We start from the raw sequence: 55578 nt of genomic DNA, 5'->3' as shown, positions 1-55578 counted from the left end.
GGCGCTGATGCCGCCGAGCAGGATCGCCACCGGAATGATCGCAAGCGGATTTTGTCGCGCGAGGAAGGCGACCAGGATGCCGGTGAAACCATAACCGGCGGCGAGATTGGCATTGGTGCGGCCCTGCACGGCCGCGACCTCGACCATGCCGGCGAGCCCCGCCGCGCCGCCTGCGAGGAAGCAGATCGTGAGGATGAGCTTGTTGACGCCGAGCCCGACGATCTTTGCGGCGCGGATGTTCCCTCCGGCAACACGCGCGGCGAAGCCAAACACGGTGTGGTAGATCAGGATGTAGGCGGCGATCGCCGCCGCCAGGCCGAAGACGAGCCCCCAATGCACGTCGGTGCCGGGGATGCTGCCGATCATGTTGGCAGCGCCGATCTCGCGCGTCGACGGTTTGTTGAGGCTCGCAGGATCGCGCATCACGCCTTCGACGAGATGGTTGAGGATGGCGAGTGCGATATAGACCAGCAGGAGGCTCGAGATCGTCTCGTTGACGCCGCGATATTGCCGCAGCGCGCCGGTCAGCATGATCCACAATCCGCCGCCGGTCACGCCGGCGCAGACCATCGCGATCTGGACCACGAACGGCGGTGCGCCTTGCAGTGCCAGCGCCGCACTGGTCGCAGAGAGCGCGCCGATCAGCAGCGCACCTTCGCCGCCGATGATGACCATGCCGAGCTGCGCAGGCAGGGCCGTGCAAAGCGCGGTGAGGATGAGCGGGGCTGCGCGTGTCAGCGTATTCTGCCAGGAGAACCAGGTGCCGAACGCGCCCTGGTACATGTAGAAATAGAGGTCGAGCGGGTTCTTGCCGAACAGCGCGACGAAGATGCCGAAGACCGCGAGCGCGCCGACCAGCGCCGCGCCTGGGATCAGTATGTACTCGATATTCGCGCCGTAGCGCTGGAGGAATCCCGCGTCAGTGGCCGGGGCGATGGCCCCGACCGCTTCGACGGGATCCGCCGCTTCCGTTGTCACGAAGTCGCTCCGATCACGCCTTCGACGAGGTAGTCCATCTTCTCGAGTTCGGGATCCTTCTGGCCGCGCTCGGTGCCGGCGGCGATCACCGTCTTACCCTTGTTGTCGAGCAGCGGGCCCTTGAAGATGGCAAAGCCGTCCGACGACAGGAATTTGGCCTTGGCTTCGTCGGCCGCCTTGCGTGCCTCGGCCGACACCGCTTCGCCATAGGGCGAAACCTTCACGATCTCTTCCTTCAGGCCGCCGCGGTAGAAGTTCGGGATCTCTTCGCCGGCGGCGATCATCTTGACGAATTTCGGATAGAGCGCCTCCCAATTCCACTCGGCGCCGGTGAGATACGCCTTCGGCGCCAGCGCTGACTGGTTGGTGTGATAGCCGCAGACGAAGGCACCGCGCCGCGCCGCGTTCTCGACCATCGTCTTGGGGCCATCGACATGGCAGGTTAGGACGTCCACGCCCTGGTCGATCAGGCTGTTGGTGGCCTCGGCTTCCTTGACTGGCATCGACCAGTCGCCGGTGAAGATCACCTGCGTGGTGGCCTTCGGATTGACGGACTTGGCGCCGAGCGTGAAAGCGTTGATGTTGCGCAGCACCTGGGGGATCGGCTTGGCTGCGACAAAGCCAAGCTTGCTGCTCTTCGACGTCAAGCCGGCGACGATGCCGGAGATGTATTGGGCTTCGTCGATATAACCAAAATAGCTACCGGCGTTCTTCGGGTCCTTGTCGGTCCACAGGCCGCCGCAGTGCTCGAAGCGCAGCTTCGGGTACTTCGTCGCCATCTTGATCATGTGCGGATTGTAGTAACCGAACGAGGTCGGGAAGAGCAGGGTGGCGCCATCGAGATTGATCATGGACTCGATGGTCTTCTCGACCGCATCGGTCTCCGGCACCTTCTCTTCCTCGACCACCTTCAAGCCGGGAATCTTCTTCAACGCCGCGGCGCCCTGTGCGTGCGCCTGGTTGTAGCCATAGTCGTCGCGCGAGCCGACATAGATGAAGCCGATCGTCGTCTCGGCCGCGAAAGCCGGGCGGGCGCCGAGGGCCGCTCCCAAGGAGATCGCCGCGCTACCCTGCAACAAATGCCGTCGTGAAATCCTGCCAAAATCCATTGGATGCTCCCTTTGGCGGATGGTCCGCCCCTCTCTCCCGGCCACCGTCGGTCTGGCGGCGCCAGAACGGGATGTCGCAAGCTTCGTGCCAGAGGTTATTGAGCAGGCATGTGGACATAACTCATTGTAAAATAATGATTATGTGTCTGGCTTGAATCTTGGGCAGACAACGTTCAGATTAAATTATAGGCAGTACAAAGACATTGTATGCAATGTAGTTAAGCAGCGTTAACCGGCGCCCCCACCGGCTGTTCGACGCGCCGCCTGGTCTGCCGGGTCGGCATTCATGCTAACCAGTTCGCGAGTCGGACCTAAGCGTGAGACGTGTGCGCTGGCACCGAACTTGTATCGATGGTCATGTGGACCGCCCTTGCGGCTGCGACCTGCAGGATGGAAAGTTTGAGCGAGATGGCTCCTGGTATCGCCGTTCCAAATGGCTCGCTCGGCGAGGAGATCGTACGTCGCATCAACGAGCTCGGCGCCATCTCGGAGGACGCGGACAAGCTCACCCGAATCTATCTCAGCAGGGAATTGCGCGTTGCCGCCGATCTCATCCTCGGCTGGATGCGCGAAGCGGGAATGCATGCGCATCTCGACGCGATCGGCAACGTTTGCGGCCGCTACGAGGGCGAGCGGCCGGGGCTGCCATGCCTGATGCTGGGTTCGCACTACGACACCGTGCGCGACGCCGGCAAATGGGACGGTCCGCTAGGTGTGATCACGGCGATTGCCTGCGTCGCCGAGCTGAACCGGCGCGGCAAGCGTCTGCCGTTCGCGATCGAGGTCATCGGCTTTGCCGATGAGGAGGGCGTGCGCTTTGCGTCCACGCTGCTCGGCAGTCGCGCGGTCGCCGGCACGTTCGACGAGAGCGTGTTGAACACGCGCGACCGCGACGGCGTCTCGATGCGCGAGGCGCTCGTGAAGTTCGGCCTCGACCCAGACCATATCGGAGCGGCTGCGAGGACGCGGCGCGAACTGCTGGCCTATCTCGAGCTGCACATCGAGCAGGGACCGGTGCTGGAAGCGCAAAATCTCCCGGTCGGCGTCGTCACCGCGATTGCGGGCGCAACGCGGCTCGCCGCACGGCTGACCGGCATGGCCGGCCACGCCGGCACCGTGCCGATGGCGCTGCGTCGCGACGCACTCTCGGGTGCGGCCGAATGCATCGGTGCGATCGAGCAGTTCTGCCGCACCGATGAGGGCGGACTGGTCGGCACCGTCGGCTACATCCACGCAAAACCCGGCGCGACCAACGTTATTCCGGGCGAGGTCTCGTTCACCATCGACATGCGCGCGCCGACCGACATGCATCGCAACCGTGCGGTCGCCGACGTCGTCCGCCAGATCGAGGCGATCGCCAGGCGCCGACAGCTTGCGCTCCAGCTCGACGTCACTCACGAAAACCGGACCGCGCCGTGCGCGCCGTGGCTGAAGGACCAGGTCGCGCAGGCGATCGCTGCGGAGGGATTTGCCGCGTTCGAATTGCCGAGCGGCGCCGGCCATGACGGCATGGCGATGATCGACATCGCCGATGTCGCCATGATCTTCGTCCGCTGCCGTAGCGGCATCAGTCACCATCCGGACGAGCACGTCGAGCCCGCCGACGCCGACATCGGCGCCCGCGTGTTGCTCCGGGTGATCGAGAATTTCAGGCCGCGGGAGAATCGCGCCGGCGCGAACTGACTGTCGGGGGCACGTCATCGGGCTGAGACACGAATCGGTCACGCTTGGAATGGTGACCGGCCATCGCCGGGATCATGAGATACCAGGCGCAGATGAACAGCGACATTTCCTTGCCGTCACATCGTGAGAACCGATTTTACCAGGGCATGGCGGCAACCTTTGTCGCCAACGCGCTTCAGGCGGTCAATTTTCTCGGGGATCGATTCCTGAGAAGGTCGCAACATTCGTTCTCGGCCATTCAGGATCTTTACCGGCACTCGATGGATAGTGCCTTTTCGGTGAGCGAGGCTTTCCTCGTCACGGGCGCGCCGCACGCCTCAGCCTACTACCCGCGCGATTTCGCCTGGTTCTATCCCGACGTCCTCGATCCTGAAACCATCATGGATTCGCAGGACTCCGTGCGCCGTGCGCGACTGCTTGAGAAGAGCGTCCGCCTGTTGCTGGAGGCGGTTCGCGCCAATGTCATCACGACGACCATCGTCCCGGCGGGGCGTGCGCGGTATCTCGGCGTGAATTATTTCTCGCGCCCTTCCGATACGCTGCTCGGTATTCTGGCCGGGCTTCAGCAGATGGTCTCTGCCGGGGAGAGAGCGTCCTATCTGGCGATGTCGCAATGTGCACATGCGGGTCGTCTGTTGCTGGCCGACTACGGCACCGACCTGAAGCGCGCGATCCTCCAGCTCGCAAGCGAATTGGAGCCGTTCGACGACGGTGGCGTCAGGTGCCTGCTCTGCGATGCCAACGCGCCTCGTTCTGCGGCAACCGACACCCGGGCCGAGCGCAGACGGTTCGTTACCAACGCCTGCGTCTACACGACTTTTGTGTGGGGCGTGCAACTCGCCATCGTCGACGAGTACGAGTTGAAGCGGCTGCTCGGGTGCGATCTCGCGCAGTACAAGAAAGACCTGCTCCGTCTGTTCGGCAAGGACGGCTATGTAAGGCACTCGCTGGACGGTGCGGCCGGCTCGCCGGTATCTTCCGTCGCGCTGGATTTCGTCGGCGTGCATCGCGGCTTCTGGGATATGACCGATCCAGGCGAACGCGCACTGTTCGCAACTACGACGGACCTGATCATTTCCGAACCGCGGTTTCGCATCCCCAGCACGTTTCACTTCCTGGTGTCAGCGGATAATCCGCGAACCAAGATGATCCACAAGTTCGCGGCTCCCGCTTACCAGGGGCGCTCCTCCTGGCCGACTTTTAACGTCGAATTTGCGGATCGGATGCTGGACTATGATGAATTCTCGGGGAGCGAGACTTACCGCCCCTGCGCCCAGGGAATTCTGAAGGACATTCGCACCGCGACCGAGGTCCATGGCGGTTATCAGGAGTTGATCTCGGAGCAAGGTCTGAAGTATCGGACCTGGGCCTATAAGGGGGCTGTGGCTCACTCCTGGTTTCCGCGCTTCCTGTCGGTCTGGAGGAGGGCGTACGGAACGCCGCTCCTCCAGTGGAATGACTGATCGGCGGACGGCTACCCGGCCGTCACGTCCACGGTCTCGCCGCCGTCCAGCACCTGCGCTGCCTTGGCTCGGTCGAGGTCGCCTTCCCAGGCTGCGACCACGACGGTGGCGACGCAATTGCCGACCAGGTTGCCGAGCGCGCGGGCCATGCCGATGAACCAGTCGACCGAGAGCACCAGCACGAGGCCGATCGCGGGGATGCTCGGTACCGCGTTCAGCGTCGCTGCAAGGATCACGATTGCCGAGCCCGGCACGCCGTGGGCGCCCTTCGATGTGATCAGGGAGACGCCGAGCACCAGCAGGAGATCGCCAAAGGACAGCGGCGTGTTGGTCGCCTGCGCGATGAAGACCACCGCAAGCGTCAGATAGATCGAGAACGCATCGAGGTTGAAGGAATAGCCGGTCGGGATCACGAGACCGACCACGGAATCCTTTACGCCCATCCGCTCCAGCTTCTTCATGATCTGCGGCAGCACCGCATCGGAGGAGGCGGTCGCGAGCACGATGGTCAGCTCCTCGCGCAGGTAGGCGAGGAATTTGAGGATGTTGATCCCGGCGAGCGCCATCACTCCGCCGAGCACGCCGAGCACGAAGATGCCGACCGAGACGTAGAACAGCATCACCAGCGAGACGAGCTGCTTCAGCGAGCCGACGCCATATTTGCCGACGGTGTAGGCGACCGCGCCGAGCACACCGAGCGGGGCGACCCGCACGATCAGCCCCATGACGCGGAACAGTACGGTGGACGCCGCATCGATGATGGTGGTGACGAGCTTGCCCTTCTCGCCGCCGACCAGCGCAAGGCCTACGCCGAACAGCACGGCGAAGAACAGCACCTGAAGCACGTCGTTGCGCGACAGCGCGTCGAACGAGGTCGACGGGATGACGTTGAGCAGGAAGGCGCCGACGCCCGCGCCTTGCAGCTTGTGGGCGTTGTCGGCGTAGGTGTTGAGCGCCTTGGCGTCCAGTGTTGACGGATCGATATTCATGCCGTGGCCGGGGCCAAAGACGTAGGCGAGGATGAGGCCGACCACGAGCGCCACGGTCGTCATGGCCTCGAAATAGAGCAGCGCCTTGACGCCGACCCGGCCGACCTTCTTGAGATCGCCAGCGCCGGCAATGCCGTGCACGACCACGCAGAACACAATCGGGGCCACGATCATCGAGATCAGCTTCAGGAAGGCGTCGCTCAGTATCTTGAGGCTGATGGCGAAGTCCGGAACGGTTACGCCCAGGATGATGCCGAGCACCAGCGCCGCCAGAACCTGGACGAACAGCGAGGTGTAAAGCGGCTTCGGCTCGGCGGTCGGCGCCGCAGTGATGGTCGACATGGTGAACTCCCCCGGTTTGACGCGTCTTGGACGTCAAAAAGGAGCAACAACCATGCCAGTTTGTCATTGTCTGGCTGGGAATTCGGTCGTTCTTAACGACTTTCCGCAGCGCCTCGCTTCAAACCAGGGGAATAATGGCCCCTTCGAGAGATGCCTCGCCGGCCCGTTCGGCGGAGCCGTCCGAGTGCCGCCGCAAGATCAGCGGCAGCAGTCCCCCGACACGCAGGGTCTCGCATTCCAGATTGGTCTCGACAGCGGCAATGGTTATGAAGCGGTCGATCTCGGCGCCGTCACGCAGGATGCGAACATTGATCACAGCGCGGGGCTTGAGCGCTTGGACGGGGGCGTCAATCTCCAGCATGTCGTCTGGCCTGAGGCCCAGCGTTTGCGGCCGGCGATCGCGCGGCAGGCGGAGCGGCAGAATGCCCATGCCGATCAGGTTGGAGCGGTGGATGCGCTCGAAGCTCAGCGCCAGCACAGCGCGAGCGCCGAGCAGCGCGACGCCCTTCGCCGCCCAGTCTCGCGAAGAGCCCATGCCGTAGCGCTCGCCGGCTACGACAACGACCGGCCGCTGCTGCTCCTTATAGTGCTCGGCGGCAAGCCGGAGCGACAGCCGTTCACCGGAGCCTGCAAGGATCGTGTGCCCCGGTGGCAGATCGGGGCCGAGCAAATTGCGCACGCTCTTGTTGGTGAAGAGTCCGCGCAGCATCACCTCCCAGTTTCCGCGGCGCGCGGCGAACACGTTGAGATCGTGCGAGTTCTCGCCGCGCGCGACGAGATAACGTGCCGCTTCGCTATTCGCTGCGATCGCGCCTGCCGGTGAGATGTGATCGGTCGTGATGTCGTCGCCGAGCACCAGGATGGGTGTCGCAGCGTAATGTCCAAGGTGCGAGCCGCGGCCGAAATCGGCGAAAGGCGGGCGGCGGATATAGGTGGAGGCGTCGTCCCAGGGGAATAATGCTGCGGCGGGCGCCTCGAACGCCGCCCAATCCGCGCTGGCTTCCGCGGCGTCATAAGCACTGCTATAGTCGCCCGCGTCGCGTGCGAGCGCCAAGGCCGCATCGATCTCGCGACCGGCGGGCCAGATGTCGGCGAGGCGCACCTCGGTGCCGGCCGAACTGCGCGCGATCGGATCGCGCAAAATGTTGCGTGCGACATCGCCGGCGAGGGCGAAGGCCACGACGAGCGGCGGCGAGGCAAGAAACCCAAGCTCGATCTGTGAATGTACACGGCCGGGGAAATTGCGGTTGCCCGATAGCACGGCGACCGGTGCCAATTGCTTCTCTTCCATCGCGCGTGCCATGGGTGGTGCCAGCGGCCCGGAGTTGCCGATGCAGGTCGTGCAGCCATAGCCGACGATGCCGAAGCCGAGCGCCTCGAGATCGTCGAGCAGGCCTGAGCGTCGCAAATAGCGCTCCGCGGTCGGCGATCCCGGCGCCAGCGAGGTCTTCACCCAGGCGGGCGGCATGAGCCCGAGCCGCCGCGCCTTGCGCGCGAGCAGACCAGCAGCGACCAGGAGCCTTGGGTCCGAGGTGTTGGTGCAACTCGTGATCGCGGCGATCGCGATCGCGCCATTGAGCGGCGGATCGGCCCGCTCCACGTCGGTGGTTGCAGCGGAGCGTGCCAGCGACAGCGCCTCTGCGGTCTTGCCGGCAGCGATACGGTCCTGCGGGCGGCGAGGGCCGGCGAGGCTGACCTCGACTTCGTCGAGATCAATGCTGATCGTCTCGGTGTAGCGCGGCGCCGCTTCGGGATCGAACCAGAGTTCTTGGCGCCGCGCATAGGCCTCGACCAGCGCGACCTGCTCGTGCGAGCGGCCGGTCTGCCCGAGATAGTCGAGCGTCCGGGCGTCGATCGGGAAGTAGCCGGAATTGGCGCCGAACTCCGGTGTCATGTTAGCGACGACAGCCCGATCGCCGGCCGAAAGTGCGGAGACACCTGGCCCAAAGAATTCGACAAAGCGGTCCGCAAGATCGATCCGGCGAAGACGCTCGGTGACGGTGAGTGCGAGATCAGTTGCGAGCACGCCTTCGCGCAGCCGCCCGGTCAGGCGGACGCCGACCACATCAGGCACGCGCATTGCGACGGGCATGCCGAACATCACGCTCTCGGCTTCCAGCCCGCCGACGCCCCAGGCCAGCACGCCGATCCCGTTGATCATCGGCGTGTGGCTGTCGGTGCCGATCAGCGTGTCGGGTGCGGCCCACGTATCGCCGTCGTGGTGCAGCGTCGTCACGACTCTGGCGAGCCGCTCCAGGTTCAGCGTGTGCATGATTCCGGTGCCGGGCGGATGCACGCGCACGCCGTCGAGCGCCCGGCTGGCCCATTTCATGAAGCGGTAGCGCTCGCCGTTGCGCGTGAGCTCTTGTGCCATGTTGCGGGCCATTGCGTCCGGTCGTGCAAATACATCGACGCCGAGCGAATGGTCGGTCGAGACGTCGACCGGCAGGACCGGATTGAGCCGGGTCGGATCGCCGCCAGCTTCCGCGAGCGAGGCGCGCAGACCCGCAATGTCGACCAGCGCCGGACCGCAAGTCGTGTCGTGCATGAGAACGCGCGAGGGCTGGAAGGCGATCTCGCTTTCGCTGCGTCCATCGGCGAGCCAGCCGAGAATTGCGGCAACTGACGCATCACGATCCGTGCCGCCGATGCGCAGCACGTTTTCGAGCAGGATGCGGTGGATCATGGGCAGGCGAGGGAGGTCCTCACCTGCTACGGTTGCGATGTCGGCGATGCGATAGGTCTGCGATCCGCTGCGAAGCGTTCCGAAATCAGTCATCTCTCGGTCCTGCCTATGCGATCAGGCGTGTTGCTCGGCAGCCTGCGTCTGCGCTTCGTCCGCGTTCTCCATTCGAGCGAACCAGGTCATCAGGAACGACACGAACAATAATCCGCTGAGGAACAGGAGCCCTCCATACGTGCTGCCGGTGGCGTCCTTGATGGCGCCGATCGTATAGGGGCCGGCGAAGCCGCCGAGATTGCCGATGGAGTTGATTGCCGCGATCGACACGGCTGCAGTCGAGCGCGTCAGGAACAGGCCGGGCAGCGACCAGAACGGCGACTTGAAGGCGTAGATGCCGGCAAGCGACAGCGAGATCAGCGTCATGGCGATGGCGGGTTGCGCGACGAGCCCGGTGAGCGCCAGCGCGACAGCGCCCCACAACAACGGAACGGCCGAATGCTTTTGCCGCTCGCCGGTGCGGTCGGAGTTGCGCGACCACAGCACCATCACGATCGTCGCAAAGGCGTAGGGCAGCATGGCGACGAGGCCGATCTCGAAATTGGTCAGCGAGGACGAGAGGCCTTTGATGATCTGCGAGTCCGATACCGAGATTGCCGACCTGGTAGATGAAATAGATCACCGACAGGAACAGGACTTTTGGGTTGGTGATCGCGGCGACGATGCCGAGATGCTGAACATTACGGCGGCCGGCCTGGTCCTTGCGCAGCTCCTCGGTGAGCCAGTCGCGCTCCTGCGACGTGAGCCATTTGGCCTGCTCGGGGCGATCGGTCATGATGAAGTAGTTGACGATGCCGGCGACGATGGCGGGGCCGCCTTCGAGCAGCAGCATCCAGCGCCAGCCGCTGAGGCCGAAGGCTCCGACGTGGTCCATGATCCAGGTGCTCAGGGGGGCGCCGATCAGATAGGACACGGGAATAGCCGCGGTGAACAGCGCGATCGTGGTCGCCTGCTCCTTGGCGCGGAACCAGTAGGTCAGATAGATGATGATGCCGGGAAAGAAGCCGGCCTCGGCAACGCCGAGCAGGAAGCGCAGGGCGTAGAGCTGCATTGCGCTCTGCACGAAGGCGCTCGCGGTCGCGACGATGCCCCAGCTGATCAGGATGCGCGAGATCCAGATCCGTGCGCCGTATTTGTTGAGCGCGATGTTGCTCGGCACCTCGAACAGGAAATAGCCGATGAAGAAGATGCCGGCGGCAAAGCCGAAGGCTTCGCTCGATAGCGCGAGCTCCTTGTTCATCTGAAGCGCCGCATAGCCGATATTGGCGCGGTCGAGATAAGAGATGACGTAGAGGCCGAAGCAATAGGGCACGATGCGCCAGGACACCTTGCGCATGGTGGATTGCTCGATGGTCGCAGTGGCGGCGGACATTGATGGCGTTCCTTGCTGCGTTTCGTCGGGGCTTGTCGGCAACGCCACAACCTTCCCCGCAGGCGGGCGCCTTGCGAGCATATATGCATTTTATAAAATAAAATGCAATAAGGCTGAGATCAGACCTTCGGGACCTTGATCAGGCCGGCGCCTTCGATGTGGACGCGGAGGAAGTCCGACGCCTCCTGACGCAGGCCTTTTTCCAGCAATGTCAGGATGTTGATGTGCTCGCGGCACTGGATGGGGAGGCGGCTGCGGTCCACCGTGATGCGATACTCCACCAGCCGGCGCAGCCGGTTCACGCGTTTCACTGCATCGAGAAAGAATGGATTGCGGGCGCAACCGACCAGCATTTCGTGGAACTCGGCGTTGGCGGCAAAGATCTCCGAGCGTGAGGCACGCTTGTAACCGCCGTCGAGTAGCCACTGCTGCTGCTCGCGAGCGGCTGCAAACGCCGCACGATCGATTTCGAAGCTCGGCAGGAGCAGGGCCTGTGGCTCGAGCGCGACGCGCAACTGATAGCCCTGCTGATAGCTCTCGCGCGAGGTGAGGAGCGGGCCAAACGCCCAGCCATTGCCGGGCAGGCGCTCGATCCAGCCTTCATCGGCTATCTTGGTGAGGATCTTCAGGAGGCGCGTACGCGAGAGGCCATAGCGGCGCATTAGCTCATTCTCGCTGACCTTGTCCGGGAGCTTGCCCACCAGGCGGTCCTCGGCGATGGCGAAGTACCACTCGTCCTCGCGCTCCGGTTCGGTATCCTCCGCGTCCGGCAGATCGGGAAGGTCAGCGGCGCTCTTGACCAGGAAGAAGCCGCGATTGGGCTCGGAGCGGACGACTTTCATGTCTTCGAGGATTTGCAGCGCTGCGTTGATCGGCGCGCGCGACACCCGCAGTGCATCCGCCAGTGTCTGGCTTGGCAGATGCTGTTCGGCCTGCAATCCGTTGGCGCGGATGTAGTCGAGGATCCGCGCGGTCATCTGGGTCGCGAGATTGGGGCGGGGCATGGCCGACTCAGGTTGGTCCTCTGTCAAAGAGATGTCGCTTACCAGCGCGGACTGCACAAGCGGGGCGCGCCCGAGCGGTTCTTGCGTTCCGCCCATAATTGTGTTTTAAAAAATAAAAAACAATATAGGGAAAAACGTGACGCCCAAAAATGCTGTCCCCGTTCCGCTCCGCGCTGACGGCGCCCCGCTGTCGCGGCGCTTGTTCGCGGGCCTCGCCGCCGCCGGTGCGGTGACCGCTGCATGGCCCGGTGCATCCGCGTTATCTCAGACACAGACGTCCCATCCGGAGGACCACATGCTCGAAGGCTCTCGCTCATTCGTTTATGTCGGCGCCCGCACTACGAGGGAACGCAACGCCCGCGGCGACGGGCTCAACGTCTATGCAATGGACAATGCGACCGGTGCCTGGCGCCATATCCAGCTCCTCGGCGAACTCGTCAATCCGTCGTTTCTCGCCTTCGACCGTACGCGACGCTTCCTCTACACGGTGCATGGCGATCTCAGCGAGATCACGGCGATGGCGGTCGATCCTGCGAGCGGCAAGCTCGCCGTGATCAACCGGCAGAGCACGGAAGGAAAGAACCCCGTCCATCTCGCGATAGATCCCACCAACCGCTTCATGGTGATCGCCAATCACATCACGTCCACGCTGGCGCTGCTGCCACGGCAGGACGACGGTTCGCTCGGTGCTGTCATCGATCTCGTCAAGCTGGAGGGCAAGATCGGCCCGCATCGCGTCGAGCAGCCCTTCGCCAAGCCGCATCAGGTCGAGTTCGATCCGTCAGGCGCGTTCATCGTGGTGCCGGACAAGGGTCTCGACCTCGTCTTCACCTACAGGATCGATGCAGAGAGCGGAAAGCTCGTGCTCGCCGGCAAGCCGGTGCAGGCGCGTGAAGGCGCTGGCCCACGCCATGTCGTGTTCCACCCCCGCGGTCAGCTCGCCTACGTCGTCAACGAGCTTGATTCGACCGTCACGGCCTATCGCTTCGATCCCGCAACCGGCACGCTTGCTCCATTCCAGATCGTCCCCGCGGTGCCTGACGCGTATACGGGCAACAGTCGCGCAGCCGAGATCGCGGTGTCGTCCGATGGACGCTTCGTCTACGCCTCCAATCGCGGCGATGACAGCATCGCGACGTTTGCAATCGATCAAGCGACCGGTCGCCTCTCGACCGTCGGCTGGACGCCGAGCGGCGGCAAGACACCGCGATTCTTCGCGCTGGCGTCGTCGGACACTTTGCTGTTCGCGGCGAATGAGGAAACCGACACGGTCAAGCTTTTCAAGCGCGATACCGCTAGCGGCCGCCTCGTTGCGACCGACCAGATGGTTCACATCGGCAGTCCGGTTTGCATTCTCTTCAAGACACTTTGATGCGCTAGGCGCGCGCTCGGGTTGGTGAGAAGGCTCGAGCACATGGCGGCAGTGTAGCAGAACGGCGCCCATTGCTGCGGCGCGGCCTGCCTCAAATCCCGGCTTGCCCATCAAACCGCTCAATGTCAGACTTGTGACATGAATACAGCAAAGCGACGCGAATCGAGCCTCCGCGACGAATACGCCGAGATGACGCGGCAACGCATCGTGGCAGCCTTCGTCGAGACGTTGGAGGACGAGGCGGCCGACGACATTTCCATGGCCGCCGTGGCCAAGCGCGCCAGGGTCGCCGAGCGGACCATCTATCGCCACTTCAAGACCCGCGCGGAGCTGTTCGCGGCTGCCGGCGAGTGGATCGAGAACAACGTCTTCAGCTACATTCCTTTTACCTCGCCAGACGAGCTGCCGGATATTTTCCGCAAGCTATGCAAGCGGTTCGACCGCCATCCGCATCTGGCGCGGGCGATTGCGATGACGCGGGCGGGCCGAAAGGTGCGCGCGGGATTCCGGCGTCACCTGATCGAGCAGCATCGCAAGGCGATGGCGCCGCTGGTGCGTCATCTCCCTGCGAAGGAGGCTCGCCAGGCGGAGGCGCTCGCTTCGTACCTGAACAACGTGCTGGCGTGGAATGCGATGCGCGAGGATTTCGGCATGTCCAGCACCGATGTCGCCGACGCGATCGAGTGGGCCCTCACAACACTTTTGAAGGATGTTCGTCAGCGTGATGCCGCTGCGGCGGGCAGCGGCAAGGCCGGCAAATCGCTGCGAAAGCGAACCACGGCCGCGAACGAGCCCGCATAGAACGAGGTATGCCATGAATGCGATACCCGACGACCTCCTGATCAACGCGCCCGACGAGGTTCGCATCCGCCAGGATCTGGTGCTGACGGCGCTCGGCCGTCGCCCGGCCGATCGTTCCATGCGGGTCGGCCGATTGCTCGACGTGCACAGCCGCACCTGGAGCGAGGATCAGGAGATCGTCTTCAGGGGACGGCGCATCGCGTGGGTGGGACCGGCGGGAAGCTATCCTGGCGAGGTCCGAGAACGCCTACATCGGCCGGGTCTTGCCGCCGTGCCCGGTTTCGGCGAGGTGCACAAGCATATTGAAAGTTCGCATCTGACGCCGGAATGGGAGGCGGCGCTGGTGCTGCCGCATGGCAATACCTGGACCTGCGAGGCGAGCCACGAATTCTCCAATGTCAATGGCGCGCGAAATCTCGAATTCTGGTTCGAGGCGCGCCGTCGCGGCTCGCCGCTCAAGATCTTTCCGCAGCCCGGTTCGGCGGTGCCGCCGACGGCTTACGAATGGGGCGGCGGCTGGTATGGCCGCGACGAGCAGGCGCGCTTCATGGGCGAGAGCCTGATGGTCACTGGTCTCGACGAGGTCATGGATTGGCCCGCGGTCTGGAATCCGGACAACCCATCCTACAAGCGACTCTGGGGCATGATCGAGGCGACCTTTGCGGCGCGCGGCGTCGTCGAAGGCCATGCCTCGGGCTTGCGGGATCTGCCTTCCATCAACGCTTTTGCCGCGGCCGGGCTTGCCTCCGACCACGAGGTGCAGACGCCGGAAGAGACCTGGGACAAGCTCACCCGCGGCCTGTTCGTCGAGCTGCGCGTCTACGCGATGGACGAGATCGTCAAATGGCTGCTCGCCAGAGGCTTGCAGGACTGGTCGCAGATCGCTTTCACCACGGACGACCGCAGCGCCAGCCACACGCTCGAGCTCGGCGCCAGCGATCACAATGCGCGGGTTGCGATCGAAGCCGGCCTCGCTCCGGAAATCGCGATCCAGTGTCTCGCCATCAATCCGGCGCGGCACATGCGCCTCACGCCATTCGTCGGCAGCCTCGCCCCGGGGCGCTTTGGCGACGTCGTGCTGCTCTCGGATGTATCCAAGCTCACCATCGCTGAGGTGTGGGCCGATGGCGTGCAGGTCTCCGATGGCAAGCGCTATCTTGGCGAGGTGCCTCGGATCGAATGGCCGGAATGGGCAACCAAGACGGTCAATATCAAACGCACGATCAAGCCAGAGGATTTCGAGCTCTCGGCGGAGCCAGGTCGCACGACAATGAAGGCGGCCGTGATCCGACCCTTCCACTGGCATCCCGAGTTCTACACCCTCGACCTGCCGGTGCGCGACGGCGCCGTGCAGCGCGACGAGAGCGAGGCTATCACCAAGTTCGCGATCGTCGACCGCTTCTCTGGCGACGGGCGAATTGCAAAGATGTTCTGGCGCGGCTGCGGACCACGGACGCCCGAGACGGCGCTGGCCTGCTCGGTCGCGCACGACAAGCATAACATCTGGGTCGTCGGCTCGTCCGATGCCGCGATGGCCGAGGCCGTGAACGCGCTGATCGAGCTTCAGGGCGGATGGGCGCTGGTGCGCGAGGGTGAGCTCGTGGCTACCGTCCGTTTCGAGGTCGGCGGGCTGATGAGCTGCCGCTCGGCGCAGGCGCTCGATGCCGAGATGCAGGCGCTCTACGCCGAGGGCCGCAAGGTCGACTGGATGTATGAGCCGACCTTCCGGCCGCGCTGGTATCCGGGGTTTCCCGAAAGGCTGATGTTCGCAACGCTGACCTGCGCGCCCTGGAGCTGGGTGCTCGTGGCGCCGTGCGAGCAGGCGCCGCTCGGGTTCATCAATGTGCAGACGGGCGAAGCGCACCCGGTGGTTTGGTAGGGGAGTGACTGGGATGAACGAGGTGACGTCACCGCAAGCCGCTTCCGCAGAGCCGGCGCCGCGCGCCGCAGCAAGCCCACTCGATCGCATCTTTGGCCTCACCGAGCGCGGCACCAGCGTCGGTCGTGAGGTGATGGCCGGCGCCACGACTTTCGCGGCGATGGCCTATATCATCGCGGTGAATCCGGCGATCATGTCCAACGCGGGAATGGATCGCGCCGACCTCGTCAGCGCCACGGCACTCGCCGCGATCTTCGGCTCGGTGATGATGGGCCTTTGGGCCAACCTGCCGCTCGCCGTTGCGCCGGCAATGGGCTCGAACGTCATCTTCACCTACGTCATCGTCAAGCAAATGGGGATGCCCTGGCAGGGTGCGCTCGCCATGGTCGCCTTCACCGGCGTGCTGTTCTTGATCCTCAGCCTGTCGAAGCTGCGCGAGAAGGTCGCGAAGGATGTACCGGAGGTGCTGAAGATCGGCATCCAGGCTGCAGTCGGCACGCTCATCGTCTTTATCGCGCTGCGCGGCGCAGGCTTCATCGTGCAGAACCCATCGACCTATGTCGCGATGGGATCGCTGCGCAGCCCGCCGGTGTTACTGACGCTGTTCGGCTTGTTGCTCACGCCGGTGCTGGTGGCGCGCCGGGTGCCGGCGGCGCTGATCCTGTCGATTGCCGTGCTAACCCTGATCGGTTTCTTCGTTCCCGGTGCCAATGGCAAGATGGTGACGTCAGTGCCGTCAGCCATCATATCGTGGCCGCGCTGGCCGACCAGCACCTTCCTGGCGCTTGATGTCGGCTATCTCTTCAGCCATTTCGTCGTGGCGCTGCCACTGCTGTTCTACTTCCTGTGCGCCGAATTCTTCTCGACGCTGGGCACGCTGATAGGGGTCACGGGTGCCGCCAATCTCCGCAAGGCGGATGGTTCTATCCCAAATGCCACCGCGGCGTTTGCAACTGATGCTACGGCATCCATTGTCGGCCCGCTGCTCGGCACCTCCGTCGTCACGGCCTATATCGAGTCCATCACCGGCGTGCAGGCCGGTGGCCGAACGGGTTTGACCTCGCTCACCGTTGCGGGATTCTTCTTCCTCGCGCTGTTCTTTTGGCCGATCTTCGTCATCATCCCGTCACAGGCCACTGCGCCCGCACTCGTGCTCGTCGGCGTCTTGATGATGCAGGGCCTCGCCCGCATCGACATGACGGATCTCGTCAATGCTGTGCCGATTGTGCTCACCCTGCTGGTCACCGTGCTCACCAACAACCTCATCAATGGCATGGCGCTGGGGACGCTGAGCTACATTGCGCTGGAAGTCACCATGGGGCGCCGCGTGCAGATTCCGGCGATGGTCTGGGGGCTGGGCGTCGTGTTCATCGCTTACGCAATCGTGATCGCGCAAATATTCTGAAGGCAGGGCTACGCCGCCAGATCCAGCAGCCGGCACGATCCACGCACCAGCACCTTGCGGCCAGATGAGGTCATCACGGGCACACCATCGTTGATCGCGACGAGGCCGAGTTTGACGAGGTCTTCGAGCGCATGGGCCTTCGAGAAACGATACTGCGAGGCCGGACAGCGCAATGCCTTCAAGATTTCCCACTGGTCTGGCGAAAGATCGAAATCGTCGTTCATGTTGCCTCGAAATATCTGGCCGTGCGTGCACCGATTAGCGGTGCAGGATGAAAACCATGCGACGACATTGAGTCGGGAATTCGATTGGCTGTTCAGAACATCTCTTCACAAATGCCTGAGATCATTGCGCCACAATAGTTAAGATCGCGCACGCGTGGCTATCATTCCCGATGTTCGATCACCTCTTGATGATCTGGAGTTGATAGTGCGCTGCGAATTTTCGCACTGCACGGGAAGCAGGCCTGTCCCTTTCCGCGCTGCGATGTGCACAGGAAAGATGAGACAGACCCCGCAAGACTCTGTTACGTTGAGTCTCGGGGAATGACTTCACGCGGCAGGAGTGGAGTGCATGAACAGGCTGGTGGCAATTCGCAGTCAGGAATCCTTTTGCCGGGAACGAGCGGCGCTGGATTCCAACCGACGGGTGTTCTGGCTCGCGCAGGCAGAAGAGTGGGAGAAGCGCGCGCTCGACGAGATCGCCCATCACTTCCGCGAATGCAATCGCGCTCACGGAGATTTGCACGCGGTCACCGGCTAGCGGACCTTCGCGGGGCTTACTGGTAACTCGCCACGATATCCGACACGGCGCGCTCGAGCTGTTGCGCGGTGGCGCATTGTCGCACCACGCTGCAAAATGTCGCGTAGCGCGGCATCTCGGAATCGCCAAAACCCCAGATCATGCGTCCCTCGGGGTTGAGCCACACCAGCCGTTTCGACCGCTCGGAGATGCGCCGCAAGATATCGGCGCGTGGATCGAGATTGTTGCTGCGGGCGTCGCCCAGCACGATTACGGTTGTCTGCGGCGTCAGCGCGCTCATGGACTCATGCTCGAAGTCGTCGAGAGAGGAGCCGTAGTCCGATGAGCCGAAACCGACCTTGGACATGATCTCTGCCATCGCCGCTTCGGGCGAGTTGGATTCCAGGATGTCGCTGACCTCTATCAGATGCGAGGAGAACGCGAAGGAGCGGACGTCGTCGACCACCTCGTGCAGCGAGTGGATCAGCAGCAGGAAGAAGTCAGAGACGCGCGCCACCGAGCCAGAGACGTCGCAGAGGGCTACGATTTTCGGCCGGTCGCGGTGCTTGCGCTTCCAGGCCGTGAGGAATGGCACGCCGCCCCAGGCTGCGTTGCGGCGCAGCGTGCGCCGGACGTCGAGATGGCCGCGGCGCTGGCGCTTGCGCGGCTTGGAGTAGCGCTCGCGCAGGCGCCGCGCGATCCTGCGGATCAGCGCGCGCATCTCCTCGACCTGGCGCGCCTCGATGCGGGCCATCGGTGCATTGCGCAGGATCTCGTTGCGCAGGTTTTCGGCCTCCTCACGGGCATAGAGCGCGAGCCCCTGAGAGACCGTGTCGCGGACCGCTTCGCGCAAGCCCTCGAGCGCCGTACGCAGCCGCTCGGCAAGCGACGGGTTGGCCGCGGTCAGTTCGTCGAGATCGTCGCGCAGCCGCTGAAGGCCCATGGCGTCGAGGATGCGGCCGGAAAATATCCCGCGCTGGGTGGAGTAGCGGATGTCGGACAGCGACGCCGCGCTGGCGCCACTGGCAATTGCCGCCGCGATCGCGTTGCGGTTCTGTGACAAGAGCATTTGCGCGAGTGGACCCAGGCCTTCGGTGGGTTGACCAGTGCCGGCGTCGTTTCCGCCGTCTGGAGAGGGCGGCTGACTGCCCTCCGGAGGCGCATGGTTATCGTCGGTCTCGGGCTGTTCCTGCCGCGGCTCGGGCTGGCTGAAGAACAGATCAAAGCAGTCGCCGAGCGCGAGCTTCTCGTCCTGCGACTTCGCTAGCGTCAGCAGCAGTGCGTCGCGCAAGATCCCGCGGTCGGAAAAGCCGACCTGCGCGACCGCGCGCATCGCGTCGATGCTTTCGGCGGGCGAGACATGGACGCCGGCACCGCGCGCCGCTCGAAAAAAGCGATGGAGGTTCTCCCGCATCGGTGTCAACCGAAGATGTTGGACCGCGCCGCCTTGGCAATGAACGTCGTGACGTGGGGCGCCGCCGCCTCGATGTCGGCCTCGTATTTCAGGAGCACGTTGAGCGTGTCCTTGACGATCTCGGTGTCGAGTTCGCCGGCCTGCAAGAGCACCAGTACGCGCGCCCAGTCGATGGTCTCGCTGACCGAAGGCAGTTTCTTCAGGTCCAGCGTGCGGATCTCGTGGATGAAGCCGACCATCTGCCGGCGCAGGGTCTGCGAGATGCCGGGCACGCGGCTCTCGACGATGCGTTCCTCCAGCCGCTGCTCGGGGAAGCCGATATGCAGATGCAGGCAACGCCGCTTCAGGGCGTCGCCAAGATCGCGCTCGCTGTTGGAGGTGAGGATCACCGTCGGCGGTGTGATCGCCGAGACGGTGCCGAGTTCGGGAATGGTGACCTGGAAATCGGACAGGATCTCCAGCAGCAGCGATTCAAACTCGGCGTCGGACTTGTCAATTTCGTCGATCAGCAGCACGCAGCCGCCGGGCTGCTCGAGAGCCTGTAGCAGCGGGCGCGGTTCGACGAACTCCTTGGAGAAGAACACGTCGCCGAAATCATGTAACTGGTCGAGCGCGGCATGCAGGGTCTGCGCTCCGCCTAGCACTTCGCCAAGCTTGTCCTTCAGGATCTGGGTGTAGAGAAGCTGCTTGGCGTACTTCCACTCGTAGAGCGCCTTGGCCTCGTCGAGGCCTTCGTAGCATTGCAGGCGGATCATCTTCATGCCGCGCCAGGCGGCAATCGCCTTTGCAAGCTCGGTCTTCCCGACGCCGGCGGGCCCCTCGACCAGGATCGGCTTTTCGATCTGTTGCGACAGATAAACCGCGGTCGCGATCTGCCGGCTCGCGATATAGCCTTGCGCGGCGAGGCCGCTCTCCACCGTCTCGATCGAGGTCGAGGCCTTCTGATCAGCCACGAATGGGCGCTCCCGATGTCCTGTTCGGGGCTGTTCTGCCCCCCTTCCGAACAAAGGACAAGTCTCGATTATCCGGGAACACATTGCGCTGACGGCATTTTTCCGCTCAGCGCAATACGGGAGCGCAGGGCTCGGGCGTCTCGATCAGTGACGCAGCAACTCGGGTTTCCGGATGGTTTGCCGCAGCTCCCCGCCGCAATCGGCGCATTCGTAGATGAAGTCGATCTTGGCAAGGCTCCAATGCGGCTCGACCTCGCGCACATACATTGGCAGGAACCCCATGCAGCTGGGGCAAATCACAGGCGCGATCTCGATGTCCTGATGATGCTGTACATAGGCTGGCATCTCGGCTCTCCTTCGCAGGCGACCCACTAAACCCCGCGTAGAATCTAGCGCCGGCGGCGTAATCGCCGTCATCAACTCTTTCGAACAGAGGCGGAACGGCCGGCATTTGTCCACCGCTGTGACATTCTTGTAACGTCTCTGTACTGTAACGGGCGGACTAAATGCCTATTTCACGGCCCAATCGGCTTCTTCGGCGAACACTCCAACAATAAGGGAGCAAACACCCATGACGCACGCCATTCGTTTTCACCGCACCGGAGGTCCGGAAGTCCTGGTTTGGGAGCAAGTCGAGGTCGGCAAGCCCGGTCCGGGCGAGGCGCGCATCCGACACACCGCGGTCGGTCTCAATTTCGTCGACATCTACAACCGCTCGGGTCTTTATCCCGCGCAATTGCCGAGCGGACTCGGCAGCGAGGCGGCCGGCGTCGTCGAGGAAGTCGGCCCCGGCGTGTCCGATTTGAAGCCGGGTGATCGCGTTGCCTATGGCGCTTCGCCGCTAGGCGCTTACTCCGAGGCGCGGCTGATCCCGGCCGACCGGTTGTTGAAATTGCCTGATGGCGTTGACGACAAGACCGCGGCGGCGATGATGCTGAAGGGGCTCACTACGCAGTATCTGATCCGGCAGACCTATCGCGTGAAGGCTGGCGACACCATCCTGCTGCATGCTGCAGCGGGCGGCGTCGGCCTGATCCTCAGCCAGTGGGCGAAGCATCTCGGTGCGACCGTGATTGGCACGGTGAGCAACGACGAGAAGGCCAAGCTCGCCAAAGCTCATGGCTGCGATCACGTCATCATCTACACCCGTGAGGATTTCGTGAAGCGCGTCGACGAGGTCACCGGCGGCAAGAAGGTGCCGGTCGTCTATGATTCCGTCGGCAAGGACACTTTCCTGAAGTCACTGGACTGCCTGGCGCCGCTCGGTGTCGTCGCGCTGTTCGGCCAGTCCTCCGGCGCGGTCGAGCCGCTCAATCTCGGCCTGCTCGCGCAGAAGGGCTCCCTCTACGTCACACGTCCGACGCTCTTCACTTACGCGGCGAAGCGCGAGAACCTGGTGGCGATGGCAGGTGAACTGTTCGACGTCGTGAAGTCCGGCGCGGTCAAGATCGAAGTCCACCAGACTTATCCGCTGAAGGATGCAGCGAAGGCGCATGCCGATCTCGCCGCACGCAAAACCACGGGCTCGACCGTGCTGCTGGTGTGATCCTGATCGGATGATGATGCAGGCCGCTTGCGGCCTGCATCACGATCGTTCGTGCTTGCGTAGATCGCGGGCATGGTCGAAGCGCGCCGCCTGAAGGTTGACCTCGCCAGGCGCAATCTCGGGCAATCCGGCCTGGATGAGGATGTCCTCGGTCACGTCCTCGACCGCGGTCCCGATGATTTCGTGGATAAAGCAGATGTTTCCGTATTCACCGGAAGCGACGCGCGAGACGACCTCACGCCGGGTGACTTCGGGGTCGACGACCGCTTCACGGCCGCGGCGACCATAATCGATCATCACGACGAAATACTGCATCAAATTTCCCTGCCCGCCTCGAGGCGAGTTGCAGTATTTCTGAAAATAAGAATATAGTCAAGCCTCGATTTCCAAAAATCGGAAATCGAGGCTCTGCGGTTGCGATCAGTCCGCGCGTTACTTGCCTTTGCCTTTGCGAGCCCGGGCCGACTTGGCGCGCAGACGCTCGAGCTGCCCCTTGGGCATGGTGAGGCAGATTTCGCCGACCCACTCCAGCTTCACGCCGACGATCGGCTTGGCGTTGAAGCTCGCGAGGTTGACGACCGAGGGAGTCTTGCCCCGCTCGATGGTCTTCAGATAACGCTCCCCGGTCTTCAGGCGGACCACGGCCTCCTCGCCATAGAAGCTCGACAGCGGGAAGCGCTGCTCCTTGTAGACCACGATGATATCGCCGTTCTCGTACTTGGGCAGCATCGAATCGCCCATGACCTCGAAGGCGACGGTCTCCTCCATGATCGGGAAGGGCAGCACGATGTCGCCAAGTCCTTCCGGCGGGACCTGCTCATATTCCGGCTCGATCACGGCGCCGGCGCCGACCCTGCCCATGATCGGCGAAAGATTGAGCTCAAGGTATTCCATGATCGGCAGGATTTCCGACGCCTTGACCAGGCGCTCGCCGCCGAGGATTTCAGAGACTGCGCCCGGGCGGACGCCCATGGCCTGGGCCAGCCCACCCTTGCTCTTGCCTGACCGCTTCAGGCCCCGTTCGATCATCGTCGCGTCCAGCATGGTTATTCCCTCGCTTGTCCCAGCTTCGTCTCTACCTTAAACCGAAATTCGGAATTAGATATTACGAATATCAGAATTCCTCGTTGACATATCCTTCGGAATATCGGAATGTGTGTCTCGCCTCAAGAGTGTCGTTCGGACCGGACGAGGCAGTTCACAGGGCAAGACAGTATGGAACCGGGCAACTGGGCGTCGGAGCACTCCGACGCGCTGCGCGACTATTTTCTCAAGGGAATGTCTTTCGCGACGATCGCAAAGGAGATTAACGCAAGATTTGGAATGGATTACAGCCGAAACGCGGTGATCGGGCGCGCTAAGCGGATGGGGCTTGCCGCGCCCAAGCGGATGGCGGCTCTGCCGGTCGCGCCGTCGCATCTGCCGAATGGACTGTTTCGGCAGCACGGGCCGAGCCCGGCGGGAAAAGGCGAGGCATTCAAACCGCCTTTCAAACCGGCCGAACCGGTCAAGCTGCGCTGCATCGGAATCCGCCCGCGGCTCATCTCGCTGCTTGCGCTCGAACCTTGCGACTGCCGTTACCCGTATGGCGGCGACAAGGATGGGGAGCCGATGGCCTTCTGCGGTCATCCCCGGCGCCAGGGCTCCAGCTATTGCACGCCCCATTTTCATCTGACCTCCGGACCCGACACGGCGCGAACGACCGGCCCGGTCACTCTGCGGCTCGTCGCGGCTGCGTGAACCTCATCGCCCCGTGCTGGGAATCCGATTTTCATCGTTTTGTGTCAAGGAGTATCCAAGTGGCACGTGCCAAACGCAGCAAAACCTATCGCCTGGCAGGAATCCACGACCGCAGGTCACGTGACGTGGCGGCCCACGCTGAAGTGGCGGAAATCGAGGTGGACAATCCCCTGGGCCTTGATCCCGGCGAAAAAATCATCGTGTTGCGCTCGATTCGCAACGATCCGTTGGGTCGGCTTCATTCCCATCACCAGATCGACGAAGCGCAGTACCGCGGTGGCCGCGCGTTCCAGAACGACTGGGAGAAGGCGGAGCGGGGTCCGCAGGCGGTCGATCCCAGCCGGGAATATGTCGACGGCGCCCTCGGTCGGGAGCCCCTTACCGAGCGCCAGCGCCAGGCGGTGCTGCGGCTGAACCGGATCGGGCGCGAGCTCGGCACCGACGGCACGGCGCTCGTACACGATGTCCTGGTGCTCGGACTGACGATGGAGCAGGTCGGCGAACGCCGCGCGGTGCGCAGCCAGCGCTGGAACGACTATTTTTCCAAGAGGTTGCAGGAATGCCTGGATCGGCTGGCGCAGATCTACGGCTTTGCGACCGACCGCGGCGCGACGAACCGGCCTGGCCGCTAGCTCAGGAAAAGCCGGCGCGAACGAAGCTCCAGGGCAGGGGACAGTCCGGCGCCGATTTTTATCGACATGCCCAAGAGCGATGAGATCCGATGAATCGTCATCGCGCTCGGCTGTTGTTCGAGCGCGATCAGGCGTCTCACGGATGCGGCATGATCTGGTACGGCGTCGTGTAAGGTTCAACTCGGAGCGAGGCGTTGGCCAGCAATCCGATCTTGGCGGTCGGTGCCTGCTGCATCTCGCCGTTCTGGCCGCGGTGGACGTTGTATTGCCACACAGTGAGGTCGCCCTTCTGCGCCAGCGCATGGGCTACCGCGCTGGCGTCAGTGCCGCCGAGCGCCTGGAGCTCTTCGGCGTTCAGGCCGATGACGATTTCATCCTTGACGGTGACGATCTTGAACAAGTTCATCTTGGCCTCCTGCGCCCATGCGCCGTGTGATGCGACAGTGAAAAGCGCAATGGCCGCGCCCTTGATGAGATCGCTCCGAGAAAGCATGCCGTCTTCCTTTGCTGGACGCGCGCCCGAATCGTTGGTCCAGAAGTCAGCCATGGCGCCCGTGATCTGCGTGGCCGTATCGCACTGGGGCTTTGGTCGCTCATTTGCGAATGGGGGTTCATGTCCTTGAAAAATATCGTTGCACGGGTGAACCGCGAGACGGCGCTCCGCGTCCAAGTACGAGAGTCAGGGGACATAGGATGAAATTCGCCGGTATCGTTTGCATTCTTGCTTCTGCGGTTGCGACCGGCGCCGCTAGCGCAGCCGATGCCTCCTACGTCGGAAGCTGGAAATTCACGAGCGCGGTGGTGGCACCTTGGGCGGATCTCCAGCACAAGCCCGACAGCACCGAGCAGGCGCGGCTGATGGGCAAGATGGTCCTCGTCAAGGCCAGGGAAATCTCCGGCCCGCGCCCCTTTGCCTGCGCCAGGCCGCAGTACAAGCTTGTCGACTACGGCGCCGACATGATCTTCCAGGGCGCTTTCGACGAGATGCAGCACTCCAGCAAAAAGGCCGATCCGAAGGCGCTCGCCGTCTCGCTCGGCTTTGTCGGCGACAAGATCAAGACGCTCGAAACGGGGTGCGAGATCGATTTCCACTTCGTCGATGATGCGACCATTGAGGCGGGCCTCAACGATTACGTCTACACGCTGAAGAAGCAGTAGCCCGATCGGTTCTGCGTCGAGGATAGACCGGCTCGCGATAAGTCAGTCGCGGATCGATGGGCGGTTCTCCTGATGCTTATGGTGCGCCATTGCCGCCCCCCGGGTCCAGAGCTCCGAGCCCTGCCGGTCCAGATCCCGGGCGCCATCCTTCCGCTTGAAACAATAGGTAGGCATTGTGGCCTCCGCTCGCTGTTCATACTGGGAAACAAAATACGCCGCTTGTCGCATTGACGCAGATCGAGCCAACGTGCAGCTATGACGTGCTGAATCCTGACGCAGGCGGGGTGAGCCGGGTCCGTCATCCGGAATTTGCCGAGGTGCGATGACGACGAAGCAACCCTCTGCTGCCGGTTTGGCTTGCCGGAAGGGTTGTTCCTTGTCATAATTGCAACCTCGTCGGGTTCGCCCGGTCCGTTGCGGGCATGCGTTTTGGCGGTCCGCCCGCGTCCGGGCGATGGCCGTTCATGTCCGAGGTCAGTTCTCGAATGACGTCTGCCGTTTCACGAAGCCCGTTCCTTTCATAGGTGCGAGATGAAAAACCTCAATTTCGCGACCGAGCTGCACCTGAAGCTGGGGGCGCCTGCGAGTCAAACTGTCGAAAGCCTGCGACTGCTGCGTGCATTTCTCAAGCTCGCGCCGCGGCAACGTTTCGAGGTCATCAAGCTGGTCGAAGACCTTTCCGCCGAAGAGATTCCTGAACATCCGATTTCCTGAGGCCGGGTACCGGCCGTCAACGTCCCAACCAGAACCGACCGCCCCGGGGTCCCTGACGCCAGCCGAGCCGCTGGAATGCGATCCGCTAAGTGTGGTAAATCAGTCAGGGACAAGGGGAGGACGGCGACATGATCGAACCGAAGCTCGAAGTTCCGGCCGAATTGCGCGATCTGGCCGAGAAGACCATCGATCAGGCGGAGAAAGCCTTCGGCCTGTTTTTCGATGCTGCAACCAAATCGATGTCATCGGTGCCTGGAACCGGCACGGAAGTTTCCAAGCAGGCGCTTGCTTTCACCGAACAAAACATGAAGGCGGCGTTCGAGCATGCGCGCAAGCTGGTTCACGCAACCGATCTCCAGGAAGCGATGCGCATCCAGTCCGAATTCCTCAGAAGTCAATTCACCAACGCCGGCGAGCATATGCGGCAGATCACGGGCAACCTGATGCAGCCCGGCAAGGGCAAGTCCTGAAGCGCGGGCGGCGCGCGTGCTCACAAATTGATCTTGCGTGAGAACGACGCGCGGATTTCAATTGCATGGCAGCTCCATGATGGGCCACCGGATGAGCATATCGTCCGCCGTCCGTCATCCTTTCTGCTGATCCCTGTCGGCTCAACCGGCAGGGATTTGCATTTGAGGGGCATCTCGTCGTTTGAGCATGGTCTTCGCGCAAACGCGTTCCGCGCTGGTCGCGAGGGGGCTTCGCCTCACGCTTTACGCTAATGAGGTCCCTCCAGGTTCCGCGCGCTACTGGCGCAACGAGCCGATATAGGCGGCGATGTCCCCAGCCTCGTTCCGGCTCAAGGGGAAGTTTGGCATCTTGGGATGCGGATCGAGCAGAAAGAAGGCTAGTTTCTCCCGCGTGAAGTCGGGCCTGCGCGCGATGGCGGCAAAGGCGGGGACGTCAACGCTCGCCTGTTTCTGTTCGCCCGTCACGACGTGGCAGCTCGCGCACCAGCGTTTTGCCAGATCGGCGCCGTGATCGGGATCGGCGGCAAAAGCCGGCGATCCGGACAGGCCGGCTGCGACGATCAGAGTTGAAAGTGGTCTGACAGGCAGGCGCACGAGACGTCCTTGAGCCATTTGTCCGGCATCCGTGCTCAACCGCAGCACGATCCCGGAAATTGCGAGAGATCGATGCGGGCGATCATCGACCGGACCAGCCTGCGGGTGGAGCGGTAGAGGCGGCGAAGGAACACCGGCGCAGCCGCGGCGGGCAGCCTTAGACTTTGTGTGTAGTGCGACATCTGGGCTTCCCCGATCCTCAAGGTCTGCCTTGTCGCGTATTCGGCGCCGTGCCGCCTTGATCTGCCGCAAGGCTGCCTGACGAGGGTGTGGCCGTCGACTGACGAGTGGGCCTAGTAGTCGCCGGGATTCATGATCATCGGGCTCTTCGTATCGGTCGGCGCGAGCTCGCTGCTGGAGCTGCTGCGCAGGAACTGATCCAACGTGGCCTGGATCTTCTCCTTGACCGAATCCGGGCCGCGGTCACTCAGCTCGGTGTGCTGGGCGCCGGTATTGATGATGTCGATGCCGCGTGACTTTGCCTGCTCAGGGGTCGGGAGAACGCCGGGGTCAGTGAGGAACCTCGGATCCTTCGAGCGGAATGACAGTATTTTGAGGTGATCGTTGAGCACGAAGGGCACCCGCAGATTGTCGAGCGTGATCACCTTCGACACCAGCTCGGGGTGCTGATGGGCGACATACATGGAGACGTCGCCGCCGTTGGAATGACCGACGAGCGTGATGTGATCGTATTCCGCGTTCTCCTGCTGCTTCTTCAACTCGTTCAGGACGAACAGGATGTTGGCCTCGCAGCGCATGTAAACGCCCTTTCGGCCGACATAGGGCTGACCGACCCTGGTCATCAGGGGCGGATCGGTCGGCAGATCCTGTTGGATGCTGGCCACGAGATATCCGCGCGCGGCGAGCACGTTGGCCAGGAACGAGTACTCGGTGGCCTTGACCGTGTTGCCATTGCTGATGACGGCGATCGGGAGCTTCCAGAGGCCGAGATTGGCCTTGGTCTCGTAATCGCGGCGCACGGCGATATCGACCGAGACCGGCCGCTGGCGTGCGGCGTCAAACAGATTGATGGTGTCATGGCGGATCGCGAACTTGCTCACGGCGAAATATTCGCCGGCGGCAAGAACGCAAAGAAACGCCAGAATCGCAAAAGCCCTTTTCATCGTTTCATCCCGATCACTTTTCGCAGAGGTAGTGATGCGGAACTCGGGGATCGAGCGATTGTGTGGGCAAGACGGGATTAAATTTAGGCAAGCTTGCTGCGATCGCACCTAAGCCGGAACTAGAGACAGTTCGCCTTGCCGCGCTCCGGGCAGAGCCTGAAGGCATTGGACAACGTGAACAGGAACCGCGCGTTCCGCCGTTCATTGTCGGGCGCGCGATAGCTGAGTGGAACAGCGACGGCAAGATCGGCCCGCAAATCGTCCCACAGGAACAGGCGTATGCCGGCGCCGGCAGATGTCAGCGACAGCCCGTCGCTCAGTCGATAGCCGTCGTTCCACACTGCGCCCGCATCGGCAAACCCGTAGATCTGGTAGCCCGTCCAGTAGCGGAAATTGACGGTCTGGTCGAAGCGAAGCTCGAACGACCCGGCAAGCCCATTGTCGCCGCTGATTTCGGCGGCGCCATAGCCACGGCCGAACGCAGTACCGCCGAGATAGAATTGCTGCGACGTGAACAGCGGCCGGGATGCGGTCTGACTTGCGCCTGAGAGCTTGATCGACAAGGCGTCGGTGAGACTCTGATAGCGCGTGAACCAGGCATTCAACACCGAGAAATTCGCCGAGGCGCCATCGCGCGACAGAAGATCGTCGGTCCAGTGCGAGGCGCCGAAGATATCGAGCCCCTGCCGGTAGGTCAGCGTCAGATAGTTGGTGCCGCCGAAACGGTCCTGCAGCCGGTAATCCGAGGTCAGGCTCGCGGTCCTGATATGGTCATTGTACCACGGCCCGAACATATCGTGTTCCGATACGTTGCTGAAGGTGAAGGCCGAGGTGAGCGTCAGCGAAGATGCTTGCGACTGAAGCGGGACGATACTTGCCCGCAGTTCGAAGGCTTCCGTCGTCGTGATGTCGCTGTCGAGGCGACGGGCATCGCCCGGCCGCACCGCGCTGTACAGGATCGAGGCGCCGAGACGGACGCCGTCGACGCCGATCGGCGCGTCATAGGACAATCGTCCGAAGCCAAGCTGGCGCGGATCGTTTGCGATCGTCGACAGGTTGACCGCCAGCGTGTCGCCGGGCGCGAGGTAAGAGTTGAAGGCGCCCGTCGCATAGGTCTGCCACGGTCCGACCGACGATGATCCCAGATTGTCCAGGCCGAACGAGGTAAAGATGTGCCAGGTCTTCAGCGAGACAGTGAGGCGGAAACGGCCGCTCGCCGTGCCGATCTCCTCGAGCGCGGTATCGGTAATCCGCACCCCGGGCCATCCATTGATCAGATAAAGCTGGCGTTCGAGCGTGGCTAGGCGCGAAGGATGTTCGGCAAGGATCGGACCCAGCATCGGACGGACGCCGAATTGCTCGGCGCCATCGCCTTTCAAGTCGGCCTCGACGATGGCGCCTTCGATCACCCGGATCTGCACGCGTCCATCCCGGATGTCCTGCGGCGGGATGATAGCCCGGCTCAGATGGAAACCGGCGGAGCGATAGAGATCGCTTATGGAGCCTGCGATCGCTGCCAGATCTGTCTGCGAGACCTGCTTTCCAAGATATGGTTGCCAGGTGCTGGTGATGCGGTCGTGCGGAACGCTGTCCGCACCAACGATGCTGATGCCCCGGAGCACGAATTGCGGCCGGCTATCGGCGCTGGCGTCGGATCGGCCGAGACTCGGTAGTCTTACGGGGGTGCGATCGCGAGAGTTCTGATCGGTTTGTGTGTCGAAGTATTTTTCGGTCTGTCGCGGATCGAAGCCCGGCTGGTTCGCCTGCTGCGCGAGAGCCTGCGGAATTGCCGCAAGAGTGGGCACAAGCAGGCTCATTGCGGTAACAAAATGTCCACATCGACGGCTCCTTCGGGACCGTCCTCCGTAGTTCAACTGAGTCCCTCCACGGGTTCGGTAAGAGATCGTTAGCCGCATGATTTTTCATAGTTTTTTATGGTCAACGATTGGTTAACGCGGCAGTGAACCTTCCGGACTCCAGCTAATCCTATCTTGAGAGATCTCCGATAAATCTCAGCCCCGCTGTTCGCGGACTGAGGACTCATCATGCTCGGCAGAGATGGAATGCGGCGCGCCCTGTTGGCTGCGTTAGTACTGGGATTTGCTTCCAACGCCTTTGCCGCGGACGGCGGTGTCTGGTCGGTGAGGAAGGCATCGGGCGATGTCTGGATCGCGACCGACGGCGCGCAGCAGGTCTCGCTCAAGCAGGAAGAGACGCTGAAGCCCGGCGATACCGTTAGGACTGGACGCAACGGTCGTGTGCTTCTCGTGCGCGGCGAAGAGACCATTCTGATCTCACCGAACTCCGTCGTAGGCTTGCCGACGGAGCAGAAGGACGGGCTTTCGACCACCATCGTGCAGCAGGCGGGCTCGATCCTGCTCGAAGTCGAAAAGCGCAACGTCAAGCATTTCGAAGTCGAGACGCCCTATCTCGCCGCCGTGGTCAAGGGCACCCGGTTCAGCGTCACGGTGAACGCGGACAGCACCAAGGTCGGCGTCGTGCGCGGGCAAGTCGAGGTCTCCGATTTTCGCACCGGTCAGATCGCCCAGGTGATGCCCGGCCAGGCCGCAACCGCCTTCGAGCATGGCAAGCCCGGCCTCAACCTGAGCGGCTCCGGCACCTTCAATCCGATCGAGCAGGGCAAGCCGCGCGCGTCGACCACCGAGCGAGTGCCGGTGCCGAAATCGGGCCTGCCAGCTCCGCGCAACGCCGCGAACGGCCACAGCTTCCACGCTCTCGCGCCGATCGAGAAGGGCAAGGCGGCCTCGGCGGCTTCCAAACCGCAGCAAACAGCTGGCGGCTCTCATGTCAAACCGGGCGTGATCCGCATATCCAGTTCGCTTGGCGAGGTGAAACTGAATTTCAACAAGGTGACGCACGGACTCGCGCGCGGATCAGTTGCGACCGCCACCGTCAGAAGCGCGTCAAGCTCGAGCAACGATACCGTCTGGAGCGACAGCAAGACGAGCACCACGACGGCCTCCAACAGCAATAGCCAGACGGCGGCAACGACGAGCAGCAGCAGCGCGAGCAGCAGCACGAGCTCCTCGAGCACGACCACGACGACGGTTGCGACAACGGCCGGTTCGTCGAGCGATAATTCAAGCGGCAGCAGCTCCGGCGGCAACAAGAACGGCAATTCCGGAAACGATAACCACGGCTCGACCGGCAATGGCAAAGGCAACAACGGTAACGGCAATGGGAATGGCGGCGGCGACGGCAGCAACGGCCACACTCATGGCCACAAGCACTGAAGCTATTTCGTAAGCGGCCACGGGGGCGCATCCGGATCGAGCCGGATGCAGGGGGATCAGGTGAAACGCTATCGACCGCATATTCTGGTTGTGGCCGCGCTTGCCGTCGTTCTGTCCACGGGATGGCACGGCGCGCTGCGCAGTGCGCTCACCGACTTACGCTTTGCCTGGCAATCGCGCGAGGCCAGCGGCAATATCGCGGTGGTTGCGATCGATGCGGCATCGATCGACCGGATCGGCGTCTGGCCGTGGCCGCGACAGCTGCATGCCGAACTCCTGCGCAAGCTCGAAAGCGCCGGGGTTCGCGATGTTGCCTTCGACGTCGATTTCAGCACACCCTCCGATCCTGCATCCGACCAGGCTTTTGTCGAGGCACTGAAGGACGTCGGCGGTTCGACGATCCTGCCGTCCTTCAAGCAACCGGCCCCGAACAGCGGCGGGATCCACATCAACCGTCCTCTGCAGCCATTCGGCGAACAGTCGTGGCCGGCCGTCGTCAATGTCACTGTGGAGCCCGACGGGCTGGTTCGACGCTATCCCTCCGGCGAGAAGCTCGGGGAAGAGTTTGTGCCTTCGATGGCGGCGGTATTGGCGGGGGAATATGCCAACCGGAGCTCACCGTTCCTGATCGACTTCTCGATCCGGGCGGCATCGATTCCGCACGTTTCCTTTGCCGACGTGTTGCGCGGCGACGCCACGACCCTTGCCAAGCTGAAGGACAAGAAGATCCTCGTCGGGGCAACCGCCCTCGAGCTCGGCGACCGCTTCAGCGTCCCCAACGGCAACGTCGCATCCGGTCCGGTGCTGCAGGCACTGGCGGCGGAATCGATCCTTCAGCATCGTACGCTTCGTTGGACCTCCGATATCGGCATGATCCTGGGCCTCGGTGCACTGGCCTTGCTCATGATGTTCTCCTGGCGCCGCCTTGGTCCGGGCGTTCGGGTTGTAATCCTCGTTGCAGCGGCGGCGGCAGTCGAATTCGTCGCTGCCCTCGTGCAGCTGAAATGGCCGCTCGTCATCGACACGTCGTTGTTCCACATCGCGACGGTGGCCTACCTCACCGCGATCGCGCTCGACGAGATCGATTTTCGCAGCCTGCTCGGTCGTATTGCAGAGAGCCGTTTCCACCGCATCGCGATGTCGCTCGGCGACGGCCTGGTCTGCACCGACGAGAATCACATGATCACGGTGTGGAATCCCGGTGCGAGCGCGATCTTCGGCTACATGCCGGCGGAAATGATCGGCCGGCCTTTCGAAGCGCTCTGCGCAGCGACGACCGACGGCGCAGCCAAGCGCTTCTCGATGCGTGATGCTGCCCGTCAGGCACTCTTGGTCCCCGGCGGGGCTGTCGTCGTCGAGTTCGAAGGACGGCGCAGGAACGGCGAGGTGTTTCCGGTCGAGGCCAGCTTCTCGGGCTGGCAAGGCACGGACGGCTTCCAGTATGGGGCGATCCTGCGGGACATCTCGGTCCGCAAGCGCGAGGCCGAACGCGTGAAATATCTAGCCGAGTACGATTCGCTCACGGGGCTTGCCAACCGCAACACCTTGCATGCAGGGCTCGTCGGCCTGGTCGCGGCGGCGGAGCGGCAGTCGCACGAGGTCGCGCTTCTGGTGCTGGGGCTCGACGGCTTCCAGCAGATCAACGATATGTTCGGTCATGCGGCCGGAGATCTCGTGCTCAAGGCGGTCGCCGCTCGGCTGCGGGCGGAGGCCGGAGCCAAGGCGATGGTCGCGCGACTCAGCGGCGACGAGTTCGCAATTGCGATCGACTGTGTCGAGGCCGATGAGCCGATCGCGGCGTTCACCGAGCGCGTGACGCGCGCGTTCGAGCTGCCGCTCGTGGCTGGCACGCGCCAGCATCGCGTCAAAATCAGCGTCGGAGTCGCCCTCTATCCGGACGGCGGGCAGAACGCCGACGACCTCCTGAGCAACGGTCATCTCGCACTCTTCCGGGCGAAGACGAATCGCCGTGGCGGCTATGTGATCTTCGAGAGCGCTATCAGACAGGAGCTCGAGAACAGGCTGACGCTCGAGAGTGAGCTCGCGCAGGCCGCGGACCGCAACGAATTCGAGCTGTTCTACCAGCCGCAGGTCCGTCTGGCCGACGGCGCGCTCCTCGGCGCGGAGGCGCTGATCCGCTGGCGTCATCCGTCGCGTGGCTACGTCTCGCCGGCGGAGTTCATGCCTGTCGTCAACACGTCAGCGCTCTCGGAACGGATCGCCGACTGGGTGATGGAGACGGCCTGCAAACAGGCGCGAACCTGGGAGCTCGCCGGCAACAATGTCCGCGTCGCGATCAATCTGTCGCCGTCGCAGCTTCATTCGGGGGATCTGGCGCATTCGGTCGCCGAATTGCTCGCAGCCACTGGGCTCACGCCGTCGCTGCTCGAGCTCGAGGTGACCGAGGATATCCTGCTGCTCGATGAAGCGAGAGTGCTCGATATGTTCAAGCGGATCCAGGCACTCGGCGTCCGCGTTCTGTTCGACGACTTCGGCACGGGTTATGCGAGCTTGAGCTATCTGAAGAAGTTTCCACTCGACGGGCTCAAGATCGACCGCTCCTTCGTGCTCGATCTGCTCGCCGATTCCGACGACGCGGCGATCGTCAGCTCGACCGTCGGATTGAGCAAGCAGCTCGGACTTTCCGTGATCGCCGAGGGCATCGAGAACCGCGCCACGGCAGACTTCCTGGTCAGCATGGGATGCGAGGAAGGGCAGGGCTATTTCTTCGGCCGCCCGATGCCGGCCGAAACGTTCGGGCGCCAGTTTCTGACGGTGCAGCCGATCCAGGAGGCCGTCGGCGCCGCCTGAGTGCGACGGGCGGCAGTACAGACAATCCCGGCAGAATCGGTATCATGCAGTCTCGTTCGACATGCCCGTCGTTTCGAGGCTCATCGAGATCGTGACGGATTATCAGCCGGAGTTGGCCAACGCCGCACTTCTGCAGGGACAGAAGGGCTACCGCGATCTGCGATTGGACGTCTGTCGCGGATTGGCACTGTGGTTCATCTTCATCGATCACATCCCGGACAATGCGCTGGCATGGCTGACGCTGCGCAATTACGGCTTCAGCGACACCACCGAGGTGTTCGTCTTTGTCTCCGGCTACACCTGCATGCTGGCCTATGGCGGCGCTCTGCCGGAGCAGGGGTGGCTCACGGTGATCGCCAGGGCGCTGCGGCGAAGTTTCGAAATCTACTGCGCATTCCTGCTGCTGTTTGGGGCTTATGTCACCCTGGTATGGCTGGTTGGCGGTGGCGAGCGGTACGTCGACGAAACCAATACGGGCTTCTTCTTCAAGGATCCCGGTGCGGCGCTCGTGCATGCGGCGATGCTGCAATATACGCCCGTCAATACCGACATCCTGCCGACCTTCGTACTCCTGCACCTCGCATTTCCGCTTTTGCTGTGGCTCCTGATCCGTATCCCCAAGGCAACGCTGGCCGCTTCGTTCCTCGTGTATCTGATGGTCCAGATCCGGAGCTGGCACGTGCCGGCATGGCCAACCGGCGAACTCTATTTCAATCCGTTCGCGTTCCAGCTCCTGTTCGTGTTCGGCGCCTGGTATGCCGGTGGCGGCGGTAACATGATCAGGCCGCTCGTGCAGTCGCGCGTCACCCTCGCGGTGGCGCTACTCTATTTGCTGTTCAGCCTCGTCATCGCCTTGAGCTGGCAGTTCGATGTGCTCAAGCTGCTGATCCCGGAGGATGTCTCGGGATGGATCTATCCCATCTACAAGAGCCACCTTGCACCGGTGCGCCTGTTGCACTTCCTTGCGCTGGCCGTCGTGGTTTCACGATTTACGCTGCGGAAGGGACGCCGACCCGTGCCGCCGCTTGCGATCGCGATGATCCGCTGCGGTGAGAACTCGCTTTCGATGTATTGCCTGGGTGTCCTGTTATCCTTTATCGGCCAGGTCATCCTCAGCGATATTGCCGGCGGCTTGGTCGCGCAACTTTGGGTCAGCGTTGCCGGAATCGCGGTGATGATCGTCGCAGGCACGCTGGCGACGTGGGAGGCACAGCTCGATCGGCGCGGACCAAAACTCTTTTGATGCTAGCGGCGGCGTGCGATCGCGATGCCGAACAGGAAGGCGACGAAGAGGCTCGCCAGCGGCGCCTCGCGCGTGATCGCGGCGACCGTCGAGAGCGGCTTGCCGGGCTTTCGCGCCTCCTCGATGGCCGCTGTCAGGCGGTCGACCGCGGCGTGCAGGCCGCCTGCGACCTCGCCGATCGTGCGTGAGACGTCTGTTGCGGCATCGATGGCGCGCTCGGCCATGCCTGGTTGCGAAACCGGTTCCGGTATGTCCACGCTCAAGACTTGCGACCTCCACACCCGCGAAATGGCAGGGACCGGCACCTTTGGCTATCCTCGCGAGCGCTCGTTTTGAACAGCGGGTCCGAAGACCTTTGGCTATCCGCGACTGGCGCCGTCTTGACGGCGGGTGCCGGCCTGCATTGAAAATGCGGCCGGCGAGATTTGGTTCCCGCGGTGCCGGGCGGGGACAGCATCAGCTCCGGGAAACGACGGACACGAATCTCTGTTAGGCTGGCCCTGAGGGCAGATCTGATCAGGGAGATGGTCGTGACCGATTGCGCAACGTCGGATCGAACCAGGCGCATTGCGCTGCTCGGCGCTCCCATCGACATGGGAGCATCGCAGCGCGGGACGCTGATGGGCCCTGCGGCATTGCGGACCGCCGGCCTTGCAACCTTGCTGGAAAATCTCGACCTTGAGGTCGTCGATCATGGCGACCTTTCGGTCGCCGGCATTCCCGATCCCAGCGACGAGCTGCCTCAGAACGCCAATTACTACCGGGAGATCCAGCGCTGGACGCGCTTGCTCAGTCATCGTGCCTACGACGTCGCGAAGAGCGGAGCGGTCCCGATCTTTCTCGGCGGCGATCACACGCTGTCGATGGGCTCGGTCAATGCCATGGCGCGTCACTGGCAAGAGCACGGACGCAAATTGTTCGTGCTCTGGCTCGACGCGCATGCCGACTACAACACGCCGGCGACGACGATCACGGCGAACATGCATGGCATGTCCGCGGCGTTCTTGTGCGGCGAGCCAGGGCTCGACGGGCTGCTCGGCACGGAGCCGCGGGCTTCGATCGAACCCGGCCAGCTCGAGCTGTTCGGCACGCGCTCGATCGACAAGCTCGAAAAGGAGCTGATGCGCACGCGGCGGATCCGCGTCGCCGACATGCGCCAGATCGACGAGTTCGGCGTCGCCGTCCTGATCCGGCGCTTCATCGAGCGGGTGAGGGAAAGCGATGGCGTGCTGCACGTCAGCTTCGATGTCGATTTCCTCGATCCGTGCGTGGCCCCCGGCGTTGGCACGACGGTGCCGGGCGGGGCGACCTATCGCGAGGCGCATCTTATCATGGAGCTGCTGCACGATTCCGGTCTGGTTCGCTCGGTCGACATCGTCGAGCTCAATCCGTTCCTGGACGAACGCGGCCGCACCGCGCGGACGGCGGTCGAGCTGATCGGCAGCCTGTTCGGGCAACAGATCGCGGACCGTCCGACGCCGAGCAACGCGATCTCGCCGGGCGAGTAGAGGCCGGGGCGGCGGTCGTTCATGCGTTGCTGCGCCGCGAAGGAACTCCTCCGCGAGACCGCGGATTTAGATCAACCGTCGCGATGATCGCCTGATTTTGAAACGCGCGCGAATTGCCAAGGCGCTCACGAGGCGATTTCATGCGGCTGAGCATGAGGGCCCGCAATGACCAAGACACGAACCACTGACGGCAACGAGGCGGCTACGCGCCGTCGCTTGCTCAAGTCCGGCGGCGCGGCCCTCGGTGGAATCGTTCTCGGCGCCGGGACCGCCAAAGCCGACAATCTGCCGCCCGAGATTCCCGAATGGATGAAAGCGCCGGGCGAGCCGATGGGCAGTCAGCCCTACGGGTCGCCGTCGCCGTTCGAGAAGAATGTCGTCAAGAACATCTCGAAAAACCTCAAACAATATATCTCCGCTTCGGGCCGCACGCCATTGCAGGAGCTCGATGGCATCATCACGCCGAACGGGCTGTTCTATGAGCGCCATCACGGCGGCGTGCCGACGATCGATCCGGCGCAGCATCGCCTGATGCTTCATGGCCTGGTCGAGCGTCCCCTGATCTTCACCATGGACGACCTGCGGCGCTTTCCGTCGCAGTCGCGCATCCACTTCCTCGAATGCTCGGGCAATCCCGGCTACACGAAGCCTTATGGCAAGACCGCCTCCGACCTCGTGGGGCTCGTGAGTTGCGCCGAGTGGACCGGCGTGAGCCTGAAGCTGGTGCTCGAGGAAGCCGGTCTCAAGCCGGAGGCCAAATGGGTCGTGGCCGAAGGCGCCGACGCCGCAGCGCTGACGCGCAGCATCCCGATCGAGAAATGCCTTGAGGATGCCATGCTGGTCTACAGCCAGAACGGCGAGCGGCTGCGGCCGCAGCAAGGCTATCCGCTGCGGCTCTTCCTGCCCGGCTTCGAAGGCAACATGAGCGTGAAATGGCTGCGACGCCTGCACGTGACGTCGGAGCCCGCCTATTCGCGCGAGGAGACCTCGAAATATACCGACCTGCTGCCCGACGGCACAGCGCGCGAGTTCTCCTTCTACATGGAGGCCAAGTCGATCATCACGCGTCCCTCCGGCGGACAGCGCCTCGACGCGCCCGGCTTTCACGAGATCACCGGCATCGCCTGGAGCGGGCATGGCAAGATTGCCCGCGTCGAGGTGTCCGTCGATGACGGCAAGAGCTGGCAGTCGGCGCAATTGCAGGAGCCGGTGCTGACGCGCGCCTTGACGCGCTTCCGCTTTCCGTGGCGATGGGACGGCAAGCCCGCCGTGATCCAGAGCCGCGCCATCGACGAGACCGGCTATGTTCAGCCGACGCTTGCCGAGCTCCTGGCCGTGCGCGGCGAAAACTATTTCTACCACAACAACGCGATCTGGCCCTGGCGCATCGCAGATAGCGGCGAGGTGACCAATGCGCTGGCGTGAATTTGGCGGCATCGCCGTCGCGATCCTGCTGTGCGCGTGGACGAGCGGCGCGGTTGCGCAAAGCCCGTACGGCATCGGACGGCCGGCGACGCCCGCGGAGATCGCAGGCTGGAACATCGATATCGGACGCGACGGCAGCAATCTGCCTGAAGGGCGCGGCACGGTCGGTCATGGAGGCGAGGTGTTCGCTCAGCAATGCGCGTCATGCCATGGCGACAAAGGCGAGGGTGGTCTCGGTGATCGGCTGGTCGGCGGGCAGGGGACGATCGGCTCAGCGAGGCCGGTCCGTACCGTCGGCAGCTACTGGCCTTACGCGACGACGCTGTTCGACTACATCCGCCGCGCCATGCCGCAGAACGCGCCGCAGTCGCTCAGCAATGACGATGTCTATGCGGTGTCGGCCTATATCCTCAGCCTGAACGGCCTTGTGGGCGCGGATGCGACGCTCGATGCGAAATCGCTAGCCGCGATCAAGATGCCGAACCGCGACAAGTTCGTCGGCGACGCGCGTCCCGACGTGAAGTGAGCAGGCCTTGAAGTGAGCAAGCCTTGGGTTCCCTGGAACTCTGCCGGGTGAGGCGGAACCTCGCGCGGCCTCACCGAATTAACCCATGAGAGGAAACAGCCCAGAGTGTTCGATGGCAGCCCGCTTCACGAACTCCCTTGCTATCGCGATCCGTCATCCCGGCGTCATCGCGCTCATCGTCGCCGGCGTCACCATCGCGGCGATGCTACTTGTCGATCACGGTCCGTGGAGTCGGGCCAAGGCGCAGCCCGCGCACGTCGCGATGTATCACACCACGGGCGAAGCAGCGCGCGCCGCCGGCGCAATGGTGCTGCCGACCGATCCAAAATCTCCGATCGAGCCGGTGCGGCCGGGACCGAAGACATCCCCAGCCGTCAACCCTGTTACGCCTTAGACCCGGGCTTTGATTTTCAGCTCCTGGTCGTCAGCTCTTGCGCCCGTAGTTGAGCAGCCCGCCGTGGGTCTTCGGCGGATGGGCGCGCAGCGCCTCCTCGTTCGGCTCGGTGCCCCAGCCAGGGCGGTCCGGAATCACGAGATGGCCGTTTGCGATCTCCGGCTCGTGCGTGAACAGCTCGCGGTCCCACGTCAGGCGATCGATGTCGATCTCCATGATGCGCAGGTTCGGCACGGCGGCGCAGAAATGCGCGTTCATCATCGAGCAGAGATGGCCGTAGAAATTATGCGGCGCGACGTTGACTTCGAAGGCCTCGGCGGCCGAGGCGATCTTCATCGACTGCCAGACGCCGTTCCAGGGCGTATCGATGATCGCGACGTCCATCGCCTGCTCGCGGAAATAGGGCAGGAATTCGCGCAGGCCCAGCAGTGTCTCGCAGGAGGAGATCGGATGCGGGCTCTGCCTGCGGATGTAGCCGAGCGCTTCCGGATTGAAGCTGTCGATCTCGACCCAGAGCATGTCGATGTCGGCGATGGCGCGCAGGATCTTCAGATAGCCTTCGGTCTTGGCGTTGAAGTTGCAGTCGAGCAGGATCTCGACATCGGGGCCGGCGCCGTCGCGGATCGCCTCCAGATGCATGTGCAGGTCGCGCAGGATTTTGCGGTCGACGTTGATCTCGGGCAGGAATGGCGAGCCGAAGCCCGGCCGCCAGCCGGTCGGCTTGCCGTCGTCATAGGAGAAGATGTTGGTCTTGAGCGCGGTGAAGTTCTTCTCGCGCACCTCGCGCCCCATCGCCTTGACGCCGTCGAGGCTGTCGATCGGCGGCTTGTACCAGGAGGGATGATTGATCCGCCACGTCGCGCAATGCGACCAGTACACGCGCACGCGATCGCGGATCTTGCCGCCGAGGAGCTCGTAGCAGGGCACGCCGAGGCACTTGGCCTTGGCGTCCAACAGCGCGTTTTCGATCGCACCCAGCGCCTGCGCCACCACGCCGCCGGCGGCCGGGCGCGTCGCTGCGAACAGCTCGGCATGGATGCGCTCGTGCTGGAAGACGTTTTGCCCGATGACGCGGCTCGAAAGGCGCTGGATCGCAGCGCCGACGCCCGGCGAGCCAAAGCCTTCGTCGAACTCGCTCCAGCCGACGATGCCGTCTTCCGTCGTCACCTTGACGAAATGGTAGTTTCGCCAGCCGGCATCGCAGGCGAGGATTTCGAGACTGGTGGCCTTCGATGTCACCTTGGATGATGTCGTCATGTCGCTCCCCGGCGGCTGCTTGATGAGCCTTGTTGATCTCCGCGCAAACGCTTTGCGTTCATCGCGCTTGATTTGGCGTGCGTGCGCCACGCCTCGCAAAACGTGTTAAGCCAAGGCGCGAGCCCCGTGAAGCGAGGCAAGCGCGCAGCGCTTATGCAGCCGCGCTGGTTTGCGGCGCGACAAAAGGCTGCCGGAAGGCTGGGGATAGCCATGGTGTTTCCGGGGATCGCCACGAAATCGCGCCGGCTTCTTTCCTTTTTGGCCACAATCGGACCTCAACGATCAGCCCCATGCAAGCCTTGGCCGTTATATCTTTCCTGGCGCTGCTCACCTTGGGTGGGGCAGCCATTTCCGACCAGGTTCTCACAGCCGATCAGCAAATCGTGCAGAGGGTTCAACAGGGCTCACGATGAGCGAAGGCGCATTGTCGTTGGGGGATGACAGATGCTTTCGGTAGACCAGTTTCTGAGACTGATCAGCGTGCCGGCCGTGTTCGTGGCCTTCATCATCGCGTCGCAGATTTCGGCGGCCCTGACGTCGAACTGAGCGGCCTCAGCCGAAAACGGACGAGCCGAGCAGGGCCACCACCGCAAGCGCCATCAGCGCCGTGCCGAGCCAGCCGAGCGCGATCAGCCATGTCCGCGCCCTGAACTGGCCCATGACGCCGGTGTTCGAGACGATCAGCATCATCATCACCATGATGGGGACGGCGACGATGCCGTTGAGCACGGCGCTCCACACCAGCATGTGGATGGAATCGATGCCGGTGAAGCCGAGCGAGAAGCCGATGACGGTCGCGGCCGCGATGATCGTGTAGAAGCCGATGGCTTCGTCCGGCTTCGCCTCCAGCGTGGCGCGCCAGCCGAAGATTTCCGCAACGCCATAGGCCGCCGAGCCCGCCAGCACCGGGATCGCGAGCAGGCCCGTGCCGATGATGCCGAGCGCGAACAGCAGGAAGGTGAAATCGCCGGCGAGCGGCCGCAGCGCTTCGGCAGCCTCCGTCGCCGAATTGATTTTGGTCACGCCATTGGCGTGCAGCACGGACGCCGTGGTCAGGATGATGAAGAAGGCGATGCCGTTCGAGAGCAGCATGCCGACCGTGGTGTCGGCCCTGATGCGCGTCAGCTCGGGATCCCCGCTGCGCGGCGCTTTCGCCAGGGGCTGGCGTTTCTTGTGGTTCATCTCCTCGACCTCCTGGGAGGCCTGCCAGAAGAACAGGTAAGGGCTGATGGTGGTGCCGAGCACGGCGACCACCATCAGGAAATAATCCGCGCTGACATTGGCCTGCGGCCAGACCGCCGCGAGCAGCGCCGTGCTCCAGGGGATGTTCACGGTGAAGGCGGTCGCGACATAGGCGAACAGCGACAGCGTCAGGAATTTCAGCACCGGCGTGTAGCGGCGATAGGGCACGAAGATCTGCAGCAGGGTCGAGGACGCCGCGAAGATCAGCGCGTGCTCGTGGTTCAGCCCGCCGATGACCAGCGAGAGCGCCTCCGCCATCGCGGCGATGTCGGCGGCGATGTTGAACGTGTTCGCGGCAACCAGCATGGCGACCAGCGCCAGCACCAGCCAGCGCGGCACAATCTTCATGACGTTGGCCGCCAGCCCCTTGCCGGTGACCCGGCCGATCCGCGCGCTGACGAGCTGGATCGCGATCATGAACGGCAGGGTGAGAAACACCGTCCAGAGCAGGCCATAGCCGAACTGCGCGCCGGCCTGCGAATAAGTGGCGATGCCCGACGGATCGTCGTCCGCCGCCCCCGTGATCAGACCGGGCCCCAGCCGCTTCAGCACCATCCGGAAGGATTTTGGCGGTGCGGGAAGGATGGGGGCGGTCATGAAGGGTGGGGTCTCGCGTCGGCTGACTTTTTCCGAATTCTCCCGGCTAACTCGGGGTAGGGATGAAAAGTTCCTGCGGAACGGGCCGGTCGAAGTTTCGGATTGTCCGCATTTTCGGTTGACGCGTCGGGCAAATCACCTGTAAACAGGCATCATCGCAGAAATCGTCAAAGCCCGCGCCGTCCCCGGTCGCGGGCATTGTTGTTGAGGCGGGGCGGAGATTGCGGACTATCGAACGCTGACGAACATGCCCCAGGCAGTAGCGAGACCGGCTCCTGCAAGAACATAAATGGGGTTGTCGCAGAACGCGCTTCCATAGGTGCACATGGTGGCGCCGAACGAGCCGATCTCGTGATGGCTCGCGGAATAGAACAGGCCGGACAGGCCGAGCAGTGCAGCGGCGACGTAGTACATCGATCTCCTCCTCGATGGATTTCAAACGTCAGGCCGCCGCTCAACGCTTGATCCTCAAATTCCTCCGACAGATGTCTGGTTTTCAGAATCTCGCTTGACGCGTCGGCAGGAACATATCGGTAAAATCGAAGTTGATCACAAGCGAGTTTCATTCTGCCGAATCCAGGCAGCAGAATTTTCGGAAAATTTGAATCGCCGGGCAAATCACCGGCCGAAGATCAGATCGCGGTGCCGTGCGCCATCGTCGATCCAGCGTTGGCTGCGCACACTTACTTGCTCCATTGGGATGACCGTCCCGCTCGATCCTGGCGAGCCCCGCAGGTTCAGAGCTTATTGACGTTGTTCTCTTTTTGTTCTACTCGGCGGCGACGTGGGCGATCGCCAATGCGAGACAACATGCAACAACAGACGTACGACGTGCGTGCCCTAATCTTTGCCTGCGGCGCGCTACGTCTCAGTCAATCGGAGGTAAAAGATGTCGGGCGCCGAGATGGTGAACGTAGGGTCTGCTCTTAGCCGGCTGAAGAAGTGCCTCGCGACGGCACTGTGCGCAGCATTGTTCGCAATTGGGCTTTGCGCTGTTGGAGGCGCCCAGACCCCAGGCTACGGCCTGCGGCCGGACCAATGGGCACCCTATGAAGGCGGTCGCTACTTCGATCAACTCCAAGAGATCATGAGCGTTTACAGATTTTCCGGCGGGAGAATCGCCCATCTCCATTTTGACGCGAATGACCTTCCTGTAGGAGACGTCGATCTCTTCCGGATATCAAAAGGGGCAGAATGCGACAAAAATGACTGCCTTTTTGTGCTGGTTTCATCCGAGATGCCAAGCGCACCTCTCGTTGCCGAATGTCAATTCAGGCGGGGACAAACCACCCATTTCTTCAATCCTGACGGTTCGAACTTCTGGGGTTTTGAATTTGATTGCCAGGATACATTGCGGCACGTGAAGATAACCCCAACGCACTTCTTTTCGACAACGGTTTTCAAGACACAATGATTTGGGGCCGATATGGCAAGTCCGCGCGGGTCTCACGAGGTTATGGTTTAGAGACGTCTCGAAGCTTGAGTTCTCGGCGAGACGTAGTTTGGAAACGGTGTATCTGTCGAAGGAAAGCATGATCAATACCTCAACCAATAAGAGCCAGCGAAAAGTAAAGGCTCGGAAATTCTTCATGGTCGGCCCAGACGCTCGAATCGGCGGCAAGGGTGGATGGGAAATGGAAAATCTTCCGGTGCTGTTGATGGGGCGACGTGGGCTCGCTCCACCTCCCGGACAGCGGGGGTTTGCAGACTTTCCCGAACTGCCGAGTCTTGTGTTCGATAAATCCGTTGGAAGAACTCCTCGAGATATAGAACAGTTTCACGGCTATTGGCTTGTGTCGGACAGGATGAAGGCAGTACTGGAGCAATTGGATCCTGAAGGCGTCGCGTTCGCGAAATGCGTGTCCCGCAGCAAGTCGGAGAGCGTGGCCCCCGTCTACTGGCTTTGCGACGTCGTTCGGATTCTGGACGCGGTCGATGAGGAGAAGTCGCGCGTCAGGATTGAGTATGATCCGCCGGATCATCGCAAGCGGTATAACCTGATGGGCGCAACCAATCTCGTTTTCAGAGAGGAGATCGTGGGGTCAGCTCATATTTTCAGACTCAAGTTCTTAGTGCCCAGAATTGTCTGCAGTCAGTCTATGAAGGACGCTTGTAAGGAAGCCGGCCTGAAAGGCATCGGGTTTCACGACGCCGCCAATTATTGATTGCTAGGCCCAAGGGGCCCTAACGGAAGTGCCGGATGTTTCACGTTCATCACGTTCTTCCGCAAGCCGAACGATTTCTGACGGACCTTGCGGTAAAAGTTCTTCGATTCGATATTCACTCGCCCGCAAATCTCATGGCGCTACCCTCGGACGAGGGGCTTGCTGACGCGCTCAACGCCAGCCCACATACTGGAGGCCATCTCCGTACCTACAACAGGGGCTTTTGTGAATTTCTACTTTCTCTTCAAGCCGATCCGGATTTCGGACGCGCTGAGACTGGTGACCCAGCCGCTATTGCTCGGCTGTCCTCAGATTTGAACGGATTTGTCGCTACCGCGAAATACGCGCTCGCGAATAAGCACCTGCTGACCAACACGCCAGGGGGAATGACGCCAGAAGACGCGAATGTGAAAAATCAAGAATGGTTCGCGAACTGGAGGAAGTATGCCGAGGATAATCGGGAGCAAATCCAGCAGATGCGGGACACCGTCGATCAGCTATACAATTCTGGTCGGCGGGACGCGGCCGTGTGGTGGCCGATTCACGCGCCAACCAACGATCTCAGCCTTGCAGACAGGATCGACCTCATAAGGCGATACAACAAGGACTCCTCTCCTATCTCGCAACAATTCACCGTCGTTGGGCCTCTTCCCGATCTTCCGGGCTTCGTCCCGCCTGTTGTGGACACCCGGCTGCCGGGCTTCATACCCCCCACCGTTGATGGTCTAACTCAGCCGGAAGGGTTTACGCCGGTTAATCCACTTCTGACCTACGGATTGCCCGGATATCCAGTGCCAGATTCAACCTTGAGAGGGTTCGGGCAATTGCCGCCGAGCGCGGCCGCTCCGCAGGATCCGCTGGTCCTCAAATTCGATCCGGCGACCGGGGCACCTCTTCCTTTCTCCGAACGTTCGCCGATACTCGAACCGGGCGCTCCGGTAGATGGGGCGCCGCCGGCCGGTTTCTATACCGCAGCCGGGTTCGCGGCTCTCGCGGCAGTAGCTCCGGAGCTCGCGTTGGTGTTGGGAAGGTGGGCTATTCCCGGTGTTGTGGGTGCTGCCGCTGTTCCAGCGTTTGGAGCCAGCAATGCAAGTAGCGCCGGGTCCACTAGTGGAGGCGTGTTCTCCACGGGCACGGCTCCGTACGACGCATTCAACGTCGCTTCCTCTGCCAACGCGAACACCAGCGACGGCTACCCGCGCGGACCTTCGTCTGGGTCGCCGCTGGTCGAGAGCAAATCGCTTGAACAAGGGCCGGGGCGCGCCAACACCTTTACCGATCGCTTCGGAGATTGGACCGAGACGTCGGTGGGCACGATGCCGGCTCCGGCGTCTGGCGCGCTTGGGGCTCCCGCCGACGGTGCGGCGCGAACTGTCTCTCCCGAAGACGTTCGGCGCCTCACACGCGTGAACGCCTCGAACTCAGCGAACGCATTCACATCGGGGACGTCACCAGTCCCTTACCTGCCTTCGCAATTCAACGACCGCTTTGGCAACTGGAGCATGTCGCCTGGCGATCGACAGACTTCGCAAGCAGGTGGGCCGCCCGGCACCGTCGCTGACGAGCCGAGCTATTCCATCCCGCCGCCGATCTGGGGATTTGAGGATGCCCGCCGCGCGCAAAACGATGCCGAAGAATGGTTCTCCCGCTGGATACAGCCGCTCATGCGGCAGGACCGAGTGGAATGATATGAAAACGATATCGCGCGCACATGACCGCATGCAGCGTGAGCGCCGATCAGCGCGCCGTCTTGCGAACAAATTCAGGGGGCATTGACTTTGCGTTCTCTATTTGTTCTAATGTGGGCCTTAATTCTACCTCTGAGCGAAAGATGTGATGGCCGATGAGTGCACTCGCTTTTGTATTGCTGGACAATCCGACAACGCCGGACATGTCGGCCGTCGCCAAAGCTCTTCGCACGCGGTATCCCGAATTGCCGGTGGAGATGGTGACGGACAACAGCGGGGCAGGAGCTCAGCAAAATTCAGCGAGTTCGCCGCTCATTCGCTGTGGTAACGAACTTGTCGCTGTGATGTCGATGCCGGCGCCAATTCCGAATGATCCAGGCCTCTGGTCGCGTACTGCCACGACCTGGCCGGAGGGCAAGACGATTGCGGCACGGCATCGAGGTCATCTGATCGTTTCTGTGCTTGGGAAAGGCCAGCAGCCACTGCTTGCCGCTCGCCTCAGCACCGCGGTTATCGGCGCGCTGATCGCCGTGATACCGGAATGCTGCGGCGTGGTGTGGGGCGGCAAAGTCGCACGGCCTGCCAAGCTCTGGCTCGAAATGTCTAGCCGGTCCTTTGCGCCGTTTCCCGACTATCCCTTCACGCTTTGGCTCGACGTCCTTCCGTTTCGTTCCCATGCGGGCATCGGCGCCGTCACGATGGGGCTCGCGGCATTCGCTGAACGCGAGATCGAATTCGAAACCGCTAAGCTCCCGTTTCCGACGATGATCGACAAGGTGGCCGGTCTTGCCGCCTATCTCGTCGAGCACGGAAACGTGGTCAAGGATGGCGATACCTTTGGAGGAGACGAGCGCGAGCGCTTCGCGGTCCGATACAAGAACTCCGACCGGTTTGGTGGGATGCCGGTCTTTTTCTGCGTAGCGGATTGAGGCGCTGGTAGCGACCACGCTGGCAAGGCATCACGCCAAGAGAACGGACTCAGAATGAGTGGCGAACGGTCAAAATCGATTGCGAAGCGACCTAGATGTGGAGCCTCAAGAGGTTGTCCGTGCGGTAGTGACTCGGGATGAAGCTTCGAGGTCGCAGGAACGTGCGTCAAAGGTTATGTGTCGGTCACACGACCGGCATCTTGAGGATGACTGCAAAGCAATCGATTTTACCTGAAGTCAGATTTTGAGATGCTTCGAAACTCTAAAGGTTCGACACAATGACCAACAAGACGTCGAAGGGGGTACGATGCACACCAAAGCGCGCAAGCGCAAGTTTTACGAAATGGGATACAACTACCGTAGACCTGGAGCGCCCGGCTTTTACCTGGATGAGGGGAGCGTCCTGCCAGTAGGGCTGGAGCGTCTGGCTGATCTTGTCGAGCCGCCGTGTTTTGTGTTCGACAAGTCGGTAGGGAGCCGGCCTGGAGATCTGGAGCAGCTCTATGCGTTTTGGCTGATTTCCGATCGAATAAAAACCGTGTTCGAGTCCATCGATCCAAGGGGGTTTTCCTTTGTTCGTTGCCCTGTGCGAGTGCCAAGGGGCGTTTGGGACGGACCGGGCTATTGGCTCTGCGAAGTTCTCCGTGTTCTCGACGCATTGGACGAAACACGATCGCGTTTGAAGATCGGCATCCGCGACGATCCCCGCTATCTAGACTTCGGCAGAAAGTTCTACGAGTTCTTCGGGGGGGCTAAGCTCATCTTTAAGGAAGAACTGGTCGACGACGCGCACGCGTTCCGTATGGCGTACTACGAGAGTTGCGTCATATGTGATCAGGAAATGAAGGATGCTTGCAAGCAAGCCGGTCTTAAGGGGATATTGTTCAAGGACGCTTCGAATCTACCGTAGCGCTTACAAAGGATCGTTGGTGGCAGATTGTTGCCGCCGATTACTATCGGCTTCGACAATATTCCTAGGCCGGATATATATCTTTGCAAGATATGAGCTAAAGCCGGTCTGCAGCATATCTCCTAACCATGCGACAGATTTTCTTCGCTGTCCCATCCCTCACATAGTGCGAGCAACTGCGTGTCGCTTTGCGACGGCCGCGATGTCGGCCTTGTGGTCTTGGTATTGTTCGTTCGTCGAATGAGGTCCGCCTGCAGAATGATGCCGAAGAATGGTTCTCTCGCTGGATACGGCCGCTTATGCGGCAGGACCGAATGGATTGACGCAGATCGCCCCGCGCACATGAACAAACGCGTCGACATCCGATCTGTTTCGGATTATACGTATTTTCGCTTGACGCGTCGGGCAAATCACCTCTAAAGTGGCATCATCGAAAGAGTTCGCATCAACCCGCGCGGAGACATCCGCCGCGGGTTTTTTCATTCCCATACCGAGATCGGACGGCGGCGGCGCTTCGCGGCCTCGCCCTCGTTGATACGCGTTTACTGAGCGCCGATCAGCGCGCCGTCGTCCGAACCATGATTGGCCGTGCACGCGCGAACGTGCCGGCCCGCGGCGCGAGCCCATTGCTTGCGCCGCCGCGGCCCCCGGGAAGGGGATAGGGTTCGCGCCCGAAATGAATCGCGCTTCGTCTCGCGATCTGCCGCGCTTTTGCTTTTGCGGGAGCAGCCAATGACAGCCTATGTGATCTCGCTCGCGCTTGTCGGCCTGCCCGCGATCGTACTGTGGGAGGCATTTTCATGAGCGAGGATCCGGAGTGCGATCAGGGGAGCGACGCAGTCCGCCCGCCCGTCGCGAAGAAAACTTCCAGATCGAGAACTCTCACCGAAGTTCGGTCCCTGGCGCGCAGCCATATGCGAACCGCCATCAACGTCCTCGTCGGCATCATGCGCAGCGATGATGCGACACCGGCCGCGCGCGTCTCCGCCGCAAACGCGATCCTCGATCGCGGCTGGGGCAAGGTCGCGCTAGGAGGCGAGAACGTCGAAGACGAGGTGTTGCAACGGATCCAACGCATTGAGCGCATCATCGTGCATCCGGCGATCCCGGGTAACGGCGATCCCGGCGATCGCGCCGCGTCCGGCTAGTTCTTGACCGACTTGCCGGTCCGGTGTTGCCCGGCATAGGCGCGCTGCACCTGATCGCTGCAATAGGACAGCGTCCGGCCGTCGCCGGTGAAATGTCCGTTGTTGATGATCCAGAGGACGACGGTCTTGTCGTCGATCTTCTTGAACATCAGGTTCTCACGATCCGGAGTGGTGTCCACATTCTGTACGCTGACGGCGTCAGGCCTTGAGGCCGGCTGCAATGTGCAATCGGCACCGATCCTGACGGTGTCGGGAAGCTGAACCCGCGTCCTGTTGATCTTGCAAATGTTCGAGGCCGTTGAGATCGATTTTCCGGTGAACGTAACGATGGTGTCGTTGAACTTTGTGCAGCGCTCCTCGAAATCGGCGCCTGCCGCAGCGTAGACGCCATCTCGCGGATGAGCGCTCTTGAGAGCGCGTTCCTCGTCAGCCTTCCGCTTGGCTTCCTCGGCCTTCTGCTTGGCTTCTTCTTTCGCCAGGAGCTTGGCTTCGGCAAGGGCACGCTGCGTCCCCAGAGGGCAATAGGCCTCACGCCAAGGAGGATCCTTGAGCTTCCCATTCAAGCTCTTCTGAACCGAGATCGTCGTTTCATTCAGCCGCTTGATGAACATGATCTCTTTGAACAGTCTATTTTCCCATTTGCCGTCGCGAGAGTCGAGGTTTTGCGCCAGATTATAATCGCTGCAAGTCAGTTCGACCTTCAGCGACCCTGGCGCGAGATCTAGGAGTTGCTTGACCTCGCAGACCCACTCGAAGCCGCTGACCGATTTGCCGCTGAGATCGATCGTCATGTCGTTGCGTTCGTCGCAGGACGACTGGAAGTCCTTGCCGGGCGCGGCGTAGACGCCAGCTTTGGGGCGCCATTTGTCGAATGTCGGAGCGAGCGGCTCCTGTGCGAAAGCAGGAAGCGCGAGAGCGACCAGTGCAACCGCAGAGACAGCGTGACCGAGAATTCCGCGACGAAGATCTCTGTTCACCTCAGTCCCCTCATTCCTCGACGAATGCGGCATGTGGCTTGGACGAAACTACCGCGCGCGAACTAGTTAATGGATCAGCGTGAGTTGAGCAAGCTGTCGCCCGCCGGCGAAGCGGCGAGGACCGCTGTTTGCCAATTCGCGTGAGAGCGCGCCCCTCTCTCTCTCTCTCTCTCTCTCTCTCTCTCTCTCTCCAAAGGGATTTTTCAGGATGTGGGACGACATGATGCGACGTATACTTCGGCCCATCGAGGGGATATCGCCTCACGTTACGAGTCCGTACGGAGCGATAACAAAGAGGCCGCCTGGATCAAGTAACCCACATCGGGGTATCGACTTCAACTATGTTGGTGGACAAGAAGCTCGCTTGAACAAGAACCATCCGGAAGTGCGGTCTCCGGTGAATGGCGTCGTCGAGCACGCTGGTGAGGACAAGTGGGGGACAATCTCGATCAGAGACGACAATGGATTGCGGCACCAGATCCTACATACCAATTCTCGGCACGTTAAGGTTGGCGATGTGGTTGCGGCGGGTCAAGTGATTGGCACGATGGGGAATACCGGTCTTTTTGATAAAGATGGCAATCCAGGACAGCAGCACGTCCATTATCAAATCAAGGATCCATCAGGTAATGTTCTTGACCCCGGTGCGTTTGCCGATGCGCAAGGACCGTTCGATCCGAATCCCGTACCGGCAGATCGCGTGCCTGCAACCCGCCCCGAAGATGTGCGGATACTGAGCAGGATGCCTGCCGGAAAATCGAATCAATCCGCTTTCAATTCGAACAATCCTGTACCGGTGCCTTTTATTCCTCCCGACGCTGCATTTCCGACTTCGCCGCAAAGCGACTTCGAGAGGCGATTTGGATCGTGGCCTGCGTCTTCCGGGGGCGTCCTTGCCGGTCTCAATCCAACTCCGCAAGGACCATCCGATCCTCCGAACAACGAAGACTGGTCCGCGATGTGGCGCAGGCGTATCGGCCTGCCGTGAGGCGAAGTGAGCGCGTTCATTGTCCATCCTGAAAATTCCGACGGCCAAGATCTTCGAGCCGCTGCTGAAGCCCGCGCGCTACAAGGGTGTCTACGGTGGGCGTGGCTCCGGAAAATCCCACTTCTTCGGCGAGCTGCTGGTCGAGACCTGTCAGGCCGAGCGCGGCACGCTCGCGGTCTGCATTCGCGAGGCGCAGCGGACGCTGGCGCAATCCTCCAAGCGGCTGATCGAGGGCAAGATCGCGAGCCTCGGGCTCGGTCACGGCTTCAAGCTCTATAGCGACAAGATCGAAACGCCCGGCGACGGGCTGATCATCTTCCGCGGGCTTCAGGATCACACGGCCGACTCGATCAAGCTGTTGGTCTGGGACAAAGTCCTGGGCCTTGGGGAGACCGATGCGCTGGGAGGCTTTGCCTCGGTCACATCGAATCTCGTGGTCTCATTCTACTTTGCCAAGCGTGGATTCGAGAACGTCGCAAGGATCATCAAGCGGTGAGCATCCGGGATGACGAGATCAGGGCCGTCGTTGTGGAAACGCTGGCCGAGCAGCAGAGGCTTCAGCATGAAAGTATCGACGCGATCGTTTCGAAAGCTGTCGCCTCGATCCTGACATCGATCGGGATCGAGGATGATGATCGGAAGGAGTTGAGGGCGGACCTCCAGCACCTTCGTCGTTGGCGAAAGAGCGTGGAACAGGCTCAGAGCTACACCTTCAAGGCGGTCATCACCGTGATCGCGACCGGCCTGATCGGCGCGCTCTGGATGGGCGTCAAGGTCGTGCTGGGCAAATGAACAAGGGCCGCGTCTTCGCGGCCGAAGATCTCTCTTGCTTCTTCAGGAACTGCGCTCGTGTACTGTATTCGAGCTGTCGACGGCGATGACGACGAAATCGCCGAGATCCTCCGCGACCTTCATCAATGGACGTTCCTGGGCACCGCAGCCGTTCCGCAGTTCGCAGCGGGATCCTGGTGGCTCGCCTATGCCGGAGCCAGGGCCGTCGCATTTGCGGGAGTCGTGCCCTCTACGCATGCGCGCAACAGCGGGTATCTTTGTCGTGTTGGAGTCTTGCAAAAGCACCAAGGGCGAGGGCTGCAACGCAGACTAATGCGGGCGGTCGAGGTGCAGGCACGGCGGATCGGCTGGGAGAGTATCGTTTCGGACACGACCGACAACAGGATCTCGGCGAACAACTTCATCAGGATGGGCTTCCGGCTCTATGAGCCGGAGGTGCCGTGGGGATGGAGGAACACGCTCTATTGGCGAAAATGGCTGAACCGGGTTTAGGAAGGCGATCATGCTTCCGCGAAACGGAATGCAACGCAGCAGCAAAGCAAGGTCTCGTCTTGGATGGCGACAAATTACCTCCGTTGCGCGGAAACGGCCCGGCAGCTTGATGCTGCCGGGCCGTTTTTCCGTTTCGATCGACCCGCTGCGCCGGCGATCTGAGACACCTCTGCCTTGTGATCGGAAGCGGGCAGGGGCTTGCGCTGTGCCGCACCGCGGGCTTTAAAGTCGGTATTCGGCGGCCACAAGCCGATGTAGGAGAAAGCGCGCATGTCCGACCCGCCGCAACTGCCGGAGCGTCCACCACGTCCTGGAAACAGACCCACGGCACTTGACGGACTGCTGGTCGTCGATTTCACGCGCGTGGTCGCAGGACCTGCGTGCACGCAAATGCTCGGCGATTTCGGTGCAGACATCATCAAGATCGAGAATCCCGAGGGTGGCGACGATACGCGGGCCTATGAGCACGCCGAGATCGGAGGCGAGAGCGCCGCCTTCCTCAGCCTCAATCGCAACAAGCGCGGAGTGGCGCTGGACCTCGCAGTGCCGGCCGCGCGCGAGGTGGCACGCGAGCTGATCCGCAAGGCGGACGTGGTCGTCGAGAATTTCTCGAGCGGCGTTATGAAGAAGTTCGGCCTCGATTATGAGTCCGTCGCGCCGACCAACCCGCGGCTGATTTACTGTTCGATCTCGGCCTATGGCCGGACCGGGCCGTTCGCCTCGCGGCCCGGTTTTGATCCCATCACCCAGGCCGAGAGCGGCTTCATGTCGCTGAACGGCTTTCCTGATGGACCTCCGGTCCGCACCGGTCCGCCGATCGTCGACATGGCGACGGGGATGGCCGCCGGCAACGCCATCCTCCTCGCGCTGCTGGCTCGCGAGAAACTCGGTCGCGGGCAGCATGTCGAAGTCGCATTGTTTGATATTGCAATGGCCATGACCGGTTTCTTTGGCATGGCCTATCTGATCAACGGCCAGAATCCCGGACGATTCGGTAACTCGCCGAGCGGTTCTCCCACCGTCGGAATCTACGAGGCGTCTGACGGACCTTTGTATATGGCCTGCGCGAATGACAGGCTCTACCGACGTCTCGTCGTCGAGGTGCTTGATCGGCCTGACCTCATCATCGATCCTCGCTTCGCGACGCGGAAGACGCGGTCCGAGAACAAGGAGAGGCTGCGCGCCGCCATTGCCGAGGTGTTTGCAGGCGATCGCCTCGAGAACTGGATGATGAAGATGAAGCAGGCCAATATCCCGGTTGGCTATCTTCGTACCGTCGAGGAAGGCTTCAATGCACCCGAGGCGCGCGAGCGGCAACGGCTGAACCGGATCCCGCACCCAACAGCGGGCTGGGTACCCAATATCGAATCTCCGGTGTCCATGAATCTCACGCCCGCCGCTGAGCCCGTCGCGGCGCCGCTGTTGGGCGAGCACACCGGGGACGTCTTGCGCGAGACGCTCGGTTATGACGAGCGACGGCTCGCCGAACTCGCGGAGAATGGCGCTTTCGGAGCCGGCCGACGATCGGGTTAATCCGGCTATAAGGCCGAATCCGGCTATAAGGCCGAATCCGGCTATTGACGTTGCATCGTCTTGATTTGGTGGGCTTCCGGCCGCATAACAGTTGCGAAACGAAGGATACGAATGGTGGCCGGCAATCCCATCTCAGATGCCGCCCAGCCGGAGGCTGAGACCGGCGAGCGTGCCTATGCCGCGATGGTCGCGCGCGCCAGGGCGCTAGTTCCTCAATTGCGCCAGCGCGCAGCGCGGACGGAGGAGCTTCGGCGCCTTCCCCCCGAAACCGAGCAGGACCTCCATGTCGCCGGCCTGTTCAGGATTCTTCAGCCCAAGCGCTTTGGCGGATCGGAGCTCGACTACGTTGCGCTGATCGATTGTGCAGACCTGCTGGGACAAGCAGACGCTTCAGTGGCCTGGAATTTTGCCAATCTGGCGAGCCACCATTGGATGCTCGGCATGTTCGAAGAGAAGGCCCAGACTTTGGTCTGGGGCCACGATGCCAATGCCCTGATCGCCTCGTCGTTCATTTTCCCCGCCGGTCGTGCCCGGAAAGCCGACGGCGGCTATCGGCTGCACGGCAGCTGGCCCTTTTCGTCGGGCGTGGCGTCCTGCGAATGGAACATGCTCGCCAGCGTGGTCTACTCCGATGATGAGGCTGATGGCATCGAATATCGTATCTTCCTGCTTCCCAAGAAGGACTACAAGATCCTCGACACCTGGAACGCGGCGGGGCTGCGAGGCACCGGTTCGAGCGACGTGGAAGTCAGGGATGCCTTTGTTCCCGACTACATGACGGTCGCCGTTGGCAATCTGGCCGGAGGCCCGACGCCCGGAAGCGCGGTCAATCCCAATTCGCTCTATGCGCTTCCGGTATTTTCCCTGTTTCCATACGTTCTCTCTGGCGTCGCGCTCGGAAATGCGCAAGCGTGCCTGGATGACTATGTCGAGGTCGTTCGGCACCGCATATCGACCTACAACCGCGCCAAGCTGAGTGATTTCCAAAGCACCCAGATCAAGATTGCCGATGCTTCGGCAAAGATCGACGCCGCGCGCTTGATCATGCGCTCTGCCTGTGCAGTCGCGATGGAGGATGCGCGGCGTAGCCACGTTCCGGGCATGGCAGCCAAGACCAAGCTCAGGCGCGACGGTGCATTCTCGGTCAATTTGTGTACCGAAGCTGTATCGATGCTGTTTGCCGCGAGCGGCGCGCGGGGATTGTTCACGAGCGGCGTCCTGCAGCGGCAATTCCGCGATGCTCATGCCATCAACTCGCACCTGGCCTTTAATTTCGATGCGGCTGGTACGAACTACGGCCGCGTAGCGCTCGGCCTGCCGTCCGAGAACCTGACGCTGTGAGGCCGGTCGATGAGTGATTTGCCCAAGCAGCCGCCGGCCGCAGACCCAGCCAACGAGCTGGCGAGCGACAGTTCACCGATCGATCCTCGCGATTTTCGCAACGCCCTTGGCACCTATGCGACGGGCGTGACCATC

At 62.2% G+C, this 55578-nt stretch carries 55 protein-coding genes (2 of these 55 cut by a window edge); 33 read left to right on the top strand and 22 right to left on the bottom strand.

The features are described from left to right. A protein-coding gene (locus ACV1FX_RS10675) for an ABC transporter permease (protein ID WP_473117512.1) crosses the window boundary here: on the bottom strand, positions 1-978 show its 5' portion. The gene continues 135 nt to the left of window position 1, outside the view; the window shows 978 of its 1113 coding nt (coding positions 1-978); it begins with the start codon at positions 976-978; its stop codon lies off the left edge, out of view. Further along, positions 975-2087 (bottom strand): BMP family ABC transporter substrate-binding protein, encoded by a 1113-nt coding sequence (locus ACV1FX_RS10670; protein ID WP_473117511.1) that lies wholly within the window; start codon positions 2085-2087, stop codon positions 975-977. Before ACV1FX_RS10670 ends, ACV1FX_RS10675 begins: the two co-directional genes overlap by 4 nt. A 408-nt stretch (positions 2088-2495) precedes the next feature. Here ACV1FX_RS10670 and ACV1FX_RS10665 point away from each other — a divergent pair, with 408 nt between their 5' ends. Beyond that, positions 2496-3770: an allantoate amidohydrolase gene (locus ACV1FX_RS10665; RefSeq protein ID WP_473117510.1), complete on the top strand. Its 1275-nt coding sequence runs from the start codon at positions 2496-2498 to the stop codon at positions 3768-3770. A gap of 92 nt (positions 3771-3862) precedes the next feature. Beyond that, complete coding sequence (locus ACV1FX_RS10660) at positions 3863-5233, top strand: hypothetical protein (RefSeq protein ID WP_473117509.1); 1371 nt, start codon at positions 3863-3865, stop codon at positions 5231-5233. Between the two features lie 11 nt (positions 5234-5244). Here ACV1FX_RS10660 and ACV1FX_RS10655 read toward each other — a convergent pair whose 3' ends face one another. From ACV1FX_RS10655 to ACV1FX_RS10640, 4 genes are all read right to left on the bottom strand, one after another. After that, positions 5245-6564, bottom strand: coding sequence for a dicarboxylate/amino acid:cation symporter (locus ACV1FX_RS10655; RefSeq protein WP_473117508.1), 1320 nt, complete (start codon positions 6562-6564; stop codon positions 5245-5247). Positions 6565-6682: 118 nt separating this feature from the next. Then, positions 6683-9343: an aconitate hydratase AcnA gene (gene acnA / locus ACV1FX_RS10650; protein ID WP_473117507.1), complete on the bottom strand. Its 2661-nt coding sequence runs from the start codon at positions 9341-9343 to the stop codon at positions 6683-6685. Positions 9344-9356: 13 nt separating this feature from the next. Further along, the gene (locus tag ACV1FX_RS10645; protein ID WP_473117506.1) at positions 9357-10676 is read right to left on the bottom strand and encodes an MFS transporter; all 1320 of its coding nucleotides are present in this window, start codon (positions 10674-10676) and stop codon (positions 9357-9359) included. 119 nt (positions 10677-10795) lie between these two features. Further along, a complete protein-coding gene (locus tag ACV1FX_RS10640; protein ID WP_473117581.1) occupies positions 10796-11680 on the bottom strand; it encodes a GntR family transcriptional regulator in 885 nt (294 codons plus the stop codon). A gap of 295 nt (positions 11681-11975) precedes the next feature. On the opposite strand from ACV1FX_RS10640, the gene ACV1FX_RS10635 reads away from it, so the two are divergent. The 4 genes from ACV1FX_RS10635 (at position 11976) to ACV1FX_RS10620 (ending at position 17137) form a co-directional block, all read left to right on the top strand. After that, positions 11976-13052, top strand: coding sequence for a lactonase family protein (locus ACV1FX_RS10635; RefSeq protein WP_473117505.1), 1077 nt, complete (start codon positions 11976-11978; stop codon positions 13050-13052). A 138-nt stretch (positions 13053-13190) separates the two neighbouring features. Beyond that, on the top strand, positions 13191-13853 hold the full coding sequence (locus ACV1FX_RS10630) for a TetR/AcrR family transcriptional regulator (protein ID WP_473117504.1): 663 nt from the start codon (positions 13191-13193) through the stop codon (positions 13851-13853). Between the two features lie 13 nt (positions 13854-13866). After that, the gene (locus tag ACV1FX_RS10625) at positions 13867-15732 is read left to right on the top strand and encodes an adenine deaminase (RefSeq protein WP_473117503.1); all 1866 of its coding nucleotides are present in this window, start codon (positions 13867-13869) and stop codon (positions 15730-15732) included. A gap of 13 nt (positions 15733-15745) precedes the next feature. Continuing rightward, positions 15746-17137 carry an NCS2 family permease gene (locus ACV1FX_RS10620; protein WP_473117502.1) on the top strand — a complete coding sequence of 464 codons (1392 nt, stop codon included), beginning with the start codon at positions 15746-15748 and terminating at the stop codon, positions 17135-17137. 8 nt (positions 17138-17145) lie between these two features. Here ACV1FX_RS10620 and ACV1FX_RS10615 read toward each other — a convergent pair whose 3' ends face one another. Beyond that, complete coding sequence (locus tag ACV1FX_RS10615) at positions 17146-17361, bottom strand: hypothetical protein (protein ID WP_473117501.1); 216 nt, start codon at positions 17359-17361, stop codon at positions 17146-17148. 349 nt (positions 17362-17710) lie between these two features. Here ACV1FX_RS10615 and ACV1FX_RS10610 point away from each other — a divergent pair, with 349 nt between their 5' ends. After that, positions 17711-17899, top strand: a complete 189-nt coding sequence (locus ACV1FX_RS10610; RefSeq protein WP_473117500.1) for a hypothetical protein — start codon at positions 17711-17713, stop codon at positions 17897-17899. A gap of 16 nt (positions 17900-17915) precedes the next feature. Here the strand turns inward: ACV1FX_RS10610 and ACV1FX_RS10605 are convergent, their stop codons facing one another. The 3 genes from ACV1FX_RS10605 to ACV1FX_RS10595 form a co-directional block, all read right to left on the bottom strand. Then, complete coding sequence (locus ACV1FX_RS10605) at positions 17916-19292, bottom strand: VWA domain-containing protein (protein WP_473117499.1); 1377 nt, start codon at positions 19290-19292, stop codon at positions 17916-17918. A 5-nt stretch (positions 19293-19297) separates the two neighbouring features. Continuing rightward, positions 19298-20245, bottom strand: coding sequence for an AAA family ATPase (locus ACV1FX_RS10600; RefSeq protein ID WP_473117498.1), 948 nt, complete (start codon positions 20243-20245; stop codon positions 19298-19300). Between the two features lie 144 nt (positions 20246-20389). Beyond that, on the bottom strand, positions 20390-20590 hold the full coding sequence (locus ACV1FX_RS10595; RefSeq protein ID WP_473117497.1) for a hypothetical protein: 201 nt from the start codon (positions 20588-20590) through the stop codon (positions 20390-20392). A 226-nt stretch (positions 20591-20816) separates the two neighbouring features. Here ACV1FX_RS10595 and ACV1FX_RS10590 point away from each other — a divergent pair, with 226 nt between their 5' ends. Then, positions 20817-21791 carry a quinone oxidoreductase family protein gene (locus ACV1FX_RS10590; RefSeq protein WP_473117496.1) on the top strand — a complete coding sequence of 325 codons (975 nt, stop codon included), beginning with the start codon at positions 20817-20819 and terminating at the stop codon, positions 21789-21791. A gap of 39 nt (positions 21792-21830) precedes the next feature. Here ACV1FX_RS10590 and ACV1FX_RS10585 read toward each other — a convergent pair whose 3' ends face one another. After that, positions 21831-22106, bottom strand: coding sequence for a hypothetical protein (locus ACV1FX_RS10585; RefSeq protein ID WP_473117495.1), 276 nt, complete (start codon positions 22104-22106; stop codon positions 21831-21833). Positions 22107-22223: 117 nt separating this feature from the next. Then, the gene (locus ACV1FX_RS10580; RefSeq protein WP_473117494.1) at positions 22224-22835 is read right to left on the bottom strand and encodes a S24 family peptidase; all 612 of its coding nucleotides are present in this window, start codon (positions 22833-22835) and stop codon (positions 22224-22226) included. A gap of 108 nt (positions 22836-22943) precedes the next feature. On the opposite strand from ACV1FX_RS10580, the gene ACV1FX_RS10575 reads away from it, so the two are divergent. Together ACV1FX_RS10575 and ACV1FX_RS10570 are read left to right on the top strand one after the other, a co-directional pair. Continuing rightward, positions 22944-23531, top strand: coding sequence for a GcrA family cell cycle regulator (locus ACV1FX_RS10575; protein ID WP_473117493.1), 588 nt, complete (start codon positions 22944-22946; stop codon positions 23529-23531). A gap of 59 nt (positions 23532-23590) precedes the next feature. Further along, complete coding sequence (locus tag ACV1FX_RS10570) at positions 23591-24163, top strand: hypothetical protein (RefSeq protein WP_473117492.1); 573 nt, start codon at positions 23591-23593, stop codon at positions 24161-24163. Positions 24164-24299: 136 nt separating this feature from the next. Here the strand turns inward: ACV1FX_RS10570 and ACV1FX_RS10565 are convergent, their stop codons facing one another. Then, complete coding sequence (locus tag ACV1FX_RS10565) at positions 24300-24656, bottom strand: hypothetical protein (protein ID WP_473117580.1); 357 nt, start codon at positions 24654-24656, stop codon at positions 24300-24302. Between the two features lie 200 nt (positions 24657-24856). On the opposite strand from ACV1FX_RS10565, the gene ACV1FX_RS10560 reads away from it, so the two are divergent. The 3 genes from ACV1FX_RS10560 to ACV1FX_RS10550 all read left to right on the top strand — a co-directional run bounded on the left by ACV1FX_RS10560 (position 24857) and on the right by ACV1FX_RS10550 (position 26505). Continuing rightward, positions 24857-25321, top strand: coding sequence for a hypothetical protein (locus ACV1FX_RS10560; RefSeq protein WP_473117491.1), 465 nt, complete (start codon positions 24857-24859; stop codon positions 25319-25321). A 531-nt stretch (positions 25322-25852) separates the two neighbouring features. Further along, on the top strand, positions 25853-26035 hold the full coding sequence (locus ACV1FX_RS10555; RefSeq protein ID WP_473117490.1) for a hypothetical protein: 183 nt from the start codon (positions 25853-25855) through the stop codon (positions 26033-26035). Positions 26036-26163: 128 nt separating this feature from the next. After that, positions 26164-26505 carry a phasin gene (locus ACV1FX_RS10550; protein WP_027528420.1) on the top strand — a complete coding sequence of 114 codons (342 nt, stop codon included), beginning with the start codon at positions 26164-26166 and terminating at the stop codon, positions 26503-26505. A 276-nt stretch (positions 26506-26781) separates the two neighbouring features. Here the strand turns inward: ACV1FX_RS10550 and ACV1FX_RS10545 are convergent, their stop codons facing one another. The 4 genes from ACV1FX_RS10545 to ACV1FX_RS10530 all read right to left on the bottom strand — a co-directional run bounded on the left by ACV1FX_RS10545 (position 26782) and on the right by ACV1FX_RS10530 (position 30139). Next, a complete protein-coding gene (locus ACV1FX_RS10545) occupies positions 26782-27117 on the bottom strand; it encodes a c-type cytochrome (protein ID WP_473117489.1) in 336 nt (111 codons plus the stop codon). A gap of 17 nt (positions 27118-27134) precedes the next feature. Then, a complete protein-coding gene (locus ACV1FX_RS10540; RefSeq protein WP_473117488.1) occupies positions 27135-27281 on the bottom strand; it encodes a hypothetical protein in 147 nt (48 codons plus the stop codon). 111 nt (positions 27282-27392) lie between these two features. Next, on the bottom strand, positions 27393-28223 hold the full coding sequence (locus ACV1FX_RS10535) for an alpha/beta fold hydrolase (protein ID WP_473117487.1): 831 nt from the start codon (positions 28221-28223) through the stop codon (positions 27393-27395). Positions 28224-28342: 119 nt separating this feature from the next. Next, complete coding sequence (locus ACV1FX_RS10530; protein WP_473117486.1) at positions 28343-30139, bottom strand: ShlB/FhaC/HecB family hemolysin secretion/activation protein; 1797 nt, start codon at positions 30137-30139, stop codon at positions 28343-28345. A 129-nt stretch (positions 30140-30268) separates the two neighbouring features. Between ACV1FX_RS10530 and ACV1FX_RS10525 the strand changes: the two genes are divergently transcribed. The 3 genes from ACV1FX_RS10525 (at position 30269) to ACV1FX_RS10515 (ending at position 35531) form a co-directional block, all read left to right on the top strand. Then, complete coding sequence (locus tag ACV1FX_RS10525; protein WP_473117485.1) at positions 30269-31477, top strand: FecR family protein; 1209 nt, start codon at positions 30269-30271, stop codon at positions 31475-31477. A 60-nt stretch (positions 31478-31537) separates the two neighbouring features. Next, the gene (locus ACV1FX_RS10520; protein WP_473117484.1) at positions 31538-34288 is read left to right on the top strand and encodes an EAL domain-containing protein; all 2751 of its coding nucleotides are present in this window, start codon (positions 31538-31540) and stop codon (positions 34286-34288) included. 61 nt (positions 34289-34349) lie between these two features. Beyond that, complete coding sequence (locus tag ACV1FX_RS10515) at positions 34350-35531, top strand: OpgC domain-containing protein (RefSeq protein WP_473117483.1); 1182 nt, start codon at positions 34350-34352, stop codon at positions 35529-35531. Between the two features lie 2 nt (positions 35532-35533). Here the strand turns inward: ACV1FX_RS10515 and ACV1FX_RS10510 are convergent, their stop codons facing one another. Beyond that, a complete protein-coding gene (locus ACV1FX_RS10510) occupies positions 35534-35755 on the bottom strand; it encodes a hypothetical protein (protein ID WP_473117482.1) in 222 nt (73 codons plus the stop codon). A gap of 306 nt (positions 35756-36061) precedes the next feature. Here ACV1FX_RS10510 and rocF point away from each other — a divergent pair, with 306 nt between their 5' ends. The 4 genes from rocF (at position 36062) to ACV1FX_RS10490 (ending at position 39384) form a co-directional block, all read left to right on the top strand. After that, complete coding sequence (gene rocF, locus ACV1FX_RS10505; protein ID WP_473117481.1) at positions 36062-37039, top strand: arginase; 978 nt, start codon at positions 36062-36064, stop codon at positions 37037-37039. A 165-nt stretch (positions 37040-37204) separates the two neighbouring features. Beyond that, a complete protein-coding gene (soxC, locus tag ACV1FX_RS10500) occupies positions 37205-38464 on the top strand; it encodes a sulfite dehydrogenase (protein WP_473117480.1) in 1260 nt (419 codons plus the stop codon). Next, on the top strand, positions 38451-38990 hold the full coding sequence (locus ACV1FX_RS10495) for a c-type cytochrome (RefSeq protein WP_473117479.1): 540 nt from the start codon (positions 38451-38453) through the stop codon (positions 38988-38990). Before soxC ends, ACV1FX_RS10495 begins: the two co-directional genes overlap by 14 nt. A gap of 112 nt (positions 38991-39102) precedes the next feature. Continuing rightward, positions 39103-39384 carry a hypothetical protein gene (locus ACV1FX_RS10490; protein WP_473117478.1) on the top strand — a complete coding sequence of 94 codons (282 nt, stop codon included), beginning with the start codon at positions 39103-39105 and terminating at the stop codon, positions 39382-39384. Positions 39385-39414: 30 nt separating this feature from the next. On the opposite strand, the gene ACV1FX_RS10485 is transcribed toward ACV1FX_RS10490, so the two are convergent. The 3 genes from ACV1FX_RS10485 to ACV1FX_RS10475 form a co-directional block, all read right to left on the bottom strand. Then, positions 39415-40641 (bottom strand): mandelate racemase/muconate lactonizing enzyme family protein, encoded by a 1227-nt coding sequence (locus ACV1FX_RS10485; protein WP_473117477.1) that lies wholly within the window; start codon positions 40639-40641, stop codon positions 39415-39417. A 552-nt stretch (positions 40642-41193) separates the two neighbouring features. After that, positions 41194-42480 (bottom strand): NRAMP family divalent metal transporter, encoded by a 1287-nt coding sequence (locus ACV1FX_RS10480; protein WP_473117476.1) that lies wholly within the window; start codon positions 42478-42480, stop codon positions 41194-41196. Between the two features lie 228 nt (positions 42481-42708). After that, positions 42709-42894 (bottom strand): hypothetical protein, encoded by a 186-nt coding sequence (locus ACV1FX_RS10475; RefSeq protein ID WP_473117475.1) that lies wholly within the window; start codon positions 42892-42894, stop codon positions 42709-42711. A gap of 475 nt (positions 42895-43369) precedes the next feature. On the opposite strand from ACV1FX_RS10475, the gene ACV1FX_RS10470 reads away from it, so the two are divergent. The 6 genes from ACV1FX_RS10470 to ACV1FX_RS10445 all read left to right on the top strand — a co-directional run bounded on the left by ACV1FX_RS10470 (position 43370) and on the right by ACV1FX_RS10445 (position 49320). Beyond that, complete coding sequence (locus ACV1FX_RS10470) at positions 43370-43894, top strand: hypothetical protein (protein ID WP_473117474.1); 525 nt, start codon at positions 43370-43372, stop codon at positions 43892-43894. Positions 43895-44012: 118 nt separating this feature from the next. Continuing rightward, a complete protein-coding gene (locus ACV1FX_RS10465; RefSeq protein ID WP_473117473.1) occupies positions 44013-44645 on the top strand; it encodes an imm11 family protein in 633 nt (210 codons plus the stop codon). 35 nt (positions 44646-44680) lie between these two features. After that, positions 44681-46333: a hypothetical protein gene (locus tag ACV1FX_RS10460; RefSeq protein ID WP_473117472.1), complete on the top strand. Its 1653-nt coding sequence runs from the start codon at positions 44681-44683 to the stop codon at positions 46331-46333. Positions 46334-46488: 155 nt separating this feature from the next. After that, complete coding sequence (locus tag ACV1FX_RS10455; RefSeq protein WP_473117471.1) at positions 46489-47262, top strand: DUF4261 domain-containing protein; 774 nt, start codon at positions 46489-46491, stop codon at positions 47260-47262. 307 nt (positions 47263-47569) lie between these two features. Continuing rightward, on the top strand, positions 47570-48172 hold the full coding sequence (locus tag ACV1FX_RS10450; protein ID WP_473117470.1) for an imm11 family protein: 603 nt from the start codon (positions 47570-47572) through the stop codon (positions 48170-48172). A gap of 800 nt (positions 48173-48972) precedes the next feature. After that, the gene (locus tag ACV1FX_RS10445) at positions 48973-49320 is read left to right on the top strand and encodes a hypothetical protein (protein WP_473117469.1); all 348 of its coding nucleotides are present in this window, start codon (positions 48973-48975) and stop codon (positions 49318-49320) included. On the opposite strand, the gene ACV1FX_RS10440 is transcribed toward ACV1FX_RS10445, so the two are convergent. Beyond that, positions 49317-50297: a hypothetical protein gene (locus ACV1FX_RS10440; protein ID WP_473117468.1), complete on the bottom strand. Its 981-nt coding sequence runs from the start codon at positions 50295-50297 to the stop codon at positions 49317-49319. The genes ACV1FX_RS10445 and ACV1FX_RS10440 overlap by 4 nt on opposite strands. Before the next feature lie 208 nt (positions 50298-50505). Between ACV1FX_RS10440 and ACV1FX_RS10435 the strand changes: the two genes are divergently transcribed. The 7 genes from ACV1FX_RS10435 to ACV1FX_RS10405 form a co-directional block, all read left to right on the top strand. Beyond that, a complete protein-coding gene (locus ACV1FX_RS10435; protein ID WP_473117467.1) occupies positions 50506-51285 on the top strand; it encodes a M23 family metallopeptidase in 780 nt (259 codons plus the stop codon). A gap of 19 nt (positions 51286-51304) precedes the next feature. Beyond that, positions 51305-51781 carry a phage terminase large subunit gene (locus tag ACV1FX_RS10430; RefSeq protein WP_473117466.1) on the top strand — a complete coding sequence of 159 codons (477 nt, stop codon included), beginning with the start codon at positions 51305-51307 and terminating at the stop codon, positions 51779-51781. Continuing rightward, the gene (locus ACV1FX_RS10425) at positions 51778-52077 is read left to right on the top strand and encodes a hypothetical protein (RefSeq protein WP_473117465.1); all 300 of its coding nucleotides are present in this window, start codon (positions 51778-51780) and stop codon (positions 52075-52077) included. Before ACV1FX_RS10430 ends, ACV1FX_RS10425 begins: the two co-directional genes overlap by 4 nt. 57 nt (positions 52078-52134) lie before the next feature. After that, entirely contained in the window at positions 52135-52569 is a 435-nt protein-coding gene (locus ACV1FX_RS10420; protein WP_473117464.1) for a GNAT family N-acetyltransferase, read from the top strand. A gap of 270 nt (positions 52570-52839) precedes the next feature. After that, a complete protein-coding gene (locus ACV1FX_RS10415) occupies positions 52840-54102 on the top strand; it encodes a CaiB/BaiF CoA transferase family protein (protein WP_473117463.1) in 1263 nt (420 codons plus the stop codon). Positions 54103-54213: 111 nt separating this feature from the next. After that, the gene (locus ACV1FX_RS10410) at positions 54214-55443 is read left to right on the top strand and encodes an acyl-CoA dehydrogenase family protein (RefSeq protein ID WP_473117462.1); all 1230 of its coding nucleotides are present in this window, start codon (positions 54214-54216) and stop codon (positions 55441-55443) included. 9 nt (positions 55444-55452) lie between these two features. Further along, on the top strand, positions 55453-55578 hold the 5' end (the start) of the coding sequence (locus ACV1FX_RS10405; RefSeq protein ID WP_473117461.1) for a flavin reductase family protein. It continues 438 nt past the right edge of the window; 126 of the gene's 564 nt are visible here — the first part of the coding sequence; it begins with the start codon at positions 55453-55455; its stop codon lies beyond the right edge, outside the window.

This window comes from Bradyrhizobium ingae (genome assembly GCF_055791185.1).
Note: the sequence above shows the minus strand (reverse complement) of the source record. Positions and strands in the feature narration are given on the sequence as shown.

What these genes read in the sequence shown, in the direction of transcription:
- ACV1FX_RS10670 (WP_473117511.1), bottom strand. Translation starts at nt 2,087, where the DNA reads ATGGATTTTGGCAGGATTTCACGACGGCATTTGTTGCAGGGTAGCGCG.
- ACV1FX_RS10665 (WP_473117510.1), top strand. Translation starts at nt 2,496, where the DNA reads ATGGCTCCTGGTATCGCCGTTCCAAATGGCTCGCTCGGCGAGGAGATC.
- ACV1FX_RS10660 (WP_473117509.1), top strand. Translation starts at nt 3,863, where the DNA reads ATGAACAGCGACATTTCCTTGCCGTCACATCGTGAGAACCGATTTTAC.
- ACV1FX_RS10655 (WP_473117508.1), bottom strand. Translation starts at nt 6,564, where the DNA reads ATGTCGACCATCACTGCGGCGCCGACCGCCGAGCCGAAGCCGCTTTAC.
- acnA (WP_473117507.1), bottom strand. Translation starts at nt 9,343, where the DNA reads ATGACTGATTTCGGAACGCTTCGCAGCGGATCGCAGACCTATCGCATC.
- ACV1FX_RS10645 (WP_473117506.1), bottom strand. Translation starts at nt 10,676, where the DNA reads ATGTCCGCCGCCACTGCGACCATCGAGCAATCCACCATGCGCAAGGTG.
- ACV1FX_RS10640 (WP_473117581.1), bottom strand. Translation starts at nt 11,680, where the DNA reads ATGCCCCGCCCCAATCTCGCGACCCAGATGACCGCGCGGATCCTCGAC.
- ACV1FX_RS10635 (WP_473117505.1), top strand. Translation starts at nt 11,976, where the DNA reads ATGCTCGAAGGCTCTCGCTCATTCGTTTATGTCGGCGCCCGCACTACG.
- ACV1FX_RS10630 (WP_473117504.1), top strand. Translation starts at nt 13,191, where the DNA reads ATGAATACAGCAAAGCGACGCGAATCGAGCCTCCGCGACGAATACGCC.
- ACV1FX_RS10625 (WP_473117503.1), top strand. Translation starts at nt 13,867, where the DNA reads ATGAATGCGATACCCGACGACCTCCTGATCAACGCGCCCGACGAGGTT.
- ACV1FX_RS10620 (WP_473117502.1), top strand. Translation starts at nt 15,746, where the DNA reads ATGAACGAGGTGACGTCACCGCAAGCCGCTTCCGCAGAGCCGGCGCCG.
- ACV1FX_RS10615 (WP_473117501.1), bottom strand. Translation starts at nt 17,361, where the DNA reads ATGAACGACGATTTCGATCTTTCGCCAGACCAGTGGGAAATCTTGAAG.
- ACV1FX_RS10610 (WP_473117500.1), top strand. Translation starts at nt 17,711, where the DNA reads ATGAACAGGCTGGTGGCAATTCGCAGTCAGGAATCCTTTTGCCGGGAA.
- ACV1FX_RS10605 (WP_473117499.1), bottom strand. Translation starts at nt 19,292, where the DNA reads ATGCGGGAGAACCTCCATCGCTTTTTTCGAGCGGCGCGCGGTGCCGGC.
- ACV1FX_RS10595 (WP_473117497.1), bottom strand. Translation starts at nt 20,590, where the DNA reads ATGCCAGCCTATGTACAGCATCATCAGGACATCGAGATCGCGCCTGTG.
- ACV1FX_RS10590 (WP_473117496.1), top strand. Translation starts at nt 20,817, where the DNA reads ATGACGCACGCCATTCGTTTTCACCGCACCGGAGGTCCGGAAGTCCTG.
- ACV1FX_RS10585 (WP_473117495.1), bottom strand. Translation starts at nt 22,106, where the DNA reads ATGCAGTATTTCGTCGTGATGATCGATTATGGTCGCCGCGGCCGTGAA.
- ACV1FX_RS10580 (WP_473117494.1), bottom strand. Translation starts at nt 22,835, where the DNA reads ATGCTGGACGCGACGATGATCGAACGGGGCCTGAAGCGGTCAGGCAAG.
- ACV1FX_RS10575 (WP_473117493.1), top strand. Translation starts at nt 22,944, where the DNA reads ATGTGTGTCTCGCCTCAAGAGTGTCGTTCGGACCGGACGAGGCAGTTC.
- ACV1FX_RS10565 (WP_473117580.1), bottom strand. Translation starts at nt 24,656, where the DNA reads ATGCTTTCTCGGAGCGATCTCATCAAGGGCGCGGCCATTGCGCTTTTC.
- ACV1FX_RS10560 (WP_473117491.1), top strand. Translation starts at nt 24,857, where the DNA reads ATGAAATTCGCCGGTATCGTTTGCATTCTTGCTTCTGCGGTTGCGACC.
- ACV1FX_RS10555 (WP_473117490.1), top strand. Translation starts at nt 25,853, where the DNA reads ATGAAAAACCTCAATTTCGCGACCGAGCTGCACCTGAAGCTGGGGGCG.
- ACV1FX_RS10550 (WP_027528420.1), top strand. Translation starts at nt 26,164, where the DNA reads ATGATCGAACCGAAGCTCGAAGTTCCGGCCGAATTGCGCGATCTGGCC.
- ACV1FX_RS10545 (WP_473117489.1), bottom strand. Translation starts at nt 27,117, where the DNA reads ATGGCTCAAGGACGTCTCGTGCGCCTGCCTGTCAGACCACTTTCAACT.
- ACV1FX_RS10540 (WP_473117488.1), bottom strand. Translation starts at nt 27,281, where the DNA reads ATGTCGCACTACACACAAAGTCTAAGGCTGCCCGCCGCGGCTGCGCCG.
- ACV1FX_RS10535 (WP_473117487.1), bottom strand. Translation starts at nt 28,223, where the DNA reads ATGAAAAGGGCTTTTGCGATTCTGGCGTTTCTTTGCGTTCTTGCCGCC.
- ACV1FX_RS10530 (WP_473117486.1), bottom strand. Translation starts at nt 30,139, where the DNA reads ATGCGGCTAACGATCTCTTACCGAACCCGTGGAGGGACTCAGTTGAAC.
- ACV1FX_RS10525 (WP_473117485.1), top strand. Translation starts at nt 30,269, where the DNA reads ATGCTCGGCAGAGATGGAATGCGGCGCGCCCTGTTGGCTGCGTTAGTA.
- ACV1FX_RS10515 (WP_473117483.1), top strand. Translation starts at nt 34,350, where the DNA reads ATGCCCGTCGTTTCGAGGCTCATCGAGATCGTGACGGATTATCAGCCG.
- ACV1FX_RS10510 (WP_473117482.1), bottom strand. Translation starts at nt 35,755, where the DNA reads ATGGCCGAGCGCGCCATCGATGCCGCAACAGACGTCTCACGCACGATC.
- soxC (WP_473117480.1), top strand. Translation starts at nt 37,205, where the DNA reads ATGACCAAGACACGAACCACTGACGGCAACGAGGCGGCTACGCGCCGT.
- ACV1FX_RS10495 (WP_473117479.1), top strand. Translation starts at nt 38,451, where the DNA reads ATGCGCTGGCGTGAATTTGGCGGCATCGCCGTCGCGATCCTGCTGTGC.
- ACV1FX_RS10490 (WP_473117478.1), top strand. Translation starts at nt 39,103, where the DNA reads ATGGCAGCCCGCTTCACGAACTCCCTTGCTATCGCGATCCGTCATCCC.
- ACV1FX_RS10485 (WP_473117477.1), bottom strand. Translation starts at nt 40,641, where the DNA reads ATGACGACATCATCCAAGGTGACATCGAAGGCCACCAGTCTCGAAATC.
- ACV1FX_RS10480 (WP_473117476.1), bottom strand. Translation starts at nt 42,480, where the DNA reads ATGACCGCCCCCATCCTTCCCGCACCGCCAAAATCCTTCCGGATGGTG.
- ACV1FX_RS10475 (WP_473117475.1), bottom strand. Translation starts at nt 42,894, where the DNA reads ATGTACTACGTCGCCGCTGCACTGCTCGGCCTGTCCGGCCTGTTCTAT.
- ACV1FX_RS10470 (WP_473117474.1), top strand. Translation starts at nt 43,370, where the DNA reads ATGTCGGGCGCCGAGATGGTGAACGTAGGGTCTGCTCTTAGCCGGCTG.
- ACV1FX_RS10465 (WP_473117473.1), top strand. Translation starts at nt 44,013, where the DNA reads ATGATCAATACCTCAACCAATAAGAGCCAGCGAAAAGTAAAGGCTCGG.
- ACV1FX_RS10460 (WP_473117472.1), top strand. Translation starts at nt 44,681, where the DNA reads ATGTTTCACGTTCATCACGTTCTTCCGCAAGCCGAACGATTTCTGACG.
- ACV1FX_RS10455 (WP_473117471.1), top strand. Translation starts at nt 46,489, where the DNA reads ATGAGTGCACTCGCTTTTGTATTGCTGGACAATCCGACAACGCCGGAC.
- ACV1FX_RS10450 (WP_473117470.1), top strand. Translation starts at nt 47,570, where the DNA reads ATGCACACCAAAGCGCGCAAGCGCAAGTTTTACGAAATGGGATACAAC.
- ACV1FX_RS10445 (WP_473117469.1), top strand. Translation starts at nt 48,973, where the DNA reads ATGAGCGAGGATCCGGAGTGCGATCAGGGGAGCGACGCAGTCCGCCCG.
- ACV1FX_RS10435 (WP_473117467.1), top strand. Translation starts at nt 50,506, where the DNA reads ATGTGGGACGACATGATGCGACGTATACTTCGGCCCATCGAGGGGATA.
- ACV1FX_RS10415 (WP_473117463.1), top strand. Translation starts at nt 52,840, where the DNA reads ATGTCCGACCCGCCGCAACTGCCGGAGCGTCCACCACGTCCTGGAAAC.
- ACV1FX_RS10410 (WP_473117462.1), top strand. Translation starts at nt 54,214, where the DNA reads ATGGTGGCCGGCAATCCCATCTCAGATGCCGCCCAGCCGGAGGCTGAG.